Raw genomic sequence first — 55,648 nt, 5'->3', positions numbered from 1 at the left:
ACACGGCGCGCAAGGGAGGAAACCAATGCTTAGGAAAAAGACCAACGGGGTTGCGAGACGCCCCCAGCGGACAAGTATCCTGTCCCAGGTCGGCGAGAAAACCGTCGATCGCCGCGCATTCCTGCGTGGCTCGGGCCTGACGATCGGCGGCCTTGCCGCGATCAGCGCCACGGGTGGAACCGTGACGCCAGCCAGTGCCCAGACAGCGGCCAATCAGGCCGTCGAAAACATCAAATCCGTATGCACCCACTGCTCGGTCGGCTGCACAGTCGTTGCCGAAGTGCAGAACGGCGTCTGGGTCGGGCAGGAACCCGGCTGGGACAGCCCGTTCAACCTGGGTGCGCACTGCGCCAAAGGGGCCTCGGTTCGCGAGCACGCCCATGGCGAGCGCCGCCTGAAATACCCGATGAAAAAGGAAGGCGGCGAGTGGAAGCGCATCAGCTGGGAACAGGCGATCAACGAGATCGGCGACGGCATGATGAGCATCCGCGAAGAATCCGGGCCGGACAGCGTGTACTGGCTGGGGTCTGCAAAGCATAACAACGAACAGGCCTATCTGTTCCGCAAGTTCGCCGCCTACTGGGGCACGAACAACGTGGACCATCAGGCCCGTATCTGCCACTCGACCACTGTTGCGGGTGTTGCGAATACATGGGGCTACGGCGCCATGACCAATTCGTATAACGACATCCATAACTCTCGGGCCATCTTCATTATCGGCGGCAACCCGGCCGAGGCGCATCCCGTCTCGCTGCTGCATGTTCTGCGCGCGAAAGAGCAGAACAATGCCCCGCTGATCGTCTGCGACCCGCGCTTCACGCGCACCGCGGCGCACGCGGATGAATATGTCCGCTTCCGCCCCGGTACAGACGTTGCGCTGATCTGGGGTATCCTTTGGCACATCTTCGATAACGGTTGGGAGGACAAAGAGTTCATCCGCACCCGTGTCTGGGGCATGGACCAGATCCGTGAAGAGGTTGCCAAGTGGAACCCGGATGAGGTCGAGCGCGTCACCGGTACTCCGGGCTCGCAACTGAAACGCGTTGCGCGCACCATGGCCAACAACCGTCCCGGCACGGTGATCTGGTGCATGGGCGGTACCCAGCACACCAACGGCAACAACAACACCCGCGCCTATTGCGTGCTTCAGCTTGCGCTGGGCAACATGGGCACCTCGGGTGGTGGCACCAACATCTTCCGCGGCCATGACAACGTGCAGGGCGCGACAGACCTTGGTGTTCTGTCCCATACCCTGCCCGGCTATTACGGCCTGTCGAACGGTGCCTGGGGCCATTGGAGCCGCGTCTGGGGCGAGGATCTGGATTGGCTGAAAGGTCAGTTCGCCACGATCAAGGACAAGGAAGGCAAGGACAAGCCGCTGATGAACGAGCGCGGCATCCCTGTCTCGCGCTGGATCGACGGTGTTCTGGAAGACCCGGCCAACATGGATCAGGACAACGCTGTCCGCGCCATGGTTCTGTGGGGTCACGCTCCGAACTCGCAAACGCGGGGTCCGGAGATGAAGACGGCGATGGAGAAGCTGGACATGCTGGTCGTGATCGACCCGTATCCCACCGTCTCGGCCGTTCTGCATGACCGTACCGATGGCGTCTATCTGTTGCCTGCCTGTACGCAGTTCGAAACCCGTGGCTCGGTCACGGCCTCGAACCGGTCGCTGCAGTGGCGCGACAAGATCGTCGATCCGCTGTTCGAAAGCCTGCCGGACGAGGTCATCATGGCCAAATTCGCCAACAAGTTCGGCTGGGCGGACCGCTTCTTCCGCAATATCGAGATGGAAGATGCCGAGACCCCGAATGTTGAAAGCATCACGCGTGAGTTCAACTCGGGCCTCTGGACCATCGGATATACTGGTCAGTCGCCGGAACGTCTGAAAAGCCACATGGCCAACCAGCACACGTTCGACAGAACGACGCTGCAGGCTGTTGGCGGCCCGAACGACGGCGAGTACTACGGTCTGCCCTGGCCCTGCTGGGGAACGGCTGAGATGGGTCATACGGGGACACCAAACCTCTATGACATGTCCAAACCGGTGGCCGAAGGTGGCCTGACCTTCCGCGCGCGCTTTGGCGTGGAACGGGATGGCGACAACCTGCTGGCCGAAGGGGTCTATAGCGCCGGGTCGGAAATTCAGGATGGATACCCTGAATTCACGATGCAGATGCTGATGGACCTCGGCTGGGATGGCGACCTGACCGCCGAGGAACGCGCGGCAATCGACGCCGTTGCGGGCCCAGAAACCAACTGGAAGACCGACCTGTCCGGCGGCATCCAGCGGGTCGCGATCGAGCATGGCTGCGCGCCCTTCGGGAACGCAAAGGCCCGCGCGGTCGTCTGGACCTTCCCGGACCCGATCCCACTGCATCGCGAGCCGCTCTATACCAACCGGCGCGATCTGGTCGAGGACTATCCGACCTACGAGGACCGGCACGCTTATCGCCTGCCCACCCTTTATGCTTCGATCCAGAAGAACGACTTTTCAAAGGATTACCCGATAATCCTCACGTCTGGACGTCTGGTCGAGTATGAAGGCGGCGGCGAGGAAACCCGGTCGAATCCATGGCTGGCCGAGCTGCAGCAGGACATGTTCGTCGAGATCAACCCGCGCGATGCCAACAACCTTGGTATCCGTGACGGGCAACAGGTCTGGGTCGAAGGTCCGGAAGGTGGAAAGGTCAAGGTGATGGCGATGCTGACCAACAGGGTCGGTGCCGGTGTGGCCTTCATGCCCTTCCACTTCGGCGGCCATTTCCAGGGTCAGGATTTGCGGGACAAATACCCCGCTGGCGCTGATCCCTATGTGCTGGGTGAAAGTTCCAACACCGCCCAGACCTATGGCTACGACTCAGTGACCCAGATGCAGGAGACCAAAGCGACTCTCTGCAAAATCTCGGCAGCGTAAGGAGGAAAGTTAATGGCTAGAGCAAAGTTTCTCTGCGACGCTGAACGCTGCATCGAGTGCAACGCCTGCGTGACCGCGTGTAAGAATGAACACGAGGTCCCGTGGGGCATCAACCGCCGCAGGGTGGTGACGATCAATGACGGCAACCCGGGCGAACGCTCGATTTCGGTGGCCTGTATGCATTGCTCGGATGCGCCTTGCATGGCGGTGTGCCCGGTCGACTGCTTCTATCAGAACGAAGAAGGGGTCGTCCTGCACTCCAAGGACCTGTGCATTGGCTGTGGCTATTGCTTCTACGCGTGCCCCTTCGGCGCGCCGCAATACCCGCAGGCGGGCAACTTCGGATCGCGCGGCAAGATGGACAAATGTACCTTCTGCGCCGGTGGCCCCGAAGAAACGCACTCGACCGCAGAGTTCGCCAAATATGGTCGCAACCGGATCGCCGAGGGCAAACTGCCCATCTGCGCCGAGATGTGTTCCACCAAGGCCCTGCTTGCGGGTGACGGCGACGTGGTGTCCGCCGTTTACCGCGAACGCGTTGTGGCGCGCGGGTTTGGTTCGGGCGCTTGGGGTTGGGGCACAGCCTACGACCAGAAAGACGGCTAAGGCTGCTTTCCTGAACCAAACAGGCGACCCGCATCCGTGGGTCGCCTGATCAGGGATTTTGACCGAGGTTCAGATGTTCCGCTTACTCATCGCAGTGCTGTTCACCCTGGGGTTGGCGCAGGCCGTTGTCGCGCAAACCGACGAGGCCGAAACACCGGCCGTCGCAAACGAGCGCACCTCAACTGGTGGCGCGACAACGCTTGAAGATATTCTGGCGCGACAGCGCGGCGAAAAGGTGGATAACAGCTATCGCTCGGAAAACACCGGTCAGGGCAATGTCGAAGGCCTGCTGGGGCAGTTTGGAACGCGCGGCGTGGCCTCGGACAGCGATGTTTACCGTGCGCTGCGGTACGGGTCGGCGGATGTGACCGTGTCATCGAAAGGGCCTGCAGCCAGCGTGCTGATACAGGACGGCGGAATGTGGTGGTTGAATTTCCGCACCGGACCGCTGCGCGAGTATGGCACGTATATTCTGGGCGGGATGGTTGCCATCATCGTCCTGTTCTTCCTGATCCGCGGGAAAATCCGGATCGACGGGGAAAAGACCGGTCGCACCGTGACGCGGTTCAACGGGCTCGAACGTTTTGGCCACTGGTTGTTTGCCGGATCGTTCCTAATCCTCGGCCTTACTGGCTTGCTGACACTCTATGGCCGCGACTTCCTGATCCCGATCTTCGGGAAAGAGGGCTTTGCCATCATCGCGCAGGGCTGCAAATGGCTGCATAACAACCTTGCCTGGGCCTTTATGCTGGGCCTGATCATCGTGACGGTGACCTGGATCGTCCACAACATCCCCAACCGCACCGACCTGAGATGGCTGGCCGCTGGCGGAGGTCTGTTCACCAAAAACAGCCACCCGCCCGCCAAGAAATTCAATGCTGGGCAAAAGATCATTTTCTGGTCCTGCATCATTCTTGGAGTCTCGATCAGCCTGTCCGGCCTGTCGCTGCTGTTCCCGTTCGAACTGCCGCTTTTCGCGAAGACCTTCTCGGTCGCCAATGCCACCGGCATTCCGCAGATGATGGGCCTGAACCTGCCGGTGCAGATGTCACCGCAAGAAGAAATGCAATACGCGCAGGTCTGGCACGTGATGATCGCCTATGTGTTCATCGCCATCATCATCGCGCATATCTACCTCGGCTCGGTCGGGATGGAGGGCGCGTTTCAGGCCATGGGCAGCGGCGAGGTCGAAGAACAATGGGCGCGCGAGCATCACTCGCTGTGGCTGGAAGAGGTTCAGGAAAAAGAGGCCGGGAAAGCAGCAGCCTCGCCCGCTGAATAAATGCGAGGGCTGGTGCTGGCACTGGCGCTGTTGCCTCTGCCTGCAGCGGCCGAATTCTTTACGCTGAAGGGTCATGGCGGACCCATCATGGGGATCGCCACAGCACCCGACGGACGCATTGCCACGGCAAGCTTCGACAATTCCGTTGGTCTGTGGACCGGGCAGATGCCCGAATGGCTGGAAGGGCACGAAGCCGCAGTGAATTCGGTCGCGTTCAACGGTACAGCGATCTACTCCGCCGGGGACGATTTCACCCTGCGCCGCTGGCCGGGCGGGGAGGTTGTGGGCCAGCACAAAGGCAAGATTGTCGGCCTCGCCGCATCCAAAACCCATGTCGCGACCGCCAGTTGGGACGGCACCATTGGCCTGTGGCCGGTGGACGGGTCGCGGCCCACGATGCTTGGCCCAACCGGCAGCGGCGTGAATGCTGTGGTGTTTTCACCCGATGGAACGCAACTGTATTCCGCAGGCATGGACGGGTCATTGCGCCTGTGGGATGTCTCGACAGGAGCTGAGGTAACCCGGCTGGTCGAACACGGTTTTGGCATCAACGAATTGGTCCTGAACGCGCAGGACAACTGGATCGCCTACGGTGCGGTGGACGGTGTCACCCGCATTCTGAACCTGACGAATGGCGAGGAGCGCGATTTCACACTGGGCCGCCGCCCGATCCTTGCACTGGCCCTCAACCCGGATCGCAGCCTTTTAGCCGTGGGCGATGGCGAAGGCTACATCATGGTCATCGACACGGCTGATTGGCGCATCGCTCAGGATTTCCGAGCTACCCTGCGCGGGCCGGTCTGGGCTCTGGCCTTTTCCGTTGACGGCGAAAACATCCATGCGGGCGGCATTGACGAGGCGATGTATAGTTGGCCTGTAACCGCCTTGTCCGATCAGGAACAGATGGCCGCCACTGAACCGAGCTTCCTGAAAGACCCCGAGGAAATGGACAACGGTGAACGCCAGTTCGCCCGCAAGTGTTCGATCTGCCACAGCCTGACCCCCGAAAATGAGCGACGCGCCGGGCCGACCCTGCATCGCCTTTTCGGACGCCCCGCCGGAACACTGCCAGGATATTTGTACTCGGATACGCTGCAAGACTCTGATATCATTTGGAATGAACAGACAATCAACGCCCTTTTCGATGAAGGGCCGGACCACTACATTCCGGGGTCGAAAATGCCGATGCAACGGATAACGCAAGCGCAGGACAGGGCCGATCTGATCGCCTTTCTGCGCCGCGCAACGGCGGACCAGAACTGAACCGGAGGAGATTATGAAAGCCTTTCTCGCCGCCGTCGCCGCAATGGTCGTCATCACAGTTGCCGCGCCCTATGTGCTGGATCAGATTGGGTTCAGCGCGGCGGATGCGGGCTCGGGTTCAGCCGTGCGTCTGGATTGAATGTCCGAATACCTGACCACCCGTGAACTGGCCGATCTGCTGCGCATTGGCGAACGGAAGGCTTATGATCTTGCCTCATCGGGTGAGGTCCCCTGCGTCCGCGCCATGGGCAAGCTACTGTTCCCGCGGGCCGAGGTCATAGCTTGGCTCAACGCCTCACGCTCAGGCCCGCAGGTCGCTGAACCGCCCCTGCCCCCGATTGTTGCAGGCAGCCACGATCCCCTGCTGGACTGGGCGCTGCGCGAAAGCGGCTCGGGCCTGGCCACATACTATGACGGCTCGTTCGACGGGCTGAGTCGCCTCGCCGACCGCAGCGCACAGGCCGCCGCGTTGCATATCCACGAAGAGGACGGGTTCAACACAGTTGCCCTGCGCGATGCATTGGGCGAAGCCCCGGTCGTACTGTACGAGGTCGCCCAAAGACAGCGCGGCCTACTGCTGGCCCCCGGCGTCTCGGACATCGCGGGGTTCAGCGATCTGAAGGGCCGCCGCGTCGTTCTGCGCCAGAACAGCGCCGCCAGCCAGCGCCTGTTCGACACGCAGCTTCAGGCACACGGCCTAACGCGCAATGACCTCGACACCCTGCCCACCTGCGCGCGCACCGAAGAAGAACTGGCCATCGCCCTGCACGACGCCAAGGCCGAGGCAGGTTTCGGGCTGGGCGCCCTGGCTGGGCTCTACAACCTCGGGTTCACGCCAACCCATTCCGAACGGCTGGATCTTGCCATCTGGCGTCGCGCCTATTTCGACACGCCGATGCAGAAGCTTCTGGCGTTCATGCAGTCTGAACCCTTCGCCAGGCGGGCCGCCGAATTTGGCGGCTATGATCTGTCAAACCTAGGCCAGATCCACCACAACGGAGCCAGCGGCTGACGCGCTTCGTCTTTTCTCAAATACTCTCGCCGAAGGCATTGACCGCAGGCGAATTCACTGCGCGTTCGGAAAGAACACCTGTTTCCCGTCCAGCTTGTAGGCCTCAATCGCCGCCTGCCCGTCCGGACCCGTCAGCCAGGCGATAAACCGCTGCCCGGCATTGGCCCGCACACGAGGGTGCTTCTCCGGGTTCACAAGGATCACGCCATATTGGTTGAACAGACGCGGATCGCCTTCGACCAAAACCTCAAGATTGCCCTTGTTCCCAAAGGACAGCCACGTGGCACGGTCTGTCAGAGTGTAGGCCCCCATGCCACTGGCCACGTTCAGCGTCGCCCCCATGCCCGAGCCGGTTTCCCGATACCAGGTGCCCGAGGCCTCGATCGGATCAAGACCGGCTTCATCCCAATGGCCCATCTCGGCCTTGTGGGTTCCGCTGTCGTCGCCACGCGAAACAAATGGCACTTCCGAGGTCTCAATCGCCGCGAAGGCCTCTAAAATATCGGCCCCGCCCCTGACCCCGGCGGGATCGGAGTTTGGTCCGACAAGAACAAAATCGTTATACATCAGGTCTTTGCGCTCAACTCCCCAGCCGTCCGCCACGAACTGCTCTTCGGCGGGTTTGGCATGCACCAGCAAAACATCCCCGTCACCGTTGATCGCGTTGCGGATTGCCTGGCCGGTCCCAACCGCCACGACGCGAACATCAATGCCCGTCTCGGCCTCAAACCCCGGCAGGATAAAATCAAACAGACCCGAGTTCTGGGTCGAGGTCGTCGATTGCACCACGATAAAGGGCTCTTCGGCCAAGGCCGGGGCTGCCGTGAACCCAAGCGTTATCACCGCTGCCCGAATGAAGTTTCGCAACATCCAACTCTCCATTTGGTGTGTCAGGTCACCAGCCCGCCGGCCAGGTAGCGGCGCGATGCCTCGGCTGTGGGGGCATCCAGCACCTGTTTGGCCGGACCATGTTCGACGACATGCCCGCCATGCATCATGACCACATCCGCAGCCAACCGCCGTGCCTGCCCTATATCATGGGTCACCATCACAATCCGCACCCCACGGGCCGAAGCGCGCTGGATCATTCGTTCAATCATTTGCGTGGCGCTGGGGTCCAGCGCACTGGTGGGTTCGTCAAGAAACAGTGTCTCGGGGCTCAGGGCCAGCGCCCGCAGAATGGCGAGCCTCTGCGCCTCCCCCCCCGACAGCGACCGTGCAGCCTGACGAGGTTTGTCCTGCAGGCCGCCCTCAGCCAGCAATTCAGCAATGCGCGCTTTGCGCGTGGCCCGGTTCAGCCCCTGCCGTTTTAGTACAAAGTCCAGATTGCTGGCCACCGACCGACGCAACAATACCGGCTGTTGAAAAACCATTGCCTGCCGTGCTTTGTGATCAGCATTCAGAGGGACACCTCCCTGCAACACGTGCCCCACGTCAGGCGCAATCAACCCATGCAAACAGCGCAAGAGCAGGCTTTTGCCCGCTCCGTTCGGCCCAAGGATCAGGGTCGGTCCCGGTCCGTCCAAGGTCAGAGTTGGCACGTCCAGCAGGGCCTTTCCCTTGCGCTGAATGTGCAGCCCTTTGACCTGCAGACAGTTCGCCGATTCGCAGACCAGATCACGCATGGCGCAAACCCTCCTGCTCGGCCCTCAGGCTCATCGCGCTGACCATCGCGTTCACGGCGACGGCGATACCGATCAGGATCGCACCCAGAGCCAGCGCCAGCGCCAGATTGCCCTTGGATGTCTCAAGCGCGATGGTTGTGGTCATCACACGTGTCACATGATTGATATTGCCTCCGACGATGATCACCGCGCCGACCTCGGCAATGGCGCGCCCGAACCCGGCCAGCAATGCGGTGACCAGTGCAAGACGCGCATCCCACAGCAACACCGGAACCGACGCCAACCGGGACACGCCCAGCGAGCGGAGTTGTTCCGAATACTCCTCGGCCAACATCTCGACCACCTGCCGGGTAAGCGCTGCAACGATGGGCGTGACCAGCACCACCTGCGCAATAATCATCGCGGTGGGCGTATAGAGCAGTTCCAGAACCCCCAATGGCCCGGACCGCGACAACATCAGGTAAACCAGCAGGCCAACAACGACCGGAGGGAAGCCCATCAGCGCATTCATCAACACGATCAGCACCCGACGCCCGGGAAAGCGCGCGACTGCCAACGCCGCGCCAACCGGCATGCCGATCAACGCCGAAATCAACACCGCGAACACGGAAACCCGCAGCGATAACAGGACAATCCCCCAAAGCTCTGCATCCCCGTCAAGGATCAGAGAGAGGGCACCGCTGAATTCTGATGCAAATCCCTGCATATTCTTCCAATATTGTTCCAGATGGTATCAGAAGCGTTGTTTTACAGGAAAATACTAGGCCATTTGGCCGCTAAGTACAGGAACAAATCCGACATCGGAAATAAGAAACGCGGCCCCAAAGGGGACCGCGCCACTATCTGTAATCCTAGCGCTAACGTCAGTTCAACGCAGCGTCGGTGATCTGATGAGTCCACGCGCCCTCGGGCTGCTTGGTGATCACCGGGTCAGACCCGCCAGCAAGCAGCGTGTTTACGGTGCGCTCAAAATCCGCCGGGTCGAGTGAGCCGTTCGAACCTGCGGTCAGTTTGGCGATCTCACCCATCATGCGTTTTTGATGTTCTTCAGTCTGCGCCCCGGTCTCATCGTTTTCCAGAACGATGTCGGCCGCTTCTTCGGGATGCTCCTCGGCGTATTTCCAGCCCTTCATCGACGCGCGCACAAAGCGTTGCATCTTGTCGGTGAAGTCGGCATCGCTCAGGTTTTCTTCCAGAACGTACAGACCGTCCTCCAGCGTTGCGACACCCTGATCTTCGTACTTGAAGGTCACCAGTTCGTCCGGGCTGACACCGGCATCGATGACCTGCCAGTATTCATTGTAGGTCATGGTGCTGATGCAATCGGCCTGACGCTGCAGAAGCGGATCGACATTGAAGCCCTGTTTCAGAACCTCGACACCGGATTCGCTTTTGCCGTCAGTACCAATGCCCAATTGGCTCATCCAGCTCATGAAGGGGAATTCGTTCCCGAAGAACCAAACGCCCAATGTGCGGTTCTTGAGGTCCTCGGGCGAAGAAATCCCCGCATCCTTCCAGCACGTCAGCATCATGCCCGAGCTTTTGAACGGCTGCGCGATATTGACCAGTGGCAGGCCCTTTTCGCGTGCGGCCAGCGCGGCGGGCATCCATTCGACGGTCACGTCGGCCCCACCGCCGGCAATGACCTGAGTAGGCGCGATGTCAGGACCACCCGGCAGGATCGTAACATCCAGCCCTTCTTCTTCGTAGAATCCTTTGTCCTTTGCCACGTAGTAGCCCGCAAACTGCGCCTGCGTGACCCATTTCAATTGCAACGTCACTTCATCCGCCGCCAGCGCCGCGCTGGCTGTCAGGCTGAAGGCTGCGACCGCCCCGCTGAGTAGTTTTTTCATCTTCATTTCTCCTAGTTGCTATTTTGCCCCGTTCTCGGGGTCTGTTGAATTTTATCCTCGTTGCGACGGGTGCCAGAACGTCACCGTCTTTTCGATCATTGCGACAAGACCATAGAATGCCGTACCGGCCAAAGCAGCCACAACGATCTGGGCCCAGACCATATCCAGCGACAATTGCCCGACACTGGTCGAAATGCGAAAGCCCATGCCCAGAGTTGGCGAGCCAAAGAACTCGGCCACAATAGCGCCGATCAGCGCCAGAGTGGTGGAAATCTTCAACCCATTGAAGATAAACGGCATTGCCGCAGGCAAGCGCAGTTTGAAAAAGCTCTGCCAATAGGTGGCGGCATAGGTCTCCATCAGATCACGCTGCATCGCTGTTGCCTCACGCAATCCGGCGACTGTGTTCACGAGCATCGGAAAGAACACCATCACAACCACCACGGCGGCTTTCGAGTGCCAGTCGAACCCAAACCACATCACCAGAATGGGCGCGGTTCCGACAATGGGCAGAGCCGCCACGAAGTTGCCCACCGGCAGCAAGCCAAGACGCAGGAATTCCCAGCGGTCCACTGCAATGGCCATCAGAAAGGCCGCACTGCAGCCGATCAGATACCCGCTCAGCGCGCCTTTGATGATGGTCTGCACGAAATCCGCCCACAGGATCGGCAAGCTGTCGGCGAACCGCACAGCAATGACCGACGGCGCAGGCAGGATAACAAGGGGCACGTCCAGCCCGCGAACCAGCAACTCCCACACAGCGACAATCGTCACACCAAATATCAACGGCGCAAGGAACCGAACCATCCGGGTATCCGCCTGCGGCCCACTGGCAAGGCGGCTGTTCAACCACCAGCCCAACGCCCAAAGAAGGATCGCAAACAGGACAAAGATCATTGCGCCATCCCCATCCGTTTCAACACCGTCCGTTCAAACAGCCCCAAAAGCCCCACAAGACAGGCCGCCAGAATGGCCGCTGCAAATAGGGCGGACCAGATCTGCACCGTCTGGCCATAATAGCTGCCCGCCAGAAGGCGCGCGCCCAGACCGGCCACCGCGCCTGTCGGCAGTTCTCCGACAATTGCGCCGACCAATGATGCGGCAATGCCGATTTTCAGCGAGGTGAACAGGTACGGCATCGACGCTGGCAAGCGCAGCTTCCAGAACGCCTGAGACCGGCTGGCGCTGTAGGTGCGCAGAAGATCAAGCTGCATCGCATCCGGGCTGCGCAGCCCTTTGACCATACCCACGACCACCGGGAAGAAACTAAGGTACGCAGAAATAATCGCTTTCGGAACAAGGCCTTGCACCCCGATGGAATACAGTACCACGATGATCATCGGTGCCAGCGCGATAATCGGAATGGTCTGGCTGACGATGGCCCATGGCATGACCGACAGGTCCATGACCCGGCTGTGCACAATCCCCACGGCTAACAGAATGCCCAGCCCTGTCCCGATCGCAAACCCCAATATGGTCGCGCTGAGTGTCACCCACCCGTGATACACAAGCGACCGTTTTGAGGTCACTTTCTTGTTCACCGTGGATTGCCACAACTCAATCGCTACATCATGCGGCGCGGGCAGCCTTGGGCGATCCTGCTCCCACGTTTCGGGGATGGCGAAGCTGTTGTTCCAGACCAGAATGATGTCGTATTCCAGCGTCCGCTCTTTCATGGTCGGTGGGTCCACCTCCTCACCCGCGCGCTCGGCCTGGTTCAGGGCGCTGTCGATGTTCATCGGGATACATGCGATGTACCAGGCGGCTACAATGGCGAGAACGACCAAACCAACGGCATAGACCTGTTTCATGCGCGCCACTCCATTCGGATGATCGGCAGGGTTTCAGGCGGAACCGGAGCTTCGGTGCCGGTGGCGACGAATCCTTCGCGCCGATAGAATCTTTGGGCAGCTATGTTCGGTTCATGCGTGGTCAGCCACAGGAACTCGCGCCCCTCCTTGGCTTTGTCCAGCAGACGCTTGCCAAAGCCCTGACCGGTGCGCAGGCAATACAGCGCCCCGACCTTGCTCTCGCTGGGGTCGACGGACATGTAGCAATCCACCGGATCGCCGATGACCCAAATCTCTCGGTCCGGAAAAGCCTCGCGGATCAACGCGGCCAACTGCTCCTGCGTCAATTCCTCGGGCATCCAGTCTGTCCGGGTCATCCAGGTCGAAATGACCCGAGCGCAAGCCGGAACGTCTTCGACCGTAGCCCGTCTGAGGTCACCTGCTACCATCACACCTCTTCCCCATGCCCGGCCCGCAGCCCCTCGCGGACGCGATGCGCGACTTCGATGAACTCGGGGGTATCGCGGATGTCCAGAGGCCGCTCCTTCGGCAAAGGGCTGTCGATCACATCGGTAATCCGTCCCGGGCGCGGGCTCATGACCACGATCTTGGTGCTTAAGTAAACCGCCTCGGGGATCGAGTGCGTCACGAAGCCGATGGTCTTTTCGGTGCGCGCCCACAGCGCCAGAAGCTGTTCATTCAGGTGATCGCGCACGATCTCATCCAGCGCGCCAAACGGTTCATCCATAAGCAGGATATCTGCATCGAACGCCAAGGCCCGCGCAATGCTGGCCCGCTGCTGCATACCGCCAGACAACTGCCACGGAAACTTCCCCCCAAAACCTTCAAGATCAACGAGTTCCAGAACGTTCTTCACTCGCTCTTCTTGTTCAGAGGCTGAATACCCCATGATCTCAAGCGGCAGCTTGATGTTCTTTGCAATGGTCCGCCACGGGTAAAGACCTGCCGCCTGGAACACATAGCCATAAGCCCTGTTCCGCCGCGCCTCATCCGGGGTCATGCCATTGACGGTCAGGCTCCCTCCGGTCGGTGTTTCCAGCGCTGCGATACAGCGCAGGAACGTGGTCTTGCCACAGCCCGAGGGCCCGATAAAGCTCACGAAATCGCCCTTGTCGATGCAGAGGTTCACGTCTTTCAGCGCGTGGACCGGGCCATCGTTGGTTTGGAAGGTGAGGTCGAGCCCATTTGCCTTGATCACCGGCAGTTCTTTGTCGTTCATTTCCGCCCCATCACTGGCATTCCGTCAAAACGGTCGAATAGCTTTGATCAAGTGGGGAAAAAACAAACCTATCGTTTCCATCGGACGTGAAGTTCCACGTCAGACTAAAAGTTTCTTCGTAACCAACGCATTGAGCTGTCAGGGTCTCGATACTTCCTGACTGGTTGCCGACAACTAGGTCCTTGGAGGCCATTTCATAAAACATCAACTGCCCTTCTTTCAACAGAACCATATCCGCCGCTTCATAGGTGTTCCGGTTAAAATGAACGTCGCAACCGGCTACATTTCCATAAACCGGAAAATTATGCTGCGCCGCCGCGGCTGTCCCCGACAATAAAAGAGCCGCCGAAAATGCGCTGCAAAACCTGCGCATCCGATCAAACCCCCGTCGCCGGAATACCCGTCCGCTCAACCGGTCTTGGCGCGGTCAGTTCTTTCCACGTACTCAAAGCCTTGTGCACATGGGTATTGGCCTCACGCGCCACGAACTTCCCGTGCCCTTCCTGCGTCCTGATCTCACCGTCATGCACCGCCACCGCGCCACGGGTCAGCGTGAAGCGGGGCAAACCGCGCACCTCTTTACCCTCGAACACGTTGTAGTCGATGGCCGACTGCTGCGTCTCGGCCGAGATCACCTTGGCCTTGTCCGGGTCCCAAACCACCAGATCGGCGTCAGCACCCACCAAAACCGCACCTTTTTTCGGGTAGCAATTCAGTATCTTAGCGATGTTCGTTGAAGTTACAGCAACGAACTCGTTCGGCGTCAACCGACCCGTGTTCACCCCATAGGTCCAAAGCATCGGCATCCGATCTTCCAACCCGCCTGTCCCGTTCGGGATCTTGGTAAAGTCCCCAACGCCATAGCGTTTCTGTTCGGTCGTAAAGGCGCAGTGATCCGTGGCCACAACGCTTAGCGTCCCCGATTGCAGACCATTCCACAGGCTGTCCTGATGTTGCTTGTTCCGGAACGGAGGGCTCATGACCCGCCGCGCCGCGTGCTCCCAATCGTGATGGAAATACTCGCCCTCATCCAACGTCAGGTGCTGGATCAAAGGCTCCCCCCACACGCGCTTGCCCTGCATCTTGGCCCGTCGGATGGCCTCATGCGCCTCTTCGCAAGAGGTATGGACCACATACAGCGGCACACCCGCCATATCCGCAATCATGATCGCCCGGTTCGTGGCCTCGCCCTCAACCTGCGGGGGGCGGGAATAGGCATGCGCCTCGGGTCCGGTATTGCCCTCGGCCAAAAGCTTGGCGCTCAGTTCCGCCACTACATCGCCGTTCTCGGCATGCACCATCGCGGTGCCACCAAGCTCGGCCAGACGCTTGAATGAGGCGAACAACTCGTCATCATTCACCATCAACGCGCCTTTATAGGCCATGAAGTGCTTGAACGTGTTGATCCCGCGCGTCTCGATGACTGTCTTGATGTCATCAAACACCTGCTCTCCCCACCAGGTCACAGCCATATGGAATGAGTAATCACAATTCGCCCGGGTCGATTTATTGTCCCAACGCTTGAGCGCATCCAGCAAGCTCTCCCCCGGATTGGGCAGAGCAAAATCCACCACCATCGTCGTCCCACCCGCCAACGCGGCCCGCGTACCACTTTCGAAATCGTCGCTGGAATAGGTCCCCATAAACGGCATCTCCAGATGCGTATGCGGGTCAATCCCACCTGGCATTACATAGCACCCGGTCGCGTCCAATTCTGTGTCCCCGCGCAAATCAGGCCCAATCTCCGTGATAATCCCACCCTCGACCTTCACATCCGCCGAATACGTCAGATCAGCGGTCACAACGGTTCCGTTCTTGATCACAGTGCTCATCTTAAACTCCCTGATGCGGTCTGCGCCGCTTGCTTCATCTGTCCAAAAATATCCCGGGGGAGTCGCCCTCGGGCGACGGGGGCAGAGCCCCCTATTCCACGATTTCCGCCGTCTCAACGACCGCGTGAAACAGAACATCCGCCCCGGCTGCAGCCCAATCCTTAATGATCTCTTCGGCCTCGTTGTGGCTCAACCCATCCACACAAGGGCACATCACCATGGCAGTCGGAGCAACCCGGTTGATCCAGCAAGCGTCATGCCCCGCGCCCGAGATGATATCCCTATGCGAATACCCTAACCGTTCGGCCGCGTCGCGTACCGCCGCCACGCAGCCGTCGTCGAACTTCACCGGATCAAAGCCGCCTACCTTCTCAAACTCGATCTGCAGGCCCATCTCTTCGACGATACCCTCGGCTGCCACCCGCAGACGGTTCTCCATATCCGTGATCACCTCCAACTCAGGCGAGCGGAAATCGACCGTGAACACCGCCTTGCCCGGGATCACGTTGCGAGAATTCGGGAACACCTCGATATGACCCGCTGCCCCAACAGCATGCGGCGCGTGGGACCACGCAATCTCATCCACCTTCTCAAGAATACGCGCCATCGCCAGACCGGCATTCTTACGCATCGGCATCGGGGTCGAACCCGTGTGCGCGTCTTTCCCGGTCACGGTGACCTGCGTCCAACTCAGGCCCTGACCATGGGTGACGACGCCGATATCCTTGTCCTCGGCCTCCAAAATCGGGCCCTGTTCGATGTGCAATTCAAAGAAGGCATGCATCTTGCGCGCTCCGACCTCTTCGTCGCCGCGCCAGCCGATGCGGTTCAGTTCGTCGCCGAATTTCTTCCCCTCAGCATCCTCGCGATCATACGCCCAATCCTGCGTGTGCATTCCCGCGAACACGCCTGAGGACAGCATTGCGGGCGCGTAACGCGTGCCTTCCTCATTGGTCCAGTTGGTCGCCACAATCGGGTGTTTAGTCTTGATGCCAAGATCATTGAGCGTGCGGATGATCTCTAGCCCCCCAAGCACCCCCAGCACGCCGTCATATTTGCCACCTGTGGGCTGCGTATCCAGATGCGAGCCGACATAAACCGGCAGCGCCTCGGGGTCGGTTCCTTCCCGACGGGCAAACATATTGCCCATCTGGTCCAGCCCCATCGAGCACCCGGCTTCCTCGCACCATCTTTGAAACAGGGCGCGACCTTCGGCATCCTCATCCGTCAATGTCTGACGGTTGTTACCGCCCGCAACGCCCGGCCCGATCTTGGCCATCTCCATCAGGCTGTCCCACAACCTGTCGCCATTGACCCTGAGATTCTGCGCCGGAGCTGCCATAGTCTTTTTCCCTGTCGCTTGCGATTTGGCTCGCTTTTGGTGTCTTGATTTGACCATCTGGTCAAACTCACGCTATCACGGGTTCGGGATCAGTCAAGAAATTGCGAGGCATGGCCGGATTTTTCGGCATATTTCGCTCCCGGTTGACCGAAAAAGAAACACGCAGGAACCATGCCAAAAGACCGCGCACCGACCCGTATTCAGAAAAAGAACCGCGCCGCGATTCTCGAGGCTGCCTTAAACGTGTTTTCCGCGCACGGATTTCGCGGGGCAACCGTGGATCAGATCGCCGCCGAGGCTGGTCTGAGCAAACCCAACCTGCTCTATTACTTCCCGTCGAAAGAGGCGATTCACACCGCCCTTTTGTCCGGTTTGCTTGAGGTCTGGCTTGCCCCCCTGCACGATCTCGACGCGGACGGAGACCCGATGCAGGAGATACTGTCCTACATTCATCGCAAGCTGCAGATGAGCCAAGAGCTACCGCGCGAAAGCCGCCTGTTTGCGAATGAACTGGTTCAGGGCGCACCGCGCATTCACGAGGCGTTATCGAACGATCTGAAAGAGCTTGTGGATGAGAAAACCAAGATTCTGACGCGTTGGATGGATCAGGGCAAAATCGCCCGACTTCACCCGTATCATCTGATCTTTTCGATCTGGGCGCTGACCCAGCACTACGCCGATTTCGATGTGCAGGTGCGATCCATTCTGGGAGGCGAAGACCCCTTTGATGGGGCCGGGCCGTTTATCGACACACTGTACCGCAAACTGCTGAAGCCCTAGTCAGCGATTATTTGTTCGGTTTCAAGGCCAGGATACGGTTCAGAATAACAATCGCCATTGCCAGAAGAATCGTGAAATCACCCATTGTTTTAACCGCATTGATCTTGGGCACTTTGCCCGCATCCTTGACGATCGCCGTATACATCTTGGGCTGTTGAACTCCGGCCGTGTGCTGCTGAGCCGAGGCCTTCACGTATTGATCAAAGTTCTGAAGCGCTTTGACCTTTTTGATGACCTGCCCCATGAACTGACGATCCAGCGCGCGGTCTTCCTTTAGCTTGGCCATCATGTCTTCGATGGATTTCTTCAGCTTCAGAATGTTATCGCGATCCTTCTTGATCTGCTTCTGATGCTGCACGAAGTTCTTTGCGGCCATGGCGTCGCGTTGCTTTGCCTTTGACAATGCAACGTTCTTTTTCGACTGATCCCGGTCCAGTTTGGAAACCCGGTTGCCGCCCTTGTTCCGGCCCGGCGATGCCGCTGGCATGACACTCTCCTTTGATCATGTCTGTCAGCGGCAGTTTAGCGCCGAACGTGGGTCGCCGAAATACCCGTTTCCACTACTCGGCGGCCTTTGCCATCGGGTTGTTGGGGTGACTTGTCCAGTTGGCATATTCTTCCTGCACAACCTTACCAGTGCGCGGGTCGACCTCTCCGGCGGCCATTGGCACCATCGAAATGCACCCTTCGACAGGGCAAACATCGACGCAGAGGTTGCAGGCCACGCATTCCTCATCGATCACCTCGAACACTCGGTCAGAAGACATCGAGATCGCCTGATGGCTGGTGTCTTCACACGCGGCATAGCAGCGCCCGCATTTGATGCACTGATCCTGATCGATCTTGGCCTTGGCGATGTAGTTCAGATTCAGGTACTGCCAGTCGGTCACGTTCGGAACCGCCCGCCCCACGATTTCCGAGACGTTGGAATAGCCCTTTTCGTCCATCCATTCGGACAAGCCAGCGGTCAGTTCGTCGATGATCTTGAACCCGTAAGTCATCGCCGCAGTGCAGACCTGGACTGTTCCACACCCGAGCGACATGAATTCTGCTGCATCGCGCCAGGTCGTCACGCCACCGATGCCAGAGATCGGAAGGCCATGCGTCGCCTCGGCCCGCGCGATCTCGGACACCATCGACAGTGCAATCGGCTTCACCGCCGGGCCGCAATAGCCGCCATGGCTGCCTTTGCCATCGATCGACGGTTCGGGGCTGAACGTGTCCAGATTGACGCTGGTGATCGAGTTGATCGTGTTGATCAGCGACACCGCATCGGCACCACCATTCCGCGCAGCCTCGGCAGGTTTGCGTATGTCGGTGATGTTTGGCGTCAGCTTGACGATCACCGGGCGGTCATAGTGCTTCTTGCACCACCGCGTAACCATCTCGATGTATTCCGGCACCTGGCCGACAGCAGAGCCCATGCCACGTTCGCTCATCCCGTGAGGGCAACCAAAGTTCAGTTCGATTCCGTCCGCGCCGGTTTCCGCTACGCGCGGCAGAATGGCTTTCCACGCCTCCTCCTCGCACGGAACCATGAGCGAGGCGATCAGCGCGCGGTCCGGGTAGTCGGCCTTGACCCGCGCCATTTCCTCAAGGTTCACCTCCAAGGGCCGGTCGGTGATCAGTTCGATGTTGTTGAGGCCCAACAGCCTCCGATCCGCGCCGTAAATTGCGCCGTAACGCGGCCCGTTGACGTTCACGACCGGAGGGCCCTCGGCCCCAAGCGTTTTCCAGACAACACCGCCCCAGCCGGCCTCGAACGCTCGGCGCACGTTGTATTCCTTGTCGGTGGGCGGTGCGGATGCCAGCCAGTAAGGGTTGGGGCTGGAAATTCCCAGAAAGTCAGTCGTCAGGTCAGCCATGGGTACTCCTTCCCGGCTCCTCAGCCGGTTTTCGTGAATATCATTTCGGTCGGACGAATGCGCCCTGCCTTGAGGTTTTCGACGTAGTTTTGGAATTTCTCGGGCGCTGTCTCGCCCATCATCAGGTGGATGCCCAGCGGGGCCGGACCGGTTTCGGCGATCTTGGCAAAGACTTCCTCGAAGAATTCCAGCGCGAAACCGGTGCGGTCATTTTCGGTGATCAGGTCCAAACCTGCCGCTGCGGCGGCGTCCTTGTAGACCTGCGGCGCATCAACAAAGGACGTTTCGGCAACGGTCGACCACGGCAGAGGAAAGGCCAGCGCATCGGAAGCTTCGCCCCCCATCACGTCGAACAGGGCGAATGTTCCCCCAGTGGCCAAGGCGCGCGACACCTCGGCAAACAGCCCCGCCTTGTCTTCGATGTTCATGCCCACATGCAGCATGACGGCAAGATCAAATCCGGCGTCGGGCACCGGCATGTCCAAGGCGCTGCCAACGTGAAAGTTGGTCTTTTCAGAGTGACCGACCAGATCGCTGAGCGCGGCGGCGGTTTCAACAAATTCCGGCGTCAGATCGACACCCGTCACCGTTGAATCGTAGCGATCCACGATGTAGCGCGAGGTGCCGCCTATCCCACACCCGACATCCAGCACCCGTGTCGCATGGGTGGGCGACAGTTGCGCAAACAGGTTGTCGGTCGCCAGAACGCCGCCCGTGTGGAATTCATCGCCCGCCTTCAGATCGGCGACCGTGGCCGAATCCGGGTCAATGCCGCTCGCCTCAAGCGCCGCGCGGACGCGCTCGGTCAAAGCGCCGGTCGTGTAATGTTGTGCAACAGCTTGTTCGATCTGGGACATGAGAAAACCTCGAGCAGCGAAAGGAATGGGGTGAATACCCCACCCTATCACGAAACCAGCGTTGCGTGGATGTCCATTGCCGCGTCCCGGCCTTCGGCCACGGCTGTCACGGTTAGGTCCTCACCCCCCGCAGCACAATCACCACCCGCCCAGACACCGGTCATCGAGGTGCGGCCTGCCCCGGTGACAGCGATCTTGTTGCCGTCCAGTGTCAGCCCCTCGGGCGCGCCATCCAGTGTCTGGCCGATGGCCTTGAGCACCTGATCGGCAGGCAGACGGATCATTTCTCCGGTACCTGTCAACTGCCCGTCGTGACTGGCGGTGTACTCCAACTCAATCTCGGCCGCAGCGCCGTTTCCGTGCACGGCCACTGGTTGCACATTGGTCATGATCCGAACCCCGTGCGAGGCCGCAAGATCCTGTTCATACCGGCTGGCCCCCATCGCGTCGCGATCCCGGCGATAGGCGATGGTCACATGCTCGGCCCCCAGCAGCTTGGACTTCACAGCCGCATCCACCGCCGTCATGCCACCACCGATGACAACCACGTTCCGGCCGACAGGCAGATCGGCAAGATCGCTGGCTTGCCGCACGTCCGAAATGAAATCGACCGCAGGACGCACACCGTCCTTGTCCACCCCACCTGCGCGCAGCGCGTTCACACCGGCCAGACCGATCGACAGGAAGACCGCATCATAGTTCTCCAACAGGCCGTCCAGCGAGATGGTTTCGCCCAGCACCGATCCGGTCTCAATTGCGATACCGCCGATTTTCAGCAGCCAATTCACTTCGGCCTGCGCAAAGTCGTTGGTCGATTTGTAGGCGGCGATACCGTATTCGTTAAGGCCGCCCGGTTTAGGCTTGCTTTCGTGAATCACCACGTCATGACCCAACATCGCTAGACGGTGCGCACAGGCCAGCCCTGCGGGCCCCGCGCCCACCACCGCTACGGTCTTACCGGTCGACGCGGCGCGTTCGAACGGATGCGCACCCGAAGCCATGATATCGTCAGTTGCAAAACGTTGCAGGCGTCCGATCTCAACCGGCTTGCCCTCGGCGGCTTCACGCACGCAGGCCTCTTCACACAAAGTTTCGGTAGGACAGACGCGCGCGCACATGCCACCCAGGATGTTCTGGTCAAGGATCGTGCGCCCCGCCAACTGCGGCTGTCCGGCCTGAATCTGGCGAATGAACAGCGGGATATCGATATCCGTCGGACAGGCCGTCACACATGGCGCGTCGTAGCAGAAATAGCAGCGATCTGCGGCCACGGCAGCCTCATGCGGGGCCAGTGGCGGATGCAGATCGGTGAAATTCGAGGTCAGCTCATCGCTGGAAAGCCGCCCGGAAACGATCCCGGGTGCCATCTGGCCCTGTGCCATCGCTCTACTCCCTGTAGATATGTTTGTTATGGGCCCAGCTTGCCACATCTGAAATTTTTATCAATTGGTAAAATTTGCCAAATGGTCAAAAAAAGAGAAATCCGCCCCGATCAATTGCTTTCCCAGACGGTTTCGCCTGATTTTGAGGCAACTGCCTATGTGTCATGTCTGCCCTGCCTTCACAGATTCCAACTACGGCCTTTTGACGGCCCACGCGGCATCCTGTAATCCCGAACTAAGAGCGCAAGCCAAAGACGCCCGACAGGAACAGGCAAACATGCAGGCACCCTCGCAGAAATTCAACGTCGTCATCGTCGGGCAAAACAACCGCCTGCAGTATGAGGCACTTCTGTTCGCTGCCTCGCTGCGCCATTCCTCGCCGGATTTCGCCGGAAGGCTGTTTGTCGCAACGCCGAAACCTGGCCCGCGCTGGCACCAGAATCCCAGCATTCAGGATGAGGATGTGTTGAAGGCGCTGAAACAGTTGGGCGCCGAGGTCCTGCCCTTTGAAACCAACGTCTTCGGTGACAGCTATCCAAACGGCAACAAGATCGAAGCCCTACTGGCCCTGCCCGAAGGCGAGCCGTTTGTCTTCTTCGACACCGACACGCTGATCACTGGAGATCTGAACGGCGTCCCGTTTGATTTCAACCGCCCCGGCGCGTCGCTGCGGGTCGAGGGGACGTGGCCCAGACCCACGCTGTATGGTCCGGGCTTTGAAGGCATCTGGAGCGCGCTTTACCGACGCTTCGGACTGGACTTTGAAAGCTCACTGGATCCCAGCCAGCCCATAGATTACTGGCGGCGGTATCTGTACTTCAACGCGGGCTACTTCTTCTACAAATGCCCCCGCCAGTTCGGCGAGCGCTATCTTGAATACGCCCGCGCCATCCGGGATGAGGACATCCCGGAACTGACTGGCCAGAACCTCGACCCCTGGCTGGATCAGGTGGCGTTGCCGCTGGTGATCCACTCATTCGGCGGTGGACGGGATGCCCTGCCCGAAGGGTTGCTGGATGGCACCGTCAGTTGTCACTATCGCCTGTTTCCCCTTCTCTACGCCCGCGAAAGCGATCATGTGATCAAGGTTCTGGAGACCGTCACCGCGCCCAACAAGGTCAAGAAGGTTCTGAAAAACTACGATCCGCTGAAAAAGCTGGTCATTCAGGGCAAGGGTGCGAAAATTCGCGATTTGTTCGATCAGGACAACCTGCCCCAGCGCGAGCAGGTCATTCGCAACACGATCAAACGCAATGGTCTGTGGATGCGCTGACAGGATCGTTGTGCGCATCCGGTCAATCGCCTAGACATTCCCTAACGACAAAGTCCAACAGGAGATTTCAAGATGTCTGACGGCCCCACCTATGGTTTCGACACGCTGCAAATTCATGCGGGCGCCCGCCCCGACCCGGCGACCGGAGCGCGCCAGACACCGATTTACCAGACCACAGCTTACGTCTTTCGCGACGCGGACCACGCCGCCGCTTTGTTCAACCTGCAAGAAGTGGGCTTTATCTATTCCCGCCTGACCAACCCGACCGTGGCGGTTCTGCAAGAACGTGTGGCCACGCTTGAAGGCGGCGTTGGCGCAGTTTGCTGTTCCTCGGGTCACGCAGCGCAAATTATGGCGCTGTTCCCGCTGATGGGACCGGGGTGCAATGTGGTGGCCTCGACCCGTCTGTATGGCGGCACGGTCACACAGTTCAGCCAGACCATCAAACGCTTCGGCTGGTCGGCCAAGTTCGTGGACACCGACGATCTGGACGCCGTTAAAGCGGCCATCGACGAAAACACCCGCGCGGTGTTCTGCGAATCCATTGCCAACCCGGGCGGCTATGTCACCGATATCCGCGCGCTGGCGGATGTGGCCGATGCGGCGGGCATTCCGCTGATCGTGGACAACACCTCGGCCACGCCTTACCTGTGCCGCCCTATTGAACATGGCGCGACACTGGTGGTGCATTCGACCACCAAGTACCTGACCGGCAACGGCACGGTTACTGGCGGATGCATCGTGGATTCGGGCAAGTTTGACTGGTCGGCGAATGACAAATTCCCGTCCCTCAGCCAGCCCGAACAGGCCTATCACGGGTTGAAATTCCACGAAACATTCGGCCCACTGGCCTTCACCTTCCACGGCATCGCCATTGGCCTGCGTGACCTTGGCATGACGATGAACCCGCAGGCGGCGCATTACACGCTGATGGGGATCGAGACCCTGTCCCTGCGGATGGAGCGCCATGTGGAGAATGCTCAGAAAATCGCCGCGTGGCTCGAAGCTGATGATCGCGTGGAATACGTGACCTATGCGGGCCTGCCCTCATCGCCCTACCATGATCGCGTTAAGGCGCAGTACTCACGCGGCGCGGGCGCGCTGTTCACCTTCGCCGTCAAAGGCGGATATGACGCCTGCATCAAGCTGGTCAACGCTCTGGAAATCTTTAGCCACGTCGCCAATCTGGGCGACGCGCGGTCGCTGATCATCCACTCGGCCTCGACCACTCATCGTCAGTTGACACCGGAACAGCAAGAGGCCGCAGGTGCCAGCCCGAACGTGGTTCGTGTCTCCATCGGCATCGAGGATGCCAACGACCTGATCGCCGATCTGGATCAAGCGCTCAGCAAAGCCAGCGCCTGACGATGGCGCAGCACGACACGAACGAGTTGGGCCAACCCATCGGCCTGCCGCTTCAGGGCGAGTTTCCCCGCCCTGCGCCGCCCTATACGCCGATGCAGGGGCAATATTGCTCGGTCGTGCCTTTGGATGTGAACCGCCATGCGCCCGGATTGTTCCGGGCGTTTGCCAACGACACCGACGGACGCAACTGGACCTATCTGCCCTATGGGCCTTTCGACTCGGAAGCCACCTTCGAGGGATGGGCGCGCGCCAATTGCATGGACGCTGACCCGATGTTTCATACGGTGCTGGATTCGGATGAGGTGCCGGTCGGCATGGCCTCATACTTGCGGATCGAACCAGTCGCGGGCGCGATTGAGGTCGGCCATATCCATTTCTCACCCCTGCTGCAGCGCAAGCCGCAATCGACCGAGGTGATGTACCTGATGATGCGGCGGGTGTTCGATGAGTTGGGCTATCGTCGTTATGAATGGAAATGCGATGCGCTGAATGCGCCGTCTTGCAGCGCGGCGGAACGGCTGGGCTTTACCTTTGAAGGGATATTCCGACAGGCGACCCACTACAAAGGACGCAACCGGGACACGGCGTGGTATGCGATCCTCGACAGCGAATGGCCGCGTATTCGCGAGGCGTTCGAAACCTGGCTGTCCCCGGACAACTTCGACGCCACGGGCCAGCAACGTCAGCCGCTGATGGCCCGCGCAAAAGACTAGGCTTATTCGGAAATCCCGAACACCATCGAGACACTGACAGAGACCGAAATCTCACCACCGGCGACCGGGACGCCACCGGAATCGGCCATGCTCATCGCGCGCATCTCGGGCATCGGGCGTACCCCGCCCGATCCTTCGGAGATCGACTGAACTGGTCCCAGAGTGATCCCGGCGGCTTGCGCCAGTTGCTCGGCCTTCGCCTTGGCTTCACCCACCGCTTTCGTGCGCGCCTGCGCCTCAAGCGGCTTGGGGTCCTGCACGCCAAAGGTCAGCCCACCAAAGTCATTCGCACCGTCCTGAATGACCGCATCCATGATCTGACCCAGCTTATCCAGATCGCGCACTCGCACGAACACGCGGTTCGAGGCGACGAAGCCGGTGATCTCGGGCTGCTCTCCGGTCTGGCTATTGCGGCCGGACCAGACTGGCGACAGGGACAGGTCGCGGGTCTGGATGTCGCGCTCTTCAATGCCCATCTCCTGCAGCCGCGACAGTACCTGGCTGACGGCGTCGGATGTGGCCTGCATGGCCTGCGACGCCTCGGCGTTTTCGTTTGTGACGCCCAGCGTGATTGTTGCCATATCGGGCGCAATCTGCACCGTGCCCGTGGCATCCACGGTGATGCGACGTTCTTCCGCATGGGCCAGCCCGGCGGTGGTCGCGGCCATCATCGCGGCCAGAAAAGCGAGTGTCTTCAAGGTTCTCTCTCCGAATAGTTCTGCTTCAACATGGGTTTGCGGGGGTATGCGGGACAAGGGGGAAGCTTGGCTTTTTCTTTCCCTCGGCGGGTTCCTGCTTTAATGTCGGTCTGCGAACGCAATGCCGTTTGCATTGATGCTGACAATTATGGTTCCTCCGGATTATGAAACCTGCCTTTGCGCTGTCATTTTCTTCTGCCGGAATATCGCTGCACCACCAGTCGGATGACGATTGGTATCAGATTGGCTCGGTCGCGCTGGATGCGCCCGACCTGTCGGACCAGATACGCGGCTTGCGCGATCAGGCCTTTGCGCTGGCAAACGATCTGAGTTGCAAGGTCGTGATCCCCGAGGATCAGATACGCTATTTGTCGGTTGAAACAGAAGGCCTAAGCCCTGAGGATAGCGAGCAAAAGGTCTATGACGCGCTGGCGTCCGCCACGCCCTATGATCTGTCGGAGCTGTCCTTTGATACCGCGACCGAGGGCACCACGATCCACATCGCGGCGGTAGCACGCCAGACATTGGATGAAGCGCAGGTCTTTGCCGCCGAGCACGGATTCATTCCCGTCCTGTTCAGCGCTGATCCGAGCCATGATGACTTCCCGCAAGAGCCGCATTTTGGGCCAGATGAGTTGCCGCACTTAGCTGAAACTACGCTGGATGAGGAGCCATCCGTTGAGGCCGTACCCGCACCCGAGGATGAGCCGCCTCAAGTGGCCGAAGCCGCGTTGGAGGAAGAGCCACACGTTGCGGACGAACTCGCGTTGGAGGATGCGGCGCCTCAGGTGGTCGAAACCACGTTAGAGGACGAACCGCCCGCGCCTGCAGAGCCGGAAACTCCTCCGCCACCAACCGAGGCGGAACCGCCCGTTCACGCCATTGCCGAAAGCGCCGACCCCGACACGTTCCGCTCGGTAGAAGCGCCCAGTGCACCGTTTCAAACGGTTTTTGCGGCGGCGGAGCCGAAGGCCGGGCGCTTTGTTCTGCCAGCGATTGCGGCGGCACTACTGGCTGGGGTTTCGCTATCCGCTTGGTCGTTTTTCACTTCTGACGACGGGACCGAGGTCACTTCCGCCCCCGCTGAGGTGGTGCAACCTGAGGTTAAGACGGAGCCGGAACAGGTTGATATCGCTTCGGATTCAGCAACCCAAGCCACTGCAGAACAACCCGAGAAGGCCGGCACAGAAACCGCATCTCTGCCTGAACCTAAGGAACAGCCGGACCTGTCATCAACGGATGCGGCCATTCTGGAGGCGTTGAAAGTTCCTCCGACTCCAGTGGAGACGATCCAGACCGATCCGCAAACTGAATTCGCCCCAGCGACCGCAGTGAACACCACGCCGCCAACCGCCTTGGAACTGCCGGTTCCGATTGAGGACGACGATCATTATCTGGCCTCAGTCAACAAGCCCGACCTGTCGAGCGATGCCATTGCCCTGCCCCCGGTTGAGAGTTTTGACACGGATCTGCCCTTCGTGCAGATCGCGCTACCTCAGACCGCCGACGCGGGTTTTGACCTAGACGAACGCGGGCTGGTCCCGCCATCTTCCGAAGGCACGCTGAACCCCGATGGGGTGATGATCTATGCGGGTCGTCCATCCTCAGTGCCGCCGGAACCGCCCGTGCGGTTCGAGGAAGAACCCGTGATCGATGAGACGGACCAGAGATTGGCAGGTCTGCGCCCCAAGGGTCGCCCTAGTGATCTGGTTGAACAGTTCGAACGTCAGCAACTGGGTGGTCGTTCGTTAGAAGAACTCGCGGGTGTTCGCCCCAAACTGCGCCCTGAGTCGCTGCAGGTTAATCCGCAGGTGGACGAAACCCCCACCGCTTTGGCCGTTGTCCGGGTGCCGCGCCCCAAACTCCGCCCGGCCCGCGTCGTGGCGGCGGCCCCATCCACTAATGCAAATACTGCCAATCTGGGCTCGACGGCGGCGGTGAATCAAAGCTCGGATGAGGCCGGATCGTTCCAGCCCAAGACCGTCAAACCCAAAGCCCCCTCCACCGCGTCCGTTGCCCGACAGGCGACGATAGACAACGCGCTGAACCTGCGCAGGCTGAACCTGATCGGCGTCTATGGCACCCCGGCCAACCGGCGCGCCTTGGTACGCCTGCCCAGTGGACGGTACAAAAAACTGAAAATCGGGGATCGTTTGGATGGCGGCAAGGTAATTGCCATCAGCGACAGCGAATTGCGGTATCAGAAAAAGGGCCGCAACGTGACCCTGTCCATGCCGCGTAGCTAACTGTGAAAAAAGGGCGCGCAGAGCTGGTCTGCGCGCCGGAGTTGTGGCTTCAGGCCGCCGAAATCTCACCGGTTTCGATCTGTTCCCGTTCGATGGATTCGAACAGGGCCTGAAAGTTCCCCTCGCCGAACCCATCATCGCCCTTGCGCTGAATGAATTCGAAGAAGATCGGTCCGATCACGGTTTTCGAGAAGATCTGCAGCAAAATCCGCGTCTCCCCCCCATCCACGACGCCTTCGCCGTCGATCAGAATGCCGTGCTTCATCATCCGGTCCAGCGGCTCTTCATGGTCCGTCACACGCTCAGTCGACATGTCGTAATAGGCCTGATTGGGACCCGGCATGAATTTCAGCCCGTTTTCAGCGATGGCATCGGTCGAGGCATAGATATCCTCGCTGCCAACCGCGATGTGCTGAATGCCCTCACCCTTGTATTTCTTCAGGTACGACACGATCTGGCCCGTCTCACCGCGATCTTCATTGATCGGAATGCGAATGCGGCCACAAGGCGAGGTCAGAGCACGGCTAAACAGCCCGGTGAACTTGCCCTGAATGTCGAAGAAGCGGATTTCACGGAAGTTGAACAGGTCGCCGTAGAACTTGAACCACTTGTCCATGTTGCCTTTGTAGACATTGTGGGTCAGGTGATCGAGGTAGTAGAACCCTTCACCCCGCGGTTTGGACTGCTTGATCCAGTCGAACTCTTGGTTATAGGGCGAGGTGTCATAGTACTGATCGATGAAATAGATCAGCGACCCGCCAATGCCCTTAATCGCTGGCACATCCATGGTCTTGTCGGCGGCGTCATAAGGCTCGGCCCCTTTCGATACCGCATGCTCATAGGCCTTTTGCGCATCCACGACGCGCCACCCCATCGACGGGGCGCAGGGGCCGTGCTCGGCCACGAACTTGTCAGCGAAGCTGTTCGGGTCCGCGTTCAAGATGTAGGTGACATCACCCTGCTGCCAAAGCTCTACAGCAGGATTCTGTTTGTGGTGGGCCACCAGCTCGAACCCCATCTTGGCGAACAGGTCGCGCAATTCCTGAGGCTCGGGATGTGCGAATTCGACAAACTCAAAGCCATCGGTTCCGGCGGGGTTTTCGTCACTGATGACGGATTTTGGGGCGTTATGCGGGAAAGGACCCATGGGTGCCTCCTTTCGAACAGGAAATTCTTTGCTGATTCCAAAATACGCCTTATCCAACGCTTTTTCTGCGCATTGTTTTCCTGTAAACTCTGGGTAGACGCGCAAATCTCGCACACGAAGATAAAAATACGGGAATACGCCGCATATGCTTGACGCCACAGACACGCATCTTCTTTCAGCCTTGCAGAAGAATGCCCATCTGACGGCGCATCAGTTGGGCGAGATGCTGAACCTGTCGCCCAGTCAGGCCGGACGACGGCGGCAACGGCTTGAGGCCGAAGGATACATCACCGGCTATGCCGCGCGGCTTGACCCCCTGAAACTGGGGCTGCACGTACAGGGGTTCATTCAGGTCCATCTGGGCACTCATGGCCCCGAGCAATCGGCCAGTTTCGCCCGCATGGTCGACACCCGACCGGAAATCACCAGCGCCTGGACGATGACGGGTGAGGCAGATTACCTGCTGCATGTCTATTGCGATGATCTTTCCGCCCTCAACAGCTTGCTTCATCAGGTGATCCTGCCGCATCCTGCTGTTGCACGTGTCCAAAGCCAGATCGTGATGGACCAGCTTAAACGAGACGCCCCCCTGCCAACCTGACCGGCGCAAGAGGAAAAACATGGACGAGTTCCTTTATCAGGCTTCGATCTATCTGGCCGCCGCCGTGATCGCCGTACCCCTTTCGGCGCGTCTGGGGCTGGGGTCGGTGCTGGGCTATCTGGCCGCCGGTATCATCATCGGGCCGGTCCTGGGGCTGGTCGGTGCCGAAACCGAGGAATTGCAGCACGTCGCCGAGTTTGGCGTCGTGATGATGCTGTTCCTGATCGGACTGGAACTTGAGCCACGCGCCTTGTGGGACATGCGCGACAGGCTGCTGGGCCTTGGCGGTCTGCAGGTCGCCCTGTCCACCGCCGTCATCGCTGCCGTGGCGATGTACGCAAACCACCCGTGGTCCGTCGCGCTGGCGGTGGGGCTGACCTTGTCGCTGTCGTCAACGGCGATTGTGTTACAGACCCTGTCCGAAAAGGGGTTGATGCAGACCAATGGCGGACGCGCGACCTTCTCTGTTCTGTTGACGCAGGATATTGCGGTTATTCCAATTCTGGCGTTCCTGCCCCTGCTAGCCCTGCCCGCGATGCCGCATATTCAGGCCGATGGCTCAATCGACCGCGGAGCCGGTGACGATCATCACGGCGCGGCTCATCACAGCCTGTCGCTGGTCGAAGGGCTGCCGGGATGGGCGGTGACACTGGTCACCCTCGCCGCCGTAGCCTTTGTCATTCTGGCGGGCATCTACTTGACCCGACCGCTGTTCCGGTTCATCCACGCCACACACCTGCGCGAGATGTATACGGCGCTGGCCTTGATGATTGTGGTCGGTATCTCATTCCTGATGACGCTGGTGGGCCTGTCGCCCGCGTTGGGCGCGTTCCTGGCTGGCGTCGTTCTGGCCAACTCGGAATTCCGGCACGAGATGGAAAGCGACCTTGAACCCTTCAAAGGGCTGTTTCTCGGGCTGTTCTTCATCACCGTCGGGGCCGGAATCAACGTTGCCTATTTCTTCAACGACCCGTTTGATTTGATCGGTCTGGCCCTGCTGGTCATTCTGGCCAAGGGGATCATCCTGTTTCTGGTCGGCAAGGCCTTCAAGCTGCGGGGCCGCGATCACTGGCTGTTTACGCTGGGGCTGGCGCAGGCGGGTGAGTTCGGTTTCGTCCTACTGGCGTTTTCGATGCAACAGAACGTTATCCCCCGGGATTTGTCGCAGAAACTGCTGATGATCATCGCGCTGACGATGCTGATCACTCCGTTGCTGTTCATCCTCTTTGATCTTCTATCCCGGAAAATTGGCGAGGTGACGTCCGAGGTGGAACCGGACGAGATCGACGAAAAAGGGCCGGTGATCATCGCGGGGATCGGGCGGTTCGGCCAGATCGTCAACCGACTGGTGCGTGCCAGCGGGTTCAAAACCATCGTTCTGGACCACGACATCGAGACAATCCAACTGATGCGCCGATTTGGCGTCAAAGGGTTCCTTGGCGATCCCACACGGCCCGAACTGCTGCGCGCCGCGGGGCTTGAAAAAGCATCCGTCCTGGTGGCAGCCATGGACGATCGCACTCAGGTCACCCGGCTGGTCAGCTACGCGCGCCGCCAGCGGCGCGATCTGCACATCATCGCGCGCGCCCACGACCGCACCCATGTGTACGAGCTGTATCAGGCAGGCGCGAACGACATTGTGCGCGAGATGTTCGACAGTTCTCTACGGGCTGGCCGCTACGTTCTGGAAAACATCGGGCTGAGCGAATACGAAGCCGCGCAGGCCGAGCAGACGTTTTATCATCACGACCGGACTTCGGTCCGCGAACTGGCCGAGCTTTGGGTGCCGGGCCTGCCAACTGCTGAGAACAAGAAGTATATCGACCGCGCCCGACGGTTGGAGAAAGATCTGGAAACGGCGCTGCTTGAGCTGGCGGAGGAACACGCCAAAAAGTCAGCCTGACCGGCGCGCTTGCCCCGGTCAGGGTCGGCAATCAGCCGTCAGACACACCTGCCTCGGCAAAGGTGGCCATGCCCGAATGGCAGGCAACGGCGCTTTTTAGAATGTTGATCGCAAGCGCCCCGCCCGAGCCTTCGCCAAGGCGCAGGCCGAGGTTCAGCAGGGGTTCCTTGCCCAACCGAGCCAGAACCGCCCCATGGGCCCCTTCAGCGCTTTGATGGCCTGCTATGGCGTGATCCAGCGCACTGTCCGACATCTGCGCAAGGCAGGCCGCCGCCGCCGAGCAGATGAACCCGTCCAAAATGACCGGGATGCGCAGGACCCGCGCTGCGGCAATGGCCCCCGCCATTGCTGCAATCTCGCGCCCGCCGAGGCAACGCAGGATGTCCAGCCCGTCGTCCGACCCGCCGTGCAGAGCCACGCCCTCGGCCACGACGCGGGTCTTGTTGGCTAGCCCCGCATCGTCGACGCCAGTGCCGCGCCCGGTCCAGTCGGCGGCCTCACCACCAAACAACGCGCAGGCAATCGCGGCGGCGGGGGTCGTGTTGCCGATCCCCATCTCGCCAACCACCAACAGGTCGGACCCGGGGTCAACGGCCTGCCAACCGGTGCGCAGGGCGTCCAGGAACTCCTCTTCGCTCATCGCGGGGGATTGGGTGAAGTCTGCGGTCGGCCGGTCCAAGTCGAGCGCGTGCACGTCCATCTTCGCATCGGCCGACTTGGCCAACTGGTTGATCGCCGCACCGCCGTGTTGAAAGTTCATCACCATCTGTACCGTGACCTCGGGCGGAAAGGCGGAAACGCCCTGCGCCGTGACGCCGTGGTTGCCCGCAAACACGATGACCTGCGGCGCGGTGATCTGAGGCCGCGCATCCCCGCGCCAACCGGCGTACCAGATCGCCAAATCCTCGAGCCGCCCCAACGCGCCCGGAGGTTTGGTCAATTGCCCGTTTCGGTCCGCCGCGCCGCTCAGCGCAGCTTCATCCGGACCCGGAGCGGTTGTCAACGCATCACGGAAGGTCTTCAAATCATTAAGTTCGGGCAGCATCCAAAGCCTCATTGCATCAGAGTGGTCCTGTGTGTTTAACCGAAGCAACCAAACCGACAAGACCCCGAAAGGCGCGGGAGTGCATAAAAACGACACCAAACCCTTTTCCGCGTGGGACATCCCGCTGGCGCTGGTTCTGCTGACCCGCCTGCCCCTGCCCCGGCTGCCCGAGCGGGTCTTTGCTCGGCAGGCGCAGGCGGTCTGGGTTTTTCCAGTGGTGGGCTTGGTTGTGGGCGGGTTGGCCTGCCTGACGGGTTGGTTGGCTGATGCATATTTGTCGCCCTTTGCCGCAGCCGTTCTAGTGGTTGCCGTTCTGATGCTGACGACCGGCGCGATGCATGAAGATGGCCTAGCCGACACATTCGATGGCCTCTGGGGCGGGTTTACCCCAGAACGCCGTTTAGAAATCATGAAGGACAGCCATATCGGAACCTATGGCGTGCTTGCCTTGCTGATCTCGCAGCTTCTCCGCGTCGCCGCCATTGCTGCGGTCTTGGCGACCGGACCGATCTGGGCGGTTCTGGCCGCTTGCGTGTTTTCTCGGGCCCTGATGCCGGTTTTGATGGCCTCTTTGCCGAATGCCCGCAATTCGGGCCTGAGCCATTCGGTTGGCACTCCGCGCTGGGCTTCGGTTGGCGTTTCACTGGGATTGGCCGTCTTGATCGCAGCTATTCTTTGCGGAACTCTGGCCGTGAAAGCAGCTCTTGCCGCCACCTTAGCCGTTGGCATCCTGACATGGGTCGCACGAAAGAAAATCGGCGGTCAGACCGGAGACATCCTAGGCGCTGCGCAGCAACTGTCCGAAATCGCCTTTCTGCTGGCCATCAGCGCCCAGATTTAGGACGCCCCGCCCGTCTCAATCCGCAGAGTGTGCCCGCAATGTTTGCAATGCACCGCGTCCGGGTCGTGCCGATACAACCCGCAGCTTGGGCACTTGTGGCGCACCTTCTGCGGCATGAAGATCGCCTGCGCCAGCCGCACGAACAGGGCGACGCCGACCACCATGATAAAGACGGAGAACAGCTTACCTGCGGGGGAGGCCAGAGTTATGTCTCCGAACCCTGTCGTCGTAAGTGTTGCCATCGTGAAGTACAACGCGTCGATATAGGGCGTTTGGCTGTCTTCGGGAACGAAGAACACCAAAACCGCCGTCGAAGTTGCAAAGACAAACACCAACAGATTGATCGCCGCGATCACCGCGTCTTCGTGGGTGCGGAAAAAGCTGCTGTCCCGCCGCAGGTCCCTGAGTAGGTGGTAGGAGTGGATCAGGCGCAAGGCCCGCAGGATGCGCAGAAACGCAAGATTCCCGGTCAAAAACGGATCGAGGATCAGCGAGGCGATCACCACGATATCCGCTAGCGTGTAAATCTGCCGCAATAGCTTCCAGCGATCTTTCGCAATCCACATGCGGGCCGAAAAATCCAGTAGGATTACGGCTCCGATGCACAGGCTGGCAAGGGTGATCCCCGGACCATGTGGAATATTCGCCGTGGCCACGAAAAACACAATCGACACCGCATCAAACAGGATCAGCCCATAGCGGAACCAGACCGAAACCGGTTCATGCGCGACGTACAGAAACTTAACGGTTTGCTTTATCCTGGCCATGTATCCGCCTTTGGCTACAGGAAAATTAGCGCCAAATGCGGGTTTCACCAAGCCACGAAAAAGGGCCGCCCCGCAGGGGACGGCCCTTGATGCAATGTGTTAGCTCTTAAGCGGCGCGCGAGGTCAGAACCTCATCCACCTGCTTGGCAGCCGAAATCTCGCCCGCGCCAGATACGGCGGCAACTTCGCGGGTCAGGCGTTCCAGCGCGGCTTCATAAAGCTGACGCTCGGAATAGCTCTGCTCGCGCTGGTCGTCGGTGCGGTGCAGGTCGCGGACCACTTCGGCAATCGAGATCAGATCGCCCGAGTTGATCTTTTGTTCATATTCCTGCGCCCGGCGCGACCACATGGCGCGCTTCACCTTGGCCTTGCCCTTCAGCGTCTTCATCGCTTGGCTGATCACATCCGGTGAGCTGAGCGAGCGCAGGCCGCTTTCAGTCACCTTGTTGGTCGGCACGCGCAGGGTCATTTTGTCTTTCTCAAACGAGATGACAAACAGCTCGAGCGTGAAGCCTGCGACGTCCTGTTCTTCGATCGAGATGATCTGACCCACGCCATGGGCGGGGTAGACAACATAGTCGTTCGGGCGGAACTCAAGCTTTTTCGACTTTGTCATTCAGTTTTATCCTTGGTTACAGTTTGGAACGCAGGCGACAAAAACACCACGTGCGGGGACTTTTTCAGCCCCGTCAGGCGGTGGTATTGTCACAAATTCAGAACTCCAAAGTGAGCATACTTACGGAGTGCATCCCAATTTTGGTCATCATGTGGGAGTGATTATATCACAAAAATACGACACCTGAAAGTTCGCACTTTCGCAGATGGGTGAATATTAAGCGTTTTCAATGTTCTAGCCACGCATCGCTCAAATTTCACTTTAAAATTTAGGTGCGAATCGCTTACCCGCCTTCGCCCGGCGCTTCCGAGAAATACTTCTCCATCTTGCCTTCTTCGCCATCGCGTTCCTCGGCTTCGGGCAAGGGGTCTTTCTTGGTGATGATCACCGGCCACATTTCCGAGTATTTCCGGTTGAACTCGACCCACTGCTCCATCCCCGGCTCGGTGTCGGGGCGGATCGCGTCGGCGGGGCATTCGGGTTCGCAGACGCCGCAGTCGATGCATTCGTCGGGGTGAATGACCAGCGTGTTCTCGCCTTCGTAGAAACAGTCCACCGGGCATACCTCAACACAGTCGGTGTATTTGCAGCCAATGCAGTTTTCGGTGACAACATAGGTCATTTTGGATTTCCCGTTTGCGCTTTGGGCGTTTAGCTAATTCAGTCTGCCCGCCTCTTCAAGAGAAGATCACCCCTTTGGGGTGCGAGAAAGATCAAGCGCACGCCGTTCTTTCTTGGTCGGACGACCTTTTCCCTCAAATCCCGGATTCCTGGGCGGTACGTCCTGTTTTTCGGTCATATCGAAGTACAAGGCCTGCGCCTCGGGGGCCGGGCCGCGCCGCGCGCCCAGTGCTTCGATCCGGACAACACGGACGATCCGGCCTTGCGGAAAGGTCAGAACGTCGCCGGGGGCCACCGCCTGCGCCGGTTTCAGCACCCGGTTTCCGTTCAGCCGGACATGGCCGCCGCTGACCTGTTTGGCTGCCAGGCTACGGGTCTTGAAGAAACGCGCCTGCCACAACCATTTGTCGATCCGCAGCTTGGCCTCGGCCATCGGCTTTTAGTTGCCGTCCTTCAGACCCATCAGCGCGGCGGCAAACGGGTTGTCGGGATCGATGGCCTTTTCCTTCTTCGGATGCCGCGACGAGAACGACTTGGCACCCTGAGGCTTGCCGCCCTTCTTACCCTGCGGCTTACCCTGAGGTTTCCCGCGCGGCTTGCCCTTGCCCTGCCCCTGTTCACGGCGCGGGCCACGGTTTTGCTGGCGCTGGCGACCCCATGTGAAGGTATAGAACACCTCGACCTCGGGCTCGTCCGATGCAGGTTCCGTTGCGGGGGCCTCGGCTGCCGCCTCGGTGCTTTCGGTGGCCTCGGCTGGCGCCTCGGCGGGTACGCTCTCCTCTTCCGTCGCAACGGCGTCTGCCGGGGTTTCTTCGACGGCAGGTTGCTCGGACGCTTCTGCGGCAGGTTGTTCGACCGGTGCGGCCTTGACCTTTTCACGCTCACCACGCTCGGCCTTGTAGCCCAAGCCCTGCATCAGGTCGGCGAACTGTTCCAGCGTCATGCCAGTGATCGAAAGCATATCGGCCTTGGCTTCGAACCCGCCCCGGCTGTCTTCGGCACGCAGCATGTCGGCCAGACGTTCCAGCATATCGATGCGGATAGACCGCTCGCCTGCATCGCGGTAGCCGCACATGGTGTCATAGCCCTGCGGCGCATCCTTGGCGACAGGCACGGTGACCAGACCCGGAGGCGGCGCTTCGGGGAATTCCTGCAGACCGCCCGACAGCGCCCACAACACCAGACGCAGACGCGTCGGCGCGGGTTTCAGCAGCAGAGGCATGAAGATGGTGAACTGGCCGAACCGGATGCCATGCTTGCGCAGCGCGCCGCGGGCGTCCTGATCCAGATCCTTTACCTCTTGCGCGACCTGCGCGCGCGGCAGCACGCCCAGCGCTTCGACCATGCGGAAGGCAAAGCCCTTGGCAAGACCGGTCAGTTCCTCGTCGCGCGACAGGTTCAACAGCGGCTCGAACAGGGCAGCCACCTTGCGGTCGATGAAATGCTGCAGGCGACGTTGCACTTTCTGTTCGACGTCCGGCCCTGCGGCTTCATCCACAAAAACCTCGACCAGCGGCTTGAGCGGTTCTGCCCCGGCAACCAGCTTGCCGACGGCATATTCGCCCCACATCAGGCCACCCTGATCGGTGAAATCAATTTCGGTATCGGGCGCGTTATAGAAGCGGTCGGCACGCAGATGGAATTGCGGTGCGAGTGCTTGCAAAGACGCGGATTTCAAGGCTTTCGCCTCGGTCCCCTGCGCGGCTTTGTCCGGGATAAACCGGAACCCTTCCAGACGACCGACGAATTCGCCTTCGACGGTCACTTCACCCTTGTCATTTACTTCGGCCAAAAGGGCCTCCTTCTGTTTGAGCCGGCGCAGCAACACGGATGTGCGCCGGTCCACAAATCGTTGGGTCAAACGGTCATGCAGAGCGTCCGACAGCCTGTCTTCTACAGTGCGCGTTTCGTCACGCCAATGGGATTCGTCACGCACCCAGCCATTTCGCTGCGCAACATATGTCCAGGTGCGAATATATGCCAGCCGTTTGGAGAGCGCATCAATATCCCCATCTGTTCGGTCGATCCGGCGGATTTGCCGCGCCATGAATTCATCAGGTATGGACCCGCGTTCATGCAGGTGGCCATAGATCACTTCCAGCAGGCTGGCGTGTTCGGCGTGGCTGATACCACGAAAATCGGGGATTCGGCAGACATCCCACAGCAGACGCACCGATTGCGGGTCGCTGGCGCGGGCCATCACCTCGGTCACTTGCGAGAGCGATTTTAGCGCATTCAGGTCGTCGGCGGGCCGCGCTTTGATCAGATGTTCGCTGTTAGGGCTGACCTCTAACGAGTCTATCAGCGCGTCAACCGAACCGAACCGCAAAGCAGCATTCCGCCAATTCAGCTTTTTCATCGGCGTAAAGCGGCTGTCCATGATCGCTTGCGCCGTACCTTCATCCAGCGGAGGCGCCTCTCCGGTCACGCCGAAGGTACCATCCGACATGCCGCGCCCGGCCCGCCCGGCGATTTGCGCCAGTTCGTTGGGGGCCAAGGCGCGCATCCGCCGCCCGTCGAACTTGGTCAGCGATGAAAACGCCACATGGTCCACATCAAGGTTCAGGCCCATGCCGATGGCGTCGGTGGCGACCAGATAGTCGACCTCGCCATTCTGATAGAGATCGACCTGCGCGTTCCGGGTGCGCGGGCTGAGCGCGCCCATGACCACAGCCGCCCCGCCCTTTTGTCGACGCAACAGCTCGGCAATGGCATAGACGTTGTCGACCGAGAAGCCGACGATGGCGCTGCGCGCGGGCATCCGGCTGATTTTCTTCGAACCGGAATAGACCAGTTGCGACATCCGCTCGCGCCGCACGAACTGCGCCTCGGGCACCAGCGCGGCGATTGCGCCGCGCATGGTGTCAGCACCCAGAAACAGCGTCTCATGCGTGCCGCGCATACGCAGCAGGCGATCGGTGAAGACATGGCCGCGTTCGGGATCTGCGCACAGCTGGATTTCGTCGATAGCCACGAAATCCGCGCCCATGCCCTCGGGCATCGCCTCGACCGTGCAGACCCAATACTGAGTGCGCGGCGGTACGATACGCTCCTCACCCGTCACCAGCGCCACGACCGAGGGCCCGCGGATGGCGACGATCTTGTCATAGACCTCGCGCGCCAGCAGCCGCAGCGGCAGGCCGATCACGCCGGTCCGATACCCCAGCATCCGCTCGATCGCGTAATGGGTTTTGCCTGTGTTGGTCGGGCCAAGTACGGCCACGATTCGGGATGACCCGCTCACCTTTGCCCCCTGCCCCGGATCTTAGAGCGCAGCGCCCTCGACCTGAGGCTTCAGTCGATTCACGGCATTGGTTACTTCTTCATAGTGGGGATGTATAGCCAGCGCGCGCTCATAGGCACCATACGCCTGCTCGGGCTTGTCCAGAATTTCGAAAATCAGGCCGAGGCCGTAAATCGCCTCAAAATTATTCGGGTTCAGGGTCAGTGCATATTCCAGATCGGCGGCGGCCATGCCGAACCGTTCGATCCCGAAAAATACTGACGCCCGCGCGTGCCATCCTTCGGCGAAATCAGGCGCGTGATCCGTCAGCGCAGTAAAGTGATCCAGCGCCGCGTCCATATCGCCATCTTCCATCGCCTCGCGCCCGCGTTCCAGCAACAAATCCGCCGAGGCAGAGCCCGACAGTGACCACAATGCTTTCAACTGCCGTTCGATCCCGATGGCCTGTTCGGGGGTCGATTCCTGCAATTGCTGCAAAAGCGCACCCTCATCCCGGGAATCCGCCTCTTGCGCCATGCAACTGGTGGAAAACATGACTAGGACTGCGGTTGCCGCAACGATACCTTTGAGATTGGTGCTTGCAATGCTCATAACAAGCATCACTTTAGCGTCGAGACAGAGGATGTCCATTCACGACGCAAGAAACAACTGTGAGGAAGACCATGAGCGTGACTCTTGAAAAGGCGGCGGCTGCTCTGAACGAAAAACTCGAAAGCGGCGCTTTCGACGCCTCGGCCCGGTTTGCCATTACCGATCTGGGCAATATCGTGCTGGATGCCGACGGCGCACGCGTCAGCGACGACGAAGCCGACGTGACCCTGAGCGCGGACGCCGACACGTTCGAGCAAATCCTGAGCGGAGAGATGAACCCAACCGGCGCCTTCATGTCCGGCAAGCTGAGCGTGGACGGAGACATGGGGATCGCCATGAAGCTTGCCTCGGTGCTGGCCTGATGGACCTGTCGCCGGCCCCCTTGTTCGAAGCCATTGCCGGCGGCCCCGCCGGGGGCGCAGCGCATTGGCTGCGCACCTCGGACGACAAACGCATTCGCGTGGGCCACTGGTTGCCCGAGGGCGCGGCAAACGGCACGGTGATGCTGTTTCCCGGTCGCACGGAATACGTTGAGAAATACGGCAGCACGGCCGCCGAATTCGTAAAGCGTGGGTTTGCGACGCTGGCTGTCGACTGGCGCGGACAGGGGCTGGCGGACCGGCTGCTGGATGATCCGCGTATCGGCCATGTCGATCACTTCCCCGACTACCAACGCGATGTTCAAGCGGTGCTTGATCTGGCCACCGAACTTGACCTGCCCCAGCCGTGGTATGTCGTCGGGCATTCGATGGGCGGTGCAATCGGTCTGAGGGCAGTGATCGAACACAAATGCTTCGCGGCCTGCGCCTTTACCGGCCCGATGTGGGGTATTTTCTTCACCCCGATCATGAAGCCGCTTAGCCGGGTGACGGCCTATTGGGGCACGGCGCTGGGTATGGGGCAATGGACGCCTCCGACGACAACGCTGGAAAGCTATGTCCTGTCGCAGCCCTTTGACGGCAATGTGCTGACACGTGATCCTGAGATGTACAGGATGATGCAGGATCAGCTGACTGCCCATCCCGAACTGGCACTTGGCGCGCCGTCGAACCTGTGGCTGCGCGAATCTCTGGACGAATGTGCCTGGTTGATCGAACAACCTGCGCCCGATGTTCCCTGTCTGACCTTCATGGGCAGTCACGAACAGATCGTCGACCGCAAGGCGATCCGGGCGCGCATGGCCAGTTGGCCCAAAGGCAATCTGGTCGAGATTCCCGACGGCGAACACGAGGTGCTGATGGAGGGACCCGACGTTCGTGGACCGGTGCTTGATCAGTTGGCGGCGCACTTTCTGGCCAACCAATCCAACGGCGCGCCCGAGCCCGCGCTGTCGCGCTGATCATTGCGACAGGCTCTGGCCGCTTGTGATCCGGGCGCGCCAGCCCTAGATGTTTGCCAAACAATCTTCAAAAGGTGATCCATGCGCGACCTTCCCTTTCCCATTCGTGATGCAAACGCCGTCGGCGGTGCCGACAATCTGGGCAACCTGCCGGAATGGGATCTGAGCGATCTCTACACCGGGGAAGACGCACCTGAAATCTCGCGCGATCTGGAGTGGCTTGAGGGTGAGTGCGCCTCGTTTGCCGCAGACTACGAAGGCAAGCTGGCTGATTTGGATGCGGCGGGCCTGCTGACCTGTGTCCAGCGCAACGAAAAAATCAACGCCATCGCCGGGCGGATCATGTCTTTCGCTGGCCTGCGATATTATCAACTGACCACGGATGCCGAGCGCGCAAAGTTCCTGTCGGACATGCAGGAAAAGATCACCATCTTCACCACTCCCTTGGTGTTCTTCACGCTCGAGATCAACCGGATCGACGACGATGTACTGAAATCGCATTTCGATGCGAATGCGGACCTTGCCCGCTATGAACCGGTGTTCCGCCGCATCCGCGCGATGAAACCTTATCAACTGTCTGATGAGTTGGAGAAATTCCTGCACGATCTCGGCGTCGTGGGGGATGCTTGGGAACGCCTGTTCGACGAAACCATCGCGGGGCTGACCTTTACCGTTGACGATCAGGAGTTGAACATCGAGGGCACCCTGAACCTGCTGACCGAACAGGACCGCAGCAAACGCGAAGCTGCCGCGCGCGAACTGGCCAGCGTGTTTCAGGACAACGTCAAAACCTTTGCCCGTGTGCACAACACGCAAGCCAAAGAAAAGGAAATCGTCGATCGCTGGCGCAACATGCCAACAGCGCAAACCGGCCGCCACTTGTCGAACGACGTCGAACCCGAAGTGGTCGAGGCCCTGCGCGAGGCCGTTGTCGCCGCCTACCCCAAGCTGAGCCATCGCTACTATGAGCTAAAGCGCAAATGGCTGGGCCTGGACGTCATGCAGGTCTGGGACCGCAACGCGCCCCTGCCGATGGAAGACACTCGCGTTGTCAATTGGACCGAAGCCGAGAAAACGGTGATGGACGCCTATAACGCCTTCGATCCGCGTATGGGCGAAATCGCAACGCCCTTCTTCACCAAAGGCTGGATTGATGCCGCCGTGAAGCCGGGCAAGGCTCCGGGCGCGTTTGCGCATCCAACCGTCACCGACGTTCACCCCTATGTCATGCTCAACTATCTGGGCAAGCCACGCGATGTGATGACCCTGGCGCATGAATTGGGCCACGGCGTGCATCAGGTTCTTGCCGCTGATCAGGGTGAGATGCTGTCATCGACGCCTCTGACACTGGCCGAGACCGCTTCGGTCTTTGGCGAAATGCTGACCTTCCGTAAAATGCTGGAACAGGCCGAAACCCCGGAACAGCGCAAGGTGCTGCTGGCCGGTAAGGTCGAGGATATGATCAACACGGTCGTCCGCCAGATCGCGTTCTATGACTTCGAATGCAAGCTACATGCCGCCCGTCGTGAAGGCGAGTTGACCCCCGACGACATCAACGCCCTTTGGATGAGCGTTCAGGCCGAAAGCCTTGGCCCCGCATTCGAATTCATGGAGGGGTACGAGACGTTCTGGGCCTATATCCCCCACTTCGTCCACTCGCCTTTCTACGTCTACGCTTATGCCTTCGGCGATGGCCTCGTGAACGCGCTTTATTCCGTTTACGAAAGCGGCGCAGACGGGTTCGAGGATAAGTATTTCGACATGCTGCGAGCCGGTGGTTCCAAGCACCACAAGGAGCTTCTGGCCCCCTTCGGCCTGGATGCCAGCGATCCCAAATTCTGGGACAAGGGCCTGTCGATGATCTCGGGCTTTATTGACGAATTGGAAGCAATGGAAGGCTGATCACTTCTGGCTTTTGGTCGTCAGGAACACGGCGGCCACGATCAGCGCCGCCCCGAAGGCCGCAATCGGCGTGATTGCGGCCCCCAGAAACAGCGCCGAGTTGATAAACGTAAACACCACTGACGCCGCGAACATCAACGTCGCGGTCAGGGTCGAGACACGCGCAGCGGCCTCGTACCACAGGTAATAGGCCAGCGCGGTCGGCAGGATTCCCAGAAGCAACAGGAAAACCACGTCGTTGGCCGTCGGCATCTGCATCGAAAACAGGGCCAATGGCACCAGCAGAACGCCCGAGCACAGGAATATGCCGAACAGGAAATTCAACCGCTCTGCCGTTGATTGCGAGGCTTTCATCGCGCGACTGCTGGCGATCAGAAACGCCGCCCAGCTGAACCCCGCGCCGATTTCCAAAATGTCGCCGAAAAGCGGTTCACCTCCGCCTTGGAAGTCTCTGAAAACGGTCAGGAAAACGCCGAAGATGGCCAGCACGGTTGCCAGCACTTCGATCCGTGTGACGGGCGTGTCGGCGAAGAAATAGAGGAACAGAAGCACGAAGAACGGGGCCGTGTTTTCCAGCACCATCGCGTTGGCGGCTCCGGTATGTTCCAGCCCGACATGGAACAGCACATAGTTCACGACGGTCGCCAGAACCGCGAGGCGAAAATTGCCATCCCGAAACTGAACGGAGACCGGCGCGCGCATCACGCGCAGTATGCAGAACATCGCCAAGGCCGCGATAAACAAGCGGGTCACGGCGATCTGCATTCCGCCCAGATCACCGGTCAGATACCGAACAATGACCGAATGTGTCCCCCACAAAAACGCCGCAGCAAATCCCAGAAACAATCCGTTCTGCAGAAGCGGCGCACGTTTTGCGGAGTTCTGTGTCACGACGCCCCTCAGCCGTTCACTTAAGCTGGCTATCCTTCGATCCGCGCCGGTTGATGCCTGCGCGCGTCTTGAACGCGCTGTCACGTTCCTGCTGGCAATCCAGACACAACTTCACGCCCGGCAGGGCCATGCGGCGCTTTTCGGGAATGGGTTCTTCGCATTCCGCACAATGGGTCAGGCTTTCGCCAACGGGTCGCTTCTGCGCCTGCATCCGCGCCAGTTCGTCCGAAATCGACGCCTCGATCTGTTCGCTTACCGCGCCATCACGCGCCCATCCGCCCGCCATGCCTTGTCTCCTTGCATCGGTGGCGGACAGGATACACAGGTCGCACGGGATCGGGCAAGTTACAGCGAAACCGCGCCGTCGAACACGCGATCAATCATCTCCTGCGTCCCGCGTGTGAATTCCAGCGGGCACGGATAATCGGTGCCCTCGCGGACAGACTGGCAGAAAGCTTCGACCTGCAGCTTATAATGGTCGTCGCCTGGAAAACGTGTGACCTGCAGTTCCAGCCCCGGACGGTGCAGTTCCACTCGTGCCTCGCCAAAGACACGCGCGTTGAAGGGCGCGGTCAGGCGGATCACGCCGCCTTCGCCGTGAAACTCCATCTCCTGATGCGGGTGCATCCGGGTCGAGACGTAAGCCGAATAGGTGAAATCGGAGAACCGCGCCCGGATTTCGGTGAAGACGTCCACATCATTCTCCCACCGGATTGCGCCGGTGACTTGGGCGGGCTCCTGCCCCGTTGCGAACCTTGCGCTGCCGATCACATACACGCCGATATCGCGCAGCCCGCCACCGCCGGTTTCCGGGCGGTTGCGGATGTTGCCCGTATCCGCACGGTTGTCATAGCTGAACACGCCGGTCACATGCACCAGCTTGCCAATGGCCCCATCAGCAATCAACTTGCGCGCCAGTTGCCATTGGGGGTGGTGCACGATCATATATGCCTCTGCCGCCAGCAGGCCGGTTTGATCTCGCTTGGCGATCAGGGCATCAAATTCATCCGCGCGCATCGTCATCGGTTTTTCGCATAGAACGTGCTTGCCGGCCTCGAGCGCCTTCAAGCTCCATTCCACATGCAGGTGATTTGGCAGCGGGATATAGACCGCGTCGATTGCCGGGTCAGCAAGCAACGCGTCATAGCTGTCATAGACATCCAAATCCGGACAAAACTGCAGAAATGGTTCGGCCTTGGCCGGGTCGGACGTGGCAAGCCCGGCCAAACGGGCACCGTGGGCCGCGTGGATGGCGGGTGCCATTTGCTCGCGCGCGAATTTCGAGGCCCCAAGGATGCCCCACTGAACCGGTTTTTGCATGATCGTCCCTCTGTTGTGCTGGCTGCGCGCATCGTTAGCGCTATCGGATTTCCAGCGTTTTACCAAGAGCAGGCCCGTCTGTCATGCCTGTCACAGTCACCTATACGCGAGAAAACCGGCCTGACGAGGATCAGGCCGGTTTGATGATTGGGAAAGCAGGCCAATCAGGCAGCGCCCAGCATTCCTTTTTCGCGCGCAAGCTCACGCATCTTTTTCTGCAGCTTCTCGAAAGCGCGCACCTCAATCTGGCGAATACGCTCGCGGCTGACGTGATATTGCGTGCTCAGTTCCTCAAGCGTGACGGGCTGATCCATCAGGCGGCGTTGGGTCAGAATGTCCTCTTCCCGGTCATTCAGCACATCCAAAGCGGCCGCCAATAGCTCACGCCGCGCTTCCAACTCATCGCGGGCTTCATAGTCACCGGCCTGATCGGCATCTTCGTCTTCCAGCCAATCCTGCCATTGCATCGTGCCTTCGCCTTCGGACCCAACCGTGGCGTTCAGCGAGGCATCGCCACCGGACATCCGGCGGTTCATGCTGATCACTTCTTCTTCGGTCACACCCAGATCATTCGCGATCTGCGTGACGTTTTCCGGGCGCAGGTCACCTTCTTCCAAGGCACCGATGCGTGCCTTGGCTTTGCGCAGGTTGAAAAAAAGCTTCTTCTGAGCCGAGGTCGTACCCAGCTTCACCAAAGACCACGACCGCAGGATGTATTCCTGGATCGAGGCGCGAATCCACCACATCGCATAGGTCGCCAGACGGAATCCCTTTTCCGGGTCAAACCGTTTGACCGCCTGCATCAGGCCCACATTGGCTTCCGAGATCACCTCGGCCTGCGGCAGACCGTAGCCGCGGTAGCCCATGGCGATTTTGGCGGCCAGACGCAGGTGCGACGTCACCATTTTATGCGCCGCCTCGGTGTCCTGCTTTTCGACCCAGCGCTTGGCCAGCATGTATTCTTCTTCCGGCTCCAGCAGGGGAAATTTGCGAATTTCCTGCATATAGCGGTTCAGGCCGCCCTCGGGCGTCGGTGCGGGGAGATTTGCGTAGTTTGCCATATATGATGTCCCTCCGACAAATGTTTACGTTATTAACATAGGATATGGGTAAGGAACCCTGTCCGTTCAAGAGGTGCTGGTAACAGTTTGAAATTAAACCTTGGTAAAGGAAAGATAAGAATCGCTTACTCACAGGACTTTGCGCATTATGTCAGCGGATCGTGCAGCCGGGCAATCAGGTTTTGCATATCTTCCGGCAAATCGGCCTCAAACCGCAGGTTTTCGCCTGTCACGGGATGTTCAAAGCCCAAAACAGCAGCATGCAGCGCCTGGCGCGGGAAAGCGCGCACCGCATCTGTTGCAGTCGGGCTGAACGCCTTGGCCGACAATTTGCGCTTGCCGCCATAGACGGGATCACCAACCAGCCCATGCCCTGCATGCGCCATGTGAACCCGAATCTGATGCGTGCGCCCGGTTTCCAGCCAGCATTCGATCAGCGCCAGCCCAGACGGTTGCCCGAACGTTTCCACAACTCGAGCACGGGTCACGGCATGGCGTCCGCCGTGGAACAGAACCGCCTGCCTTTGGCGGTCAGTCTTGTGCCGCGCCAGTTGCGTGGTCAGGCGCATGATGTTTCCGGGCTCAAAGCTCACGCCTTTTACGCCCCGCAAACGCGGGTCGTTCGCGTCCGGAACGCCATAGCAGAGCGCCCGGTAGTAGCGTTCGACGCTGTGCGCCTCGAACTGGGCCGCCAGCCCGTGATGCGCGGCATCGGATTTGGCGACGACCAGCAGGCCAGAAGTTTCCTTGTCGATGCGATGCACAATGCCGGGGCGTTTGACACCGCCCACCCCCGAAAGGTCATCGCCGCAGTGATGCAGCAGCGCGTTTACCAGCGTTCCGTTGGGCGAGCCTGGTGCCGGGTGAACGACCATACCTGCAGGCTTGTTCACCACAATCAGATCGTCGTCTTCATAGACGACTTGCAACGGGATATCCTCCGGGCCGATATGGCTTTCTTCGGCATCGGCCACCGTGATCAGGACCACGGCCCCCTCGGCCACCTTGAATTTCGGATCCCGCGCCTGCGTCCCGTTCACCAGAACCGCGCCGTCCTCGATCAACCGGACCAGACGGGTGCGCGACAGGTTTTCCTCGGGTGGTACATCCCGCGAAAGCGCCTTATCAAGGCGGGGCGGCGGAGCGGCCGCGATCTGAAACTCAATCTGGCGGGTGCTCATGACTGTCCCTTCCGAACCCCAGGAACCGCAGGAAACACCGCAGCTTCGGCTGTTGCGGCGCATGGTCATGTTACTGACCGCGGTGATGATTGGCGGGGTTCTAGTGACATTCGCGCTGATTGTCATCCGGCTTTCGGACCGCACCCCCACCCTGCCCGATCAGATCGAACTGCCAGACGGCGCGCGGGCGCAGGCGCTGACGATTGGAAACAACTGGTATGCGGTGGTCACGGATGACAACCGCATTCTGATCTTTGACAAAACCACCGGCAAGCTGCGACAGGAGGTTGCGGTCGAATAGGTCAGAAGCTTGGATTGAACTTGCCTGTCAGTTTGGAAAAAGACGCGTCCCGACCCAAGCATCGCCCAATTGCTCATCCAGCCCTGGCGTGCGCATCTTTCGTTTCCCCCCAAATGGGCACAGCGTGATCTCCCCCAAGTATATCTCGGACCCAATCGCATAGAGGTCCACTCGCGCGAATTCGACGCGTTGCCCAATAGCCTCGGCGATCTGAACCATATCGTCATAGCGTTCGGGCCGAGGCTCGGTGTCGTCGCTGGTCTTAAAATAAAGCTCTTTCGGAATGTATTTGAAATCCCGGTCATGGATCATCTGAACATGCCCACGGGATCGATCCCTATCGACCTGCACAAGCTGCACTTCTCCGGCAACGACCCAGAATTTCCAGTCGATAATGTCCTCGCCTTCGGGGGCCAGATCCTCTTCGATGAAGAACCGCGTTTCGATTGTGGAGTACCACCATTCCGCCGCCCAATAGCCGTGTGGAATGGACTTCTTGCTCCAACCGATGAGCTTCTGGTTCGCAAGCGCGCGTTCTTCGGCGTTCATGGGCCACGACATGCGGTAGTTCTGCCCCTGACCATTGTTGCACTTTAGCCAATAGGTTCCCGGCTGCAGGTCAAGCTTTTCGGGAAGCTCGGGCTCAGGCGAATCCCAAAACCTTCGCACCGGAGTAAGCAGACCCCTTGCAGATGAAGGTATGAAACTCTCGGCCGTTAGTTTGTCGGCCGCCGGGCTTTCCGGCATCTCACCGAAAAGCTTCATGACCAGAAGCTTTTCCGTCAGAGTCTTTGGCTTCGACAAATCCGGCAGATACCGCTGATTGTTGGCAAAGCGCGAAAGTGACATCGAAAGCGCGTTCAACCGGGCGGCATCATTACTGTAGTGGTCCCAACCCCTTTGGAAACCTTGACGGGGCGCGCCGCTCACACGGTAAAGATCGCTGCTCTGTATTTTGTCCAGCTCAGATTGCGCCACCTTAAGATACTGTTCTGATTTGGATATCTGTGCGACAGATTGGATTCCGTTTGTCGCTGCGCTGATGTCTTCCTGACTCAACCGCAACGCGGGGAGAGCGTCGGGAAACTCTATCTTTTTGGGTGCAGCCTTGCCCTTTCTGGGCAGCGGGGCGTCGCCGGGTCGAATGCCCAAACTGCGCAGCCTGCGGTCCAGGAACGAATGTCGTTTGACACCTTTGGCAATCCACCACCGCATGCGGCGCCCCCAAAGGTGCACAGCAAGCGTTTCTTCCGACAGGTATTTCCCGCGAAACTCGCGTGCAGGAATGTCATTTGCCTGCCCGGTCTGGCGGAACGGCAGAGGATAGAACACCGGGATCGGACTGGCATGCCTGATCTCATCGAAATGCTTCAGATACCAAGTCATGACCTCGGGGCCATAAACGCTGTGTGCCTGCTCGGACGCGTGCGGCAGTTCCCCTGCCTTTTTCTGGCGTTCAAGCTCTTCCCTTTTCGCGCCTTCCACCCATGGGCGGATCGGGAATGGGTCCAGGCTGTATTCCGTGAACGCTGTCAATGCAGGGCTGTCAGCCGGCAGCCGCATGATTGCATTGCAGATCGTGGTCTTGTTGAAGTAGCCGAAAGTATGGTCTGCTTTGGGAATGGCCGCGATCGAGAACACATCGGTATCACACCACAGGAAATCCGTTTTCTTCATAAGCTGCAGCCTGAAAATGTCGGACTGAGGTACAGGTGTTTTGAACTGATTGTTCATGATGAACTGTTTCGGCTCATGAATCTCGTTCGCTGATACCAGTTCAATGCCCTCGGGCACGTTTTCAACCTCACCATAATGGAACAGCACCACCCGGTGCCCGTTCGCAACGAAAGACAACATGCACATCTGCTCAAGGAAGCTTAGCGGCCCCTCCAGCCAGAGCATTCCAATCGTCGGAAGATTGTTTTCGACAACCATTAACACGTTACTCCGAAGGGTATGCCATCAGGATTCGGGCTGCTCAGGTGTCGCGGCGGGCACCGCGACCTTTGTTAGCCGTTCGTGGGTGCCGCGGTCACGGGCGACGAACTGAACGGCAGGCTTGTCGATGAGCCTACCGTAGAGGCCCCGGTATTCCGGCAGTTCCAGAAGCTGGTCGATCAGATCCTTGTGCCACCGGAAGGCTTTTTTGTGCAGCCGCCTTAGCTTTGGATCAGCCTTGAACTCCTCAACCAGTGCGCTCACCTCGTCTTTGTACCTTAGAACCGAGTCGTCTTGCGTACCGCCCCGATTCCAGCGATCCCAATATTCAGTCCCCAATGTTTGCGAGGAATGGTTGGCCCGCCCCCGGCTTCGCTTGGCCAGATAGGCTTGCGTTGACCGGACGGCGTAGTGGTTGATCTGCGCCACCTCAAATCCGAAAGGGGGGGCCACATGGTTTCCAAACGGCGCGGGCTCTTTCGCATGACCGCCCGGTACGGACCGGAAGATACCCGCCTGCAGGTCAGGCTTGGGATGCGGGTTATGCAGCCCATAGCGGGTGTAGAATTCCCCCTGCCGGAACATCGACTTGACGAAACGCCGCCCAGCCCCGCCGTCTTCGAAATCCATTTCGCAATCGGTGAACTGCTGGGTAATCGGAGCATCGCGCAGCACATGGCGGCCATTGTTCGAAAACAGCTTCCACGGGATAGAGATGACATCCACATCCGGCGTGGCTTCGATCAGATCGTCAACCCTGTTGCCCCCAACGTGGATGTTCAGAAACTCATCCGCATCCCCGACGTAGATCCACTGCGCCTCTTTCACTGCCGGAAGACGGCGCGCCTGACGCAGGGCGGACCGGTGAATTCCTCCGACGCCAACCCGATTCCTGTGAAACTCCACATGCCCCATAGTCTGCAGACGTCTGAGGATCTGGTTCGTCCCGTCCGAGCAGTCATTGGTGAACACGATGATCCTGTCGAAGCCAAGCACCGTGTGATGGGCCACCCATTCCAGGATATACGGCCCCTCATTCTTCATGGACGTAATCAGGACTTTTTCAGGTTTGCCCATCGCCGCTACCCGATACCTTGTGGTCTTATTGCTTGCTGTCGTCCTGCGGAACGATCTTTTCAATCGCGATCTGTGCGCCCGCGATTGCCCGGATACGCAGTTCGCGGGGGTGAAGCCCCAGAAACTCGTTCACGGCACGGATCACACCGTCGCCCCACCAACCGCGGCGGTGGTAATCGTCAAAGGCCATGATCCCGCCCGGTTTGATCTTGGGAAACAGGGCCGCCAGATCAGCAGAGACGCCTTCGTAGGAGTGATCACCATCCACGTAGGCGAATGAGATGCTCTCATCATCGAACAACTGCAGCGCCGGGACCGAGAAATCGCGGATGATGCCGACCTTGCCCTCATCAATCTCTTTCTCGAAAGTTTTGACAACCTTCTGGAAAATCGCCTCCATTTTTTCGTCCTCGGTTCGACCGACGAAAGCGGTTGTATGCGATTCCTCACCAATGTGCTTCCACGGGTCGATCAGGAAAAGCTGGCTGGGCTCCAGCAGCTTGAGAATGGTCGGCGAGAACTCTCCCTGCCACACCCCGATCTCAACCGCGACACCGCCTTTGGGCAGGCGCGAGAGAAAGGTCCGACGAATGGCGTCTTTCGTGTTCTTCCGCTTGGTCGCCTTCGCCGCCTTGGGCTTTTTCTGGCTTCCGGGCATCGCACCGATGACCTTGGATTCGTCTGGCATCTCGACCTCACTGTGGTGACGGGCATTTATTCCAGCCCGCTTTGTTACTTGATGAAGGGCTACCATGCCCAAGACCCAAGAGCCAGAAACTATATGTCCTCAGTGTTAAGCGGAGGTAACTTGTCGATGCCAAGCCACGGTGGCTGCAGGCTGGTGACACGGTACCGGGCCGCGTTGCCCCCAAGAAAACTGTTTATGGCTGCGGACATACCCGAATATGACCCCTTCCCCCTGCGGTAAGAGGTAAACGCGATACTGCCGCCGGGGGCCAGAACACGGTCGATCCGCCTGAGCAACTGGGTCATGACACGCTCGGCCCGGACACCGCGAATAATGACCACGCCGACGGATTCGTTCTCGAAGAGCTTCAGCATCAACGGGGGCAGCGCCCGGTAGACCCGCAGCCGCCCGTCAACGATGGGTTGCCGGAAATATTCCAAAAAAGCGTAGAACGACCGGTCGAGCGCCTGAAGGTCCGGGTCCTGGGTTGTGTCCGCGCAGGCGAAACTGTCCCATGACAAACCCCATGGGCCGATCACCGTTAATTGAGACACCGCATCCAGCGCCAGTATTTCGTCAACCAGTTCGGGCTCCACATGGCCGATCAGAACCCAGTTTTTCTTTCCGCTGATCGATTTTAGAAAGCTCTGCCGCTGTTCCTTTGTTCGCTCCATCTCTGGCGATGCCGAGGGCGGCAGTGTGGGGTCTTTGGGGTCGAACGGAAGGGAAACCTGCTTGGCATCCGTGATCTTGGCATGCTGTGCTGCGGCGACTTCGTAGTCCAGCGGAGTTTCAAGCGCGTCGAGCCGGGCGAACCATGGAAAACTATTCGGTTTAGGGTTTTGAACTTTTGCCATCTGTCCCAAACGGTTCCACTTTGCGACCTGAGCAAAGCTGACCTCGAGATCCTTGTAGGTTTCAACATCGAAGGAGGCGTTTGCTTCCTCAATCACCCCCAAATCCAGCGCTTTCAAGTTCTGCCCGCTTCGAAAATTCTTATACTTTCGGACAAACTCTTTCGCGGCATCCGTCTCGCGGATCATCGCAATTCTCGATTTATGGAAATCCACTGCGTTTTCGTGCAAATCCCCCAAGACGCTGTCAGCTCGCAGGCGATCGTAAACCTCGCGAAGACGTACGACTTTAGACAGAATAGATGTCTCTTCGACATCATTGTAGCAATGCAGGTGCCAATAGGCCTGACCCGTCGCCTCCATCTTCGGGTGAAAGGCCGTGGTGTTCACGTCCCCGCGCAGCCGTTTCATCAGGTAACTCTCAATGGACCTGACGGCATAGTGGTTCATGCGGAACAGGCTTCGCCCGAACCCGGCACCCGTGGTCGAAAATGCCCATCCCCGCCGCCGCATCGCGGGCGGCAAAGGGTCGCCGTCCCCATCCACCCAAGCGAACCGATCCGCCTTTCCCCGAACCGGGCCACGGGGTCTGTGAGTGTTGATCGAGCGGTAGGAGCCATTGTTTCGGATCAGGGATTTGAACGCGCGCAGATTTTGCGGCATTACGGCCCCAAGCTGACCGGCCATGGTAAATTGCTCCACCACGAGGCGATCTTCGAATTCCACCACGCCGTTATGTCCAAAAAGCTGCCACAGCGCCGCAAACCCATCCGCATGCGGCAATGTGTGGAACAGGTCATCCAAGGTCCCGCCGCCCACGCGGATATCCAGAAACTCATCAACATCACACACCAAAATCCACTCGGCTTCGTCATACCAGGGAAGTTCCATGGCTTTGGCATAGGCAGAGGCCTGAGGCCCAAACTTCCAAGGCCCCGGGTTATCAATATGCTTCAGGAATCCCAATTCTTCACAGCGCTTAAGGATCTTTTCGGTGCCGTCCGAGCAGTCATTTGAACTGACAATGAAATGTGTGAACCCGATGGACAGGTAATAGGCGATCCATTCGAGAATAAACGGCCCTTCGTCCTTCATCGTGGAAATGACAAGTCTCATCCGATAGCACCTGTAGCCGTTTTGCTGCGCTCATTGCCTGTTTCTTGCAGGTTCTTTGGACGCCCAGCTTTGTTATGTGTCCCGGCAGCGCTTTGCAAGCAACCGAACCGCGCGGAATTCGCGCGCGCGGCGTTTCAAATCTGGTCGGCTGCAGTTTGCCGGAAAGATCGAGCAAGACTATTTACGGCAGGGCATTTCCCAACGAATACACCGGCGCTCTTAACAGGACAGGACCGGCCAATTTGGTTGTAAAACTGCTATGAAATGGTGCGGTCGAGAAGACTCGAACTTCCACGGGTGTTACCCCACAGCGACCTCAACGCTGCGCGTCTACCAATTCCGCCACGACCGCACTGCCATTGGCTTGGTAGAGGCGCGTATAGACGTTGGCGCTGGCGATGTGAAGAGGCAAAAACACAGTGGTTTAAATTCCCGGGACGCGTTCATATTTTGGGACTTAACCCTGACACCCTCATCTGACAGGAACCGCGAATGTCCCAGCCTGAAACCCGCCCCGTCATCCAGATCGACATCGTGTCCGACGTGGTCTGCCCCTGGTGCATCGTCGGGTTTCGGCAACTCGATCTGGCGCTGCAGCAACAGGGCCTGCTGGCGCGGCTCAGATGGCATCCGTTTGAGTTGAACCCGAACATGCCGCCCGAAGGGCAGAACCTGCGCGAGCATATTGCTGAGAAATACAGCTCGACCGCTGAGCAAAGCCAGCAAGCCCGTGCGCAGCTGACCGCGTTGGGCGCGGAACTGGGGTTTACGTTCAATTTCAGCGATGACAGCTGGATCGTGAACACCTTTGCAGCGCATCAGCTGTTGGATTGGGCGGAAACGCAAGGCCGGCAACACCCGTTGAAGCTGGCGCTGTTCGAGGCCTATTTCACCAAGCAACAGGATGTCTCGAACCCCGAGGTCCTGCTGACCGCCGTCGAAGCGGCCGGACTTGACCCGGACGCGGCGCGGGCGGCGTTGGGTTCGGGGCAGCACGCCGCCCCGGTGCGAGAGAAACAGCAATTCTGGACCAAACGGGGTATCTCGGGTGTGCCGTCGATGGTCTTTGCCGGGAAATACCTGCTGACCGGGGCGCAGGGGACCGAGACCTACAGTCAGGTCCTGCAGCGCTGCCAAAGCGAGGCCGCCTGACCCCTTTCCCCCGCCTGCCCTGCAAGGTATGAGGCCCACATGGAATGGAAAATCACTGACGGTCTGACCAGCTATGAAGATGCGGTCGCCTTTATGGAGGCGCGCGTCGCGGCAATCGCGGCGGGTGAGGCTGATGAATGCGTTTGGCTGCTGGAACATCCGCCGCTTTATACCGCCGGAACCTCAGCCAAGATCGAGGACCTGACCGACCCCGACCGGTTTCCGGTGTATGAAAGCCAACGTGGGGGCGAATACACCTATCACGGGCCCGGGCAGCGTGTTGCTTATGTCATGCTGAACTTGAACACGCGCGGGCGCGATGTGCGACGGTTCGTGAAGCAGTTGGAGAACTGGGTCATCGCGGCGCTGGCTGAATTCAACGTGAACGGCGAAATCCGCGACGGGCGCGTGGGTGTCTGGGTGCGGCGGGACGACAAGCCCAAGACGATCACCGGCAAACCGGCCGAAGACAAGATCGCCGCCATCGGCCTGCGCCTGCGAAAATGGGTCAGCTTTCACGGCATCTCGGTCAATGTTGAGCCGGATCTGGACCATTTCACCGGGATCGTGCCCTGCGGGATCTCCGAATACGGCGTCACCTCTCTGGTCGATCTGGGGTTGCCCGTGACCATGGCAGACCTGGACGCCGCACTGCAGAAAACCTTTGCCGAGGTCTTTGAGCACGCCGAGGCCTGATCCCTCGAATCACTTTGAGACACTCAGGCAAACAACAATTCTGCGCGCTAAGATCGTCTGTTTCCCGTCAGCACAACAATTGACCGGCAGTACCACGGGTTTTCGACCAATTTTAACCAAAACGCGCTTTGGTTGAATACAGCGCGACGGAAATCACGTAGTCTGAAATTGCCAATCTTGAGTGAGTGGTATGTTAACCGGTCGACCGGGGCTTGCCCCCGAGAAATCCGTATAGTGTTTGGTACGAGTCTGCCGTTCCGACCCAAAATCGGAACGGCAATTCTCATTCCGGGATCACGCCAACGCGGCTTTGATCTTTTCCGCATGCTCCGCGATCAGGTCGAAATCTCCCATATTGCCCGGCGGACGCATCGAGACGCCCTCGTGCCGTGGCAGAACGTGGAAGTGCAGGTGGAACACCTCTTGCCCGCCAGCGGCTTCGTTGAACTGTTGGATGGTGATGCCGTCGGCTCCAAATGCCTCTTTCGCGGCCCTCGCCAGTTTCTGGACCGTCGCCATAACGGCGGATAGCTGTTCGGGCGAGGCATCCAGCACGTTGCGGCAGGGCGTTTTGGGGATCACCAGCAGATGACCATCGGTGCGCGGCATGATGTCCATGAAGGCCAGCGTGTCGTCATCCTCGTAGACGCGGGTCGATGGGATTTCTCCGCGCAGGATCTTGGCGAAGATGTTCTCGGGGTCATAGGCGGCCATATGTGATCTCCGGTTTTCGGGCGTTTGCGACAGTTCTGCGGCGCGGCCTTGCGGGGGTCAAGGTAGATGTCGGCACTGTCCCTCTTGAATTCAGGGCC

The 55,648-nt window shown here is 59.5% G+C and carries 54 protein-coding genes and 1 tRNA gene; 20 read left to right on the top strand and 35 right to left on the bottom strand.

Translation table 11 applies throughout. The features are described from left to right. Nucleotides 1–25: 25 nt before the first annotated feature. The 6 genes from ACR0NJ_RS14995 to ACR0NJ_RS14970 all read left to right on the top strand — a co-directional run bounded on the left by ACR0NJ_RS14995 (nt 26) and on the right by ACR0NJ_RS14970 (nt 7,083). Nucleotides 26–2,920, top strand: a complete 2,895-nt coding sequence (locus ACR0NJ_RS14995) for a formate dehydrogenase subunit alpha (RefSeq protein ID WP_480817940.1) — start codon at nt 26–28, stop codon at nt 2,918–2,920. A gap of 12 nt (nt 2,921–2,932) precedes the next feature. After that, nucleotides 2,933–3,526 carry a formate dehydrogenase FDH3 subunit beta gene (gene fdh3B / locus ACR0NJ_RS14990; protein WP_010439472.1) on the top strand — a complete coding sequence of 198 codons (594 nt, stop codon included), beginning with the start codon at nt 2,933–2,935 and terminating at the stop codon, nt 3,524–3,526. A gap of 73 nt (nt 3,527–3,599) precedes the next feature. Continuing rightward, the gene (locus ACR0NJ_RS14985; protein WP_480817939.1) at nt 3,600–4,808 is read left to right on the top strand and encodes a formate dehydrogenase subunit gamma; all 1,209 of its coding nucleotides are present in this window, start codon (nt 3,600–3,602) and stop codon (nt 4,806–4,808) included. Further along, complete coding sequence (locus tag ACR0NJ_RS14980; RefSeq protein ID WP_480817938.1) at nt 4,809–6,071, top strand: c-type cytochrome; 1,263 nt, start codon at nt 4,809–4,811, stop codon at nt 6,069–6,071. It abuts the gene before it with no gap. 13 nt (nt 6,072–6,084) lie between these two features. Beyond that, nucleotides 6,085–6,210, top strand: a complete 126-nt coding sequence (locus ACR0NJ_RS14975; RefSeq protein ID WP_480817937.1) for a hypothetical protein — start codon at nt 6,085–6,087, stop codon at nt 6,208–6,210. After that, nucleotides 6,211–7,083 (top strand): substrate-binding domain-containing protein, encoded by an 873-nt coding sequence (locus tag ACR0NJ_RS14970; protein WP_480817936.1) that lies wholly within the window; start codon nt 6,211–6,213, stop codon nt 7,081–7,083. A 54-nt stretch (nt 7,084–7,137) separates the two neighbouring features. Here the strand turns inward: ACR0NJ_RS14970 and ACR0NJ_RS14965 are convergent, their stop codons facing one another. The 11 genes from ACR0NJ_RS14965 to ACR0NJ_RS14915 all read right to left on the bottom strand — a co-directional run bounded on the left by ACR0NJ_RS14965 (nt 7,138) and on the right by ACR0NJ_RS14915 (nt 16,765). Further along, complete coding sequence (locus tag ACR0NJ_RS14965) at nt 7,138–7,953, bottom strand: ABC transporter substrate-binding protein (protein ID WP_480817935.1); 816 nt, start codon at nt 7,951–7,953, stop codon at nt 7,138–7,140. Nucleotides 7,954–7,973: 20 nt separating this feature from the next. Beyond that, the gene (locus ACR0NJ_RS14960; RefSeq protein ID WP_480817934.1) at nt 7,974–8,708 is read right to left on the bottom strand and encodes an ATP-binding cassette domain-containing protein; all 735 of its coding nucleotides are present in this window, start codon (nt 8,706–8,708) and stop codon (nt 7,974–7,976) included. Continuing rightward, entirely contained in the window at nt 8,701–9,414 is a 714-nt protein-coding gene (locus tag ACR0NJ_RS14955; RefSeq protein ID WP_480817933.1) for an ABC transporter permease, read from the bottom strand. The genes ACR0NJ_RS14960 and ACR0NJ_RS14955 overlap by 8 nt, the downstream gene beginning before the upstream one ends. A 157-nt stretch (nt 9,415–9,571) precedes the next feature. Then, nucleotides 9,572–10,561, bottom strand: a complete 990-nt coding sequence (locus ACR0NJ_RS14950; RefSeq protein ID WP_480817932.1) for an ABC transporter substrate-binding protein — start codon at nt 10,559–10,561, stop codon at nt 9,572–9,574. A gap of 51 nt (nt 10,562–10,612) precedes the next feature. Further along, nucleotides 10,613–11,458, bottom strand: coding sequence for an ABC transporter permease (locus ACR0NJ_RS14945; RefSeq protein WP_480817931.1), 846 nt, complete (start codon nt 11,456–11,458; stop codon nt 10,613–10,615). Beyond that, entirely contained in the window at nt 11,455–12,372 is a 918-nt protein-coding gene (locus ACR0NJ_RS14940) for an ABC transporter permease (protein WP_480817930.1), read from the bottom strand. Before ACR0NJ_RS14940 ends, ACR0NJ_RS14945 begins: the two co-directional genes overlap by 4 nt. After that, nucleotides 12,369–12,800 (bottom strand): N-acetyltransferase family protein, encoded by a 432-nt coding sequence (locus tag ACR0NJ_RS14935; RefSeq protein ID WP_480817929.1) that lies wholly within the window; start codon nt 12,798–12,800, stop codon nt 12,369–12,371. Before ACR0NJ_RS14935 ends, ACR0NJ_RS14940 begins: the two co-directional genes overlap by 4 nt. Beyond that, nucleotides 12,800–13,591 (bottom strand): ABC transporter ATP-binding protein, encoded by a 792-nt coding sequence (locus ACR0NJ_RS14930; protein WP_480817928.1) that lies wholly within the window; start codon nt 13,589–13,591, stop codon nt 12,800–12,802. The genes ACR0NJ_RS14935 and ACR0NJ_RS14930 overlap by 1 nt, the downstream gene beginning before the upstream one ends. Before the next feature lie 10 nt (nt 13,592–13,601). Then, nucleotides 13,602–13,964 carry a hypothetical protein gene (locus ACR0NJ_RS14925; protein WP_480817927.1) on the bottom strand — a complete coding sequence of 121 codons (363 nt, stop codon included), beginning with the start codon at nt 13,962–13,964 and terminating at the stop codon, nt 13,602–13,604. A 4-nt stretch (nt 13,965–13,968) separates the two neighbouring features. Then, on the bottom strand, nt 13,969–15,423 hold the full coding sequence (gene hydA / locus ACR0NJ_RS14920; RefSeq protein ID WP_480817926.1) for a dihydropyrimidinase: 1,455 nt from the start codon (nt 15,421–15,423) through the stop codon (nt 13,969–13,971). A 91-nt stretch (nt 15,424–15,514) separates the two neighbouring features. Continuing rightward, nucleotides 15,515–16,765, bottom strand: coding sequence for a Zn-dependent hydrolase (locus ACR0NJ_RS14915; protein ID WP_480817925.1), 1,251 nt, complete (start codon nt 16,763–16,765; stop codon nt 15,515–15,517). A gap of 171 nt (nt 16,766–16,936) precedes the next feature. Between ACR0NJ_RS14915 and ACR0NJ_RS14910 the strand changes: the two genes are divergently transcribed. After that, complete coding sequence (locus ACR0NJ_RS14910) at nt 16,937–17,545, top strand: TetR family transcriptional regulator C-terminal domain-containing protein (protein ID WP_480817924.1); 609 nt, start codon at nt 16,937–16,939, stop codon at nt 17,543–17,545. Between the two features lie 7 nt (nt 17,546–17,552). Here the strand turns inward: ACR0NJ_RS14910 and ACR0NJ_RS14905 are convergent, their stop codons facing one another. The 4 genes from ACR0NJ_RS14905 to ACR0NJ_RS14890 all read right to left on the bottom strand — a co-directional run bounded on the left by ACR0NJ_RS14905 (nt 17,553) and on the right by ACR0NJ_RS14890 (nt 21,649). Then, nucleotides 17,553–18,032: a hypothetical protein gene (locus ACR0NJ_RS14905; protein WP_480817923.1), complete on the bottom strand. Its 480-nt coding sequence runs from the start codon at nt 18,030–18,032 to the stop codon at nt 17,553–17,555. A gap of 73 nt (nt 18,033–18,105) precedes the next feature. Then, nucleotides 18,106–19,410, bottom strand: a complete 1,305-nt coding sequence (preA, locus tag ACR0NJ_RS14900; protein WP_480817922.1) for an NAD-dependent dihydropyrimidine dehydrogenase subunit PreA — start codon at nt 19,408–19,410, stop codon at nt 18,106–18,108. Between the two features lie 20 nt (nt 19,411–19,430). Next, nucleotides 19,431–20,267 carry a methyltransferase domain-containing protein gene (locus tag ACR0NJ_RS14895; protein ID WP_480817921.1) on the bottom strand — a complete coding sequence of 279 codons (837 nt, stop codon included), beginning with the start codon at nt 20,265–20,267 and terminating at the stop codon, nt 19,431–19,433. Between the two features lie 47 nt (nt 20,268–20,314). Further along, nucleotides 20,315–21,649: an NAD(P)-dependent oxidoreductase gene (locus tag ACR0NJ_RS14890; RefSeq protein WP_480817920.1), complete on the bottom strand. Its 1,335-nt coding sequence runs from the start codon at nt 21,647–21,649 to the stop codon at nt 20,315–20,317. A gap of 277 nt (nt 21,650–21,926) precedes the next feature. Here ACR0NJ_RS14890 and ACR0NJ_RS14885 point away from each other — a divergent pair, with 277 nt between their 5' ends. The 3 genes from ACR0NJ_RS14885 (at nt 21,927) to ACR0NJ_RS14875 (ending at nt 25,000) form a co-directional block, all read left to right on the top strand. Next, complete coding sequence (locus tag ACR0NJ_RS14885) at nt 21,927–22,922, top strand: hypothetical protein (protein WP_480817919.1); 996 nt, start codon at nt 21,927–21,929, stop codon at nt 22,920–22,922. A gap of 72 nt (nt 22,923–22,994) precedes the next feature. Further along, nucleotides 22,995–24,287, top strand: coding sequence for an O-acetylhomoserine aminocarboxypropyltransferase/cysteine synthase family protein (locus ACR0NJ_RS14880; RefSeq protein ID WP_480817918.1), 1,293 nt, complete (start codon nt 22,995–22,997; stop codon nt 24,285–24,287). Nucleotides 24,288–24,289: 2 nt separating this feature from the next. Continuing rightward, nucleotides 24,290–25,000, top strand: a complete 711-nt coding sequence (locus tag ACR0NJ_RS14875; RefSeq protein ID WP_480817917.1) for a GNAT family N-acetyltransferase — start codon at nt 24,290–24,292, stop codon at nt 24,998–25,000. A 2-nt stretch (nt 25,001–25,002) separates the two neighbouring features. Here ACR0NJ_RS14875 and ACR0NJ_RS14870 read toward each other — a convergent pair whose 3' ends face one another. Continuing rightward, nucleotides 25,003–25,698, bottom strand: coding sequence for an SIMPL domain-containing protein (locus tag ACR0NJ_RS14870; RefSeq protein WP_480817916.1), 696 nt, complete (start codon nt 25,696–25,698; stop codon nt 25,003–25,005). 164 nt (nt 25,699–25,862) lie between these two features. On the opposite strand from ACR0NJ_RS14870, the gene ACR0NJ_RS14865 reads away from it, so the two are divergent. Further along, entirely contained in the window at nt 25,863–27,944 is a 2,082-nt protein-coding gene (locus ACR0NJ_RS14865) for a hypothetical protein (RefSeq protein WP_480817915.1), read from the top strand. A 49-nt stretch (nt 27,945–27,993) separates the two neighbouring features. Here ACR0NJ_RS14865 and hppD read toward each other — a convergent pair whose 3' ends face one another. Beyond that, nucleotides 27,994–29,091, bottom strand: a complete 1,098-nt coding sequence (gene hppD / locus ACR0NJ_RS14860; protein WP_480817914.1) for a 4-hydroxyphenylpyruvate dioxygenase — start codon at nt 29,089–29,091, stop codon at nt 27,994–27,996. Nucleotides 29,092–29,236: 145 nt separating this feature from the next. On the opposite strand from hppD, the gene ACR0NJ_RS14855 reads away from it, so the two are divergent. After that, entirely contained in the window at nt 29,237–29,692 is a 456-nt protein-coding gene (locus ACR0NJ_RS14855) for an Lrp/AsnC family transcriptional regulator (RefSeq protein WP_480817913.1), read from the top strand. Nucleotides 29,693–29,711: 19 nt separating this feature from the next. Beyond that, entirely contained in the window at nt 29,712–31,595 is a 1,884-nt protein-coding gene (locus ACR0NJ_RS14850) for a monovalent cation:proton antiporter-2 (CPA2) family protein (protein WP_480817912.1), read from the top strand. 31 nt (nt 31,596–31,626) lie between these two features. On the opposite strand, the gene cobT is transcribed toward ACR0NJ_RS14850, so the two are convergent. After that, nucleotides 31,627–32,640, bottom strand: a complete 1,014-nt coding sequence (cobT, locus tag ACR0NJ_RS14845) for a nicotinate-nucleotide--dimethylbenzimidazole phosphoribosyltransferase (protein WP_480817911.1) — start codon at nt 32,638–32,640, stop codon at nt 31,627–31,629. A 79-nt stretch (nt 32,641–32,719) separates the two neighbouring features. On the opposite strand from cobT, the gene cobS reads away from it, so the two are divergent. Further along, nucleotides 32,720–33,481 (top strand): adenosylcobinamide-GDP ribazoletransferase, encoded by a 762-nt coding sequence (cobS, locus tag ACR0NJ_RS14840; protein ID WP_480817910.1) that lies wholly within the window; start codon nt 32,720–32,722, stop codon nt 33,479–33,481. Here cobS and ACR0NJ_RS14835 read toward each other — a convergent pair. The 6 genes from ACR0NJ_RS14835 to ACR0NJ_RS14810 form a co-directional block, all read right to left on the bottom strand. Continuing rightward, the gene (locus ACR0NJ_RS14835) at nt 33,478–34,248 is read right to left on the bottom strand and encodes an ion channel (RefSeq protein WP_480817909.1); all 771 of its coding nucleotides are present in this window, start codon (nt 34,246–34,248) and stop codon (nt 33,478–33,480) included. The two genes, cobS and ACR0NJ_RS14835, sit on opposite strands and share 4 nt — an antisense overlap. Before the next feature lie 106 nt (nt 34,249–34,354). After that, nucleotides 34,355–34,864 (bottom strand): CarD family transcriptional regulator, encoded by a 510-nt coding sequence (locus ACR0NJ_RS14830; RefSeq protein ID WP_480610220.1) that lies wholly within the window; start codon nt 34,862–34,864, stop codon nt 34,355–34,357. A 283-nt stretch (nt 34,865–35,147) separates the two neighbouring features. Continuing rightward, a complete protein-coding gene (gene fdxA / locus ACR0NJ_RS14825) occupies nt 35,148–35,486 on the bottom strand; it encodes a ferredoxin FdxA (protein ID WP_480817908.1) in 339 nt (112 codons plus the stop codon). A 66-nt stretch (nt 35,487–35,552) separates the two neighbouring features. Next, nucleotides 35,553–35,918 carry an RNA-binding S4 domain-containing protein gene (locus tag ACR0NJ_RS14820; protein WP_480817907.1) on the bottom strand — a complete coding sequence of 122 codons (366 nt, stop codon included), beginning with the start codon at nt 35,916–35,918 and terminating at the stop codon, nt 35,553–35,555. A gap of 6 nt (nt 35,919–35,924) precedes the next feature. Further along, nucleotides 35,925–38,729 (bottom strand): helicase-related protein, encoded by a 2,805-nt coding sequence (locus ACR0NJ_RS14815; protein ID WP_480817906.1) that lies wholly within the window; start codon nt 38,727–38,729, stop codon nt 35,925–35,927. Nucleotides 38,730–38,750: 21 nt separating this feature from the next. Beyond that, nucleotides 38,751–39,320: a tetratricopeptide repeat protein gene (locus ACR0NJ_RS14810; protein ID WP_480817905.1), complete on the bottom strand. Its 570-nt coding sequence runs from the start codon at nt 39,318–39,320 to the stop codon at nt 38,751–38,753. Between the two features lie 71 nt (nt 39,321–39,391). Here ACR0NJ_RS14810 and ACR0NJ_RS14805 point away from each other — a divergent pair, with 71 nt between their 5' ends. The 3 genes from ACR0NJ_RS14805 to ACR0NJ_RS14795 all read left to right on the top strand — a co-directional run bounded on the left by ACR0NJ_RS14805 (nt 39,392) and on the right by ACR0NJ_RS14795 (nt 42,561). Next, nucleotides 39,392–39,682 (top strand): SCP2 sterol-binding domain-containing protein, encoded by a 291-nt coding sequence (locus ACR0NJ_RS14805; protein WP_480610212.1) that lies wholly within the window; start codon nt 39,392–39,394, stop codon nt 39,680–39,682. Further along, nucleotides 39,682–40,659 (top strand): alpha/beta fold hydrolase, encoded by a 978-nt coding sequence (locus ACR0NJ_RS14800; RefSeq protein WP_480817904.1) that lies wholly within the window; start codon nt 39,682–39,684, stop codon nt 40,657–40,659. Before ACR0NJ_RS14805 ends, ACR0NJ_RS14800 begins: the two co-directional genes overlap by 1 nt. Before the next feature lie 81 nt (nt 40,660–40,740). Continuing rightward, the gene (locus tag ACR0NJ_RS14795) at nt 40,741–42,561 is read left to right on the top strand and encodes a M3 family oligoendopeptidase (protein WP_480817903.1); all 1,821 of its coding nucleotides are present in this window, start codon (nt 40,741–40,743) and stop codon (nt 42,559–42,561) included. On the opposite strand, the gene ACR0NJ_RS14790 is transcribed toward ACR0NJ_RS14795, so the two are convergent. From ACR0NJ_RS14790 to ACR0NJ_RS14770, 5 genes are all read right to left on the bottom strand, one after another. Beyond that, on the bottom strand, nt 42,562–43,452 hold the full coding sequence (locus tag ACR0NJ_RS14790) for a DMT family transporter (RefSeq protein WP_480817902.1): 891 nt from the start codon (nt 43,450–43,452) through the stop codon (nt 42,562–42,564). It lies immediately after the preceding gene. Nucleotides 43,453–43,468: 16 nt separating this feature from the next. After that, nucleotides 43,469–43,738, bottom strand: coding sequence for a DksA/TraR family C4-type zinc finger protein (locus ACR0NJ_RS14785; RefSeq protein ID WP_480817901.1), 270 nt, complete (start codon nt 43,736–43,738; stop codon nt 43,469–43,471). 59 nt (nt 43,739–43,797) lie between these two features. Further along, on the bottom strand, nt 43,798–44,772 hold the full coding sequence (locus ACR0NJ_RS14780) for a Gfo/Idh/MocA family protein (protein ID WP_480817900.1): 975 nt from the start codon (nt 44,770–44,772) through the stop codon (nt 43,798–43,800). Nucleotides 44,773–44,936: 164 nt separating this feature from the next. Continuing rightward, entirely contained in the window at nt 44,937–45,833 is an 897-nt protein-coding gene (rpoH, locus tag ACR0NJ_RS14775; protein WP_480817899.1) for an RNA polymerase sigma factor RpoH, read from the bottom strand. 146 nt (nt 45,834–45,979) lie between these two features. Next, complete coding sequence (locus ACR0NJ_RS14770) at nt 45,980–47,014, bottom strand: RluA family pseudouridine synthase (protein ID WP_480817898.1); 1,035 nt, start codon at nt 47,012–47,014, stop codon at nt 45,980–45,982. Here ACR0NJ_RS14770 and ACR0NJ_RS14765 point away from each other — a divergent pair. Then, a complete protein-coding gene (locus tag ACR0NJ_RS14765; protein WP_480817897.1) occupies nt 47,013–47,315 on the top strand; it encodes a DUF6476 family protein in 303 nt (100 codons plus the stop codon). The two genes, ACR0NJ_RS14770 and ACR0NJ_RS14765, sit on opposite strands and share 2 nt — an antisense overlap. A gap of 27 nt (nt 47,316–47,342) precedes the next feature. Here the strand turns inward: ACR0NJ_RS14765 and ACR0NJ_RS14760 are convergent, their stop codons facing one another. The 5 genes from ACR0NJ_RS14760 to ACR0NJ_RS14740 form a co-directional block, all read right to left on the bottom strand. Next, on the bottom strand, nt 47,343–49,250 hold the full coding sequence (locus tag ACR0NJ_RS14760; protein WP_480817896.1) for an ATP-grasp fold amidoligase family protein: 1,908 nt from the start codon (nt 49,248–49,250) through the stop codon (nt 47,343–47,345). A 27-nt stretch (nt 49,251–49,277) separates the two neighbouring features. Continuing rightward, nucleotides 49,278–50,330 (bottom strand): glycosyltransferase family 2 protein, encoded by a 1,053-nt coding sequence (locus ACR0NJ_RS14755; RefSeq protein ID WP_480817895.1) that lies wholly within the window; start codon nt 50,328–50,330, stop codon nt 49,278–49,280. A 25-nt stretch (nt 50,331–50,355) separates the two neighbouring features. Then, nucleotides 50,356–51,018 (bottom strand): class I SAM-dependent methyltransferase, encoded by a 663-nt coding sequence (locus tag ACR0NJ_RS14750; protein ID WP_480817894.1) that lies wholly within the window; start codon nt 51,016–51,018, stop codon nt 50,356–50,358. An 89-nt stretch (nt 51,019–51,107) separates the two neighbouring features. Next, the gene (locus ACR0NJ_RS14745) at nt 51,108–52,988 is read right to left on the bottom strand and encodes a glycosyltransferase family 2 protein (protein ID WP_480817893.1); all 1,881 of its coding nucleotides are present in this window, start codon (nt 52,986–52,988) and stop codon (nt 51,108–51,110) included. Nucleotides 52,989–53,253: 265 nt separating this feature from the next. Beyond that, a tRNA-Leu gene (locus ACR0NJ_RS14740) sits at nt 53,254–53,340 on the bottom strand. A gap of 140 nt (nt 53,341–53,480) precedes the next feature. On the opposite strand from ACR0NJ_RS14740, the gene ACR0NJ_RS14735 reads away from it, so the two are divergent. Then, a complete protein-coding gene (locus ACR0NJ_RS14735; protein ID WP_480817892.1) occupies nt 53,481–54,140 on the top strand; it encodes a DsbA family oxidoreductase in 660 nt (219 codons plus the stop codon). Between the two features lie 39 nt (nt 54,141–54,179). Continuing rightward, nucleotides 54,180–54,836 carry a lipoyl(octanoyl) transferase LipB gene (lipB, locus tag ACR0NJ_RS14730; protein ID WP_480817891.1) on the top strand — a complete coding sequence of 219 codons (657 nt, stop codon included), beginning with the start codon at nt 54,180–54,182 and terminating at the stop codon, nt 54,834–54,836. 294 nt (nt 54,837–55,130) lie between these two features. On the opposite strand, the gene ACR0NJ_RS14725 is transcribed toward lipB, so the two are convergent. Next, entirely contained in the window at nt 55,131–55,550 is a 420-nt protein-coding gene (locus tag ACR0NJ_RS14725) for an HIT family protein (protein ID WP_480817890.1), read from the bottom strand. Between the last annotated feature and the right edge of the window lie 98 nt (nt 55,551–55,648).

It is taken from the genome of Ruegeria sp. F11 (genome assembly GCF_056533855.1).
The sequence above is the reverse complement of the archived record's forward strand: the minus strand, read 5'-3'. Positions and strand labels throughout refer to the sequence as shown.

Bases quoted from the DNA above. Each gene is read 5' to 3' on its own strand.
- ACR0NJ_RS14925 (WP_480817927.1), bottom strand. From the start codon at position 13,964: ATGCGCAGGTTTTGCAGCGCATTTTCGGCGGCTCTTTTATTGTCGGGG.
- ACR0NJ_RS14865 (WP_480817915.1), top strand. From the start codon at position 25,863: ATGAAACCTGCCTTTGCGCTGTCATTTTCTTCTGCCGGAATATCGCTG.
- lipB (WP_480817891.1), top strand. From the start codon at position 54,180: ATGGAATGGAAAATCACTGACGGTCTGACCAGCTATGAAGATGCGGTC.
- ACR0NJ_RS14745 (WP_480817893.1), bottom strand. From the start codon at position 52,988: ATGAGACTTGTCATTTCCACGATGAAGGACGAAGGGCCGTTTATTCTC.
- ACR0NJ_RS14770 (WP_480817898.1), bottom strand. From the start codon at position 47,014: ATGAGCACCCGCCAGATTGAGTTTCAGATCGCGGCCGCTCCGCCGCCC.
- ACR0NJ_RS14955 (WP_480817933.1), bottom strand. From the start codon at position 9,414: ATGCAGGGATTTGCATCAGAATTCAGCGGTGCCCTCTCTCTGATCCTT.
- ACR0NJ_RS14890 (WP_480817920.1), bottom strand. From the start codon at position 21,649: ATGGCACAGGGCCAGATGGCACCCGGGATCGTTTCCGGGCGGCTTTCC.
- ACR0NJ_RS14960 (WP_480817934.1), bottom strand. From the start codon at position 8,708: ATGCGTGATCTGGTCTGCGAATCGGCGAACTGTCTGCAGGTCAAAGGG.
- ACR0NJ_RS14965 (WP_480817935.1), bottom strand. From the start codon at position 7,953: ATGTTGCGAAACTTCATTCGGGCAGCGGTGATAACGCTTGGGTTCACG.
- ACR0NJ_RS14880 (WP_480817918.1), top strand. From the start codon at position 22,995: ATGTCTGACGGCCCCACCTATGGTTTCGACACGCTGCAAATTCATGCG.
- ACR0NJ_RS14760 (WP_480817896.1), bottom strand. From the start codon at position 49,250: ATGGTTGTCGAAAACAATCTTCCGACGATTGGAATGCTCTGGCTGGAG.
- preA (WP_480817922.1), bottom strand. From the start codon at position 19,410: ATGGCTGACCTGACGACTGACTTTCTGGGAATTTCCAGCCCCAACCCT.
- ACR0NJ_RS14970 (WP_480817936.1), top strand. From the start codon at position 6,211: ATGTCCGAATACCTGACCACCCGTGAACTGGCCGATCTGCTGCGCATT.
- ACR0NJ_RS14875 (WP_480817917.1), top strand. From the start codon at position 24,290: ATGGCGCAGCACGACACGAACGAGTTGGGCCAACCCATCGGCCTGCCG.
- rpoH (WP_480817899.1), bottom strand. From the start codon at position 45,833: ATGGCAAACTACGCAAATCTCCCCGCACCGACGCCCGAGGGCGGCCTG.
- ACR0NJ_RS14725 (WP_480817890.1), bottom strand. From the start codon at position 55,550: ATGGCCGCCTATGACCCCGAGAACATCTTCGCCAAGATCCTGCGCGGA.
- ACR0NJ_RS14975 (WP_480817937.1), top strand. From the start codon at position 6,085: ATGAAAGCCTTTCTCGCCGCCGTCGCCGCAATGGTCGTCATCACAGTT.
- ACR0NJ_RS14905 (WP_480817923.1), bottom strand. From the start codon at position 18,032: ATGCCAGCGGCATCGCCGGGCCGGAACAAGGGCGGCAACCGGGTTTCC.
- ACR0NJ_RS14780 (WP_480817900.1), bottom strand. From the start codon at position 44,772: ATGCAAAAACCGGTTCAGTGGGGCATCCTTGGGGCCTCGAAATTCGCG.
- hydA (WP_480817926.1), bottom strand. From the start codon at position 15,423: ATGAGCACTGTGATCAAGAACGGAACCGTTGTGACCGCTGATCTGACG.
- ACR0NJ_RS14935 (WP_480817929.1), bottom strand. From the start codon at position 12,800: ATGGTAGCAGGTGACCTCAGACGGGCTACGGTCGAAGACGTTCCGGCT.
- cobT (WP_480817911.1), bottom strand. From the start codon at position 32,640: ATGCTGCCCGAACTTAATGATTTGAAGACCTTCCGTGATGCGTTGACA.
- ACR0NJ_RS14950 (WP_480817932.1), bottom strand. From the start codon at position 10,561: ATGAAAAAACTACTCAGCGGGGCGGTCGCAGCCTTCAGCCTGACAGCC.
- ACR0NJ_RS14830 (WP_480610220.1), bottom strand. From the start codon at position 34,864: ATGACAAAGTCGAAAAAGCTTGAGTTCCGCCCGAACGACTATGTTGTC.
- ACR0NJ_RS14915 (WP_480817925.1), bottom strand. From the start codon at position 16,765: ATGGCAGCTCCGGCGCAGAATCTCAGGGTCAATGGCGACAGGTTGTGG.
- ACR0NJ_RS14980 (WP_480817938.1), top strand. From the start codon at position 4,809: ATGCGAGGGCTGGTGCTGGCACTGGCGCTGTTGCCTCTGCCTGCAGCG.
- ACR0NJ_RS14945 (WP_480817931.1), bottom strand. From the start codon at position 11,458: ATGATCTTTGTCCTGTTTGCGATCCTTCTTTGGGCGTTGGGCTGGTGG.
- ACR0NJ_RS14765 (WP_480817897.1), top strand. From the start codon at position 47,013: ATGACTGTCCCTTCCGAACCCCAGGAACCGCAGGAAACACCGCAGCTT.
- ACR0NJ_RS14995 (WP_480817940.1), top strand. From the start codon at position 26: ATGCTTAGGAAAAAGACCAACGGGGTTGCGAGACGCCCCCAGCGGACA.
- hppD (WP_480817914.1), bottom strand. From the start codon at position 29,091: ATGGGTCCTTTCCCGCATAACGCCCCAAAATCCGTCATCAGTGACGAA.
- ACR0NJ_RS14735 (WP_480817892.1), top strand. From the start codon at position 53,481: ATGTCCCAGCCTGAAACCCGCCCCGTCATCCAGATCGACATCGTGTCC.
- ACR0NJ_RS14800 (WP_480817904.1), top strand. From the start codon at position 39,682: ATGGACCTGTCGCCGGCCCCCTTGTTCGAAGCCATTGCCGGCGGCCCC.
- ACR0NJ_RS14755 (WP_480817895.1), bottom strand. From the start codon at position 50,330: ATGGGCAAACCTGAAAAAGTCCTGATTACGTCCATGAAGAATGAGGGG.
- ACR0NJ_RS14855 (WP_480817913.1), top strand. From the start codon at position 29,237: ATGCTTGACGCCACAGACACGCATCTTCTTTCAGCCTTGCAGAAGAAT.
- ACR0NJ_RS14910 (WP_480817924.1), top strand. From the start codon at position 16,937: ATGCCAAAAGACCGCGCACCGACCCGTATTCAGAAAAAGAACCGCGCC.
- ACR0NJ_RS14930 (WP_480817928.1), bottom strand. From the start codon at position 13,591: ATGAACGACAAAGAACTGCCGGTGATCAAGGCAAATGGGCTCGACCTC.
- ACR0NJ_RS14805 (WP_480610212.1), top strand. From the start codon at position 39,392: ATGAGCGTGACTCTTGAAAAGGCGGCGGCTGCTCTGAACGAAAAACTC.
- ACR0NJ_RS14885 (WP_480817919.1), top strand. From the start codon at position 21,927: ATGCAGGCACCCTCGCAGAAATTCAACGTCGTCATCGTCGGGCAAAAC.
- ACR0NJ_RS14820 (WP_480817907.1), bottom strand. From the start codon at position 35,918: ATGGCCGAGGCCAAGCTGCGGATCGACAAATGGTTGTGGCAGGCGCGT.
- ACR0NJ_RS14850 (WP_480817912.1), top strand. From the start codon at position 29,712: ATGGACGAGTTCCTTTATCAGGCTTCGATCTATCTGGCCGCCGCCGTG.
- fdxA (WP_480817908.1), bottom strand. From the start codon at position 35,486: ATGACCTATGTTGTCACCGAAAACTGCATTGGCTGCAAATACACCGAC.
- ACR0NJ_RS14795 (WP_480817903.1), top strand. From the start codon at position 40,741: ATGCGCGACCTTCCCTTTCCCATTCGTGATGCAAACGCCGTCGGCGGT.
- fdh3B (WP_010439472.1), top strand. From the start codon at position 2,933: ATGGCTAGAGCAAAGTTTCTCTGCGACGCTGAACGCTGCATCGAGTGC.
- ACR0NJ_RS14985 (WP_480817939.1), top strand. From the start codon at position 3,600: ATGTTCCGCTTACTCATCGCAGTGCTGTTCACCCTGGGGTTGGCGCAG.
- ACR0NJ_RS14785 (WP_480817901.1), bottom strand. From the start codon at position 43,738: ATGGCGGGCGGATGGGCGCGTGATGGCGCGGTAAGCGAACAGATCGAG.
- ACR0NJ_RS14750 (WP_480817894.1), bottom strand. From the start codon at position 51,018: ATGCCAGACGAATCCAAGGTCATCGGTGCGATGCCCGGAAGCCAGAAA.
- ACR0NJ_RS14835 (WP_480817909.1), bottom strand. From the start codon at position 34,248: ATGGCCAGGATAAAGCAAACCGTTAAGTTTCTGTACGTCGCGCATGAA.
- ACR0NJ_RS14895 (WP_480817921.1), bottom strand. From the start codon at position 20,267: ATGTCCCAGATCGAACAAGCTGTTGCACAACATTACACGACCGGCGCT.
- ACR0NJ_RS14940 (WP_480817930.1), bottom strand. From the start codon at position 12,372: ATGAAACAGGTCTATGCCGTTGGTTTGGTCGTTCTCGCCATTGTAGCC.
- ACR0NJ_RS14810 (WP_480817905.1), bottom strand. From the start codon at position 39,320: ATGAGCATTGCAAGCACCAATCTCAAAGGTATCGTTGCGGCAACCGCA.